Source organism: Paenimyroides tangerinum, from assembly GCF_003865405.1.
In the GTDB taxonomy this organism is placed as follows: Bacteria; Bacteroidota; Bacteroidia; order Flavobacteriales; family Flavobacteriaceae; genus Flavobacterium; species Flavobacterium tangerinum.
This window is the reverse complement of record NZ_RQVQ01000009.1, coordinates 35,978-93,648: the sequence shown is the minus strand read 5'-3', so window position 1 is coordinate 93,648 and position 57,671 is coordinate 35,978. Positions and strand designations below refer to the sequence as shown.

Genomic DNA, 57,671 nt, shown 5'->3' with positions numbered 1-57,671 from the left:
TATACAATAAAGTAACTAATATTGATAAACACATTCTTTATGGTGATTGGTTACTTCCTAATACAAACCAAGTTGTCTTAGGACAAATCATCTCAAATAATTTATCAGTTGGTACATATACTGACGAGCATTTTTTAGAAGTCTTGGCAATGAAACCTGGTGAAGGTGCATTTGATTCTCCAGAAGATGCATATAATAAATTCACACTTTATCCATCAGGAATTTATTCGCTTCAAAATTCAGATATAGACGGAAAATATATTTATGCTGATATTCATTTAGCTCAAGAATTATTAGAATGGAATAAGAATCAATTCTCAAAAATTGAGTTTAAAGTTGCAAACGAATTTTCTGAAAACCAAGCTAAAAAGGCATTGGTTGGGATTTTTGGAGACAAATATCAAATTAAAAACCGTTCAGAACTAAATGATAGTTTACACAAAATGCTTCAAACAGAAAGCATTGCTATTTATTTAATATTTACTTTGGTTATCATTGTAACACTATTTTCGTTAGCTGGAGCTTTAATCATGATGATTTTAGAAAAAAAGGAAAATCTAAAAACTTTAAATGACATTGGAATTAGCATCAGAAATTTAAAAAGAATTTTCTTATTCCAAGGTATGATTCTTTCTACATTTGGAGCTATTCTAGGTTTATTATTAGGTTTAGGAATTGTTTTTTTACAATATAAATTTCAATTTATTACTATCTCTGAACAAGTACCCTATCCTGTTGAGATAAATTTCTCAAATGCAATAATTGTATTTCTTACCATTTTTATTTTAGCCTTTTTTGCGTCGCTTTTAGCATCAACTCGAATTAATAAAAAATATTTATACACTTAAATCAATATTTTTTCGGTTTTAACAAGGTTTTTTTTTGATATTAAGATTTATTTAATAAATTCGTTTTTATTTAATTAATAACTTTTTATGAAAAAAATATTTACACTATTAGCTATTTTATTAGTACTAGTACTTCCGATAGTTTCTTGTTCAGCAGACGACGAATCTGCTAAACTAGCACAAACAGATAAAGAATCATTAGAGATTCCTGACGACGAAAACTCATCAAATATTCAAAAAAATCAGCTTGCTTTGTACGCTAGCGGTAAAAATGTTAGTGTTGGAACCCCAGTTTTACTAACGACTTTTCTAAATGGTACTGAAGTTACTGACCAAGTTACTTATTATGTAAACAACCGTCAAATTGATGGCACTTCAATCACTTCTACATTGAGTGGTACATTTAAAGTTCAAGCTAAATTAGAAGGTTATATCGATAGTCCAATTGTTGATGTAATCTATACAGCTGCAGGAGCAAAAAATACAGCCCAAAACTAATACCAAACTTTAAATAGTAAATAAATAATAGTTACTATTTACGATAACTATATACAAATCATTAAATATAGAACCAATAGAATGGGATTACTATATATTGATGAAATTAGATATATTTCGTTTTGAAAAAACACAAAAACTAAACTCCAGTTAGAATTCTAACTGGAGTTTTTTTTTATTTCTAAAAAGAAATAACAATGCACATGTCTTGATGTATTGAATCAATAAAATCAGCATACCCCTTATGCTTGATTATACTAACTACGATTGATTAAAATGATTGCAAAATGAATTGTTACAAAACAAATTCTACTTCCTTAATTAATCAAAAACAAACAGCTACATCGAGAAACAAACTTTAATAGTGACGTCAAATGCTTACTAAACATTAGAATCATTATCTACATGAACCAATAAAAAAAAGCCTTTCAGATTGCTCTGAAAGGCTTTAAATATAAATATAAACTTAGATTATTTCATATCATCGAATTCATCAACATAGTTCTCATTAGGAACATAATCTGCTGACATTAATTCAGTATAATCCTCTTTATCTTTTTTACCAAATCTTCTACCAATACTATCAAAAATTGAGTAAACAACTGGAACGATAATTAAGGTTAAGAATAACGACGATAATAAACCTCCGATAATTACAATTGCTAAACCACGGTTTGTATCAGCTCCATCACCAGTTGCCATTGCAATTGGTAACATACCGATAACCATCGCAATTGTTGTCATCAAAATTGGACGGAAACGCGCGTGATTCGCAGCAATTAATGAATCGTAAACACTTGCTCCAAGTTCAATCTTATGATTCGCAAAATCGACTAACATAATCGCATTCTTGGCCACAAGTCCAATCAACATAATGATACCTAAAATCGTGAAAATATTTAAAGTTTCGTTTGTTAATGCAAGGAACAATAAAGCTCCGATGAACGAAAGCGGAATTGAGAATAAGATAATAAATGGTTTAGAGAAACTATCATATAAAATTACCATTACAGCGTAAACTAATAAAATAGCAGCTAATAAAGCAATCCCTAAAGTACCAAAACCTTCATCTTGGTTTTCTTTATTTCCACCCCATTTGAATGTAACTCCTGGTTTTAATTCTAATTTCTCAAATTCTTTTTGCCATTCATCAGCTAAAGTACCTGCAGGTTTACCAACAACTTGCGACTGAATAGAAACTGATGGAGATTTATCTCTACGTTCTAACAACGAAGGTCCAGAACCATATTCAACATCTGCGAATTGCTCTAAAGAAATACTTTCTCCGCTATTATTAATAAACTTAGTAGATTTTACATCTTCAATTGATGAACGTCCTAAATCATCATAACGAATATTAATATCATATTCTGTATCACCAGCTCTAAATTTTGTATCTGTATTTCCAGAAAAAGCGGTTTGCATTGCTCCACCAACTGTTGCAACATTTAAACCTAAAGAGTTCATTTTATCGCGATCTAATTTCACAACAACTTCTGGCGAACCATCTTCTGATGTAATTTTAATCTGAGACGAACCTGGAATCTTAGCTAATAAATCAGCTGCTTTTTCTGCATATTCTAAAGCTTCAGCTTGTGTCGGAGCAATAACCGTTAAGTTTAACGGCGCTTGTTCTGCTCCCATAATACTAACGTTAACTGTTTTTACTTTAGCACCAATCGCAACCTTCTCCATCTCACGCATTAACTTAGCTGCGTAAACTTTTGTTGGTTCTTTTTTCTTGTGATTGTCTTCTAAGAAAATTTGAATCTCACCTTTATATTTCGTACCAGAACTTGTCATCATACCATCAGAAGCTTGACCAACAGTGGTAATCATTTTTGCAATCTCAGGCTTTTTAGCTAAATAAGCTTCTGCCTTTTGCATCAATAAATTCGTTTGTTCGATTGACGCATCTTTATCTAACTCAAATTGTAAATAAAACTCTTCTTTATCACTTCCTGGGAAGAAATCTCCTCCGATATATCCTCCAGCAACTAATCCAATCGAAGCGAAGAACATAACAATTGTTATCAATAAAGTAATAATTTTATTCCATCTGTTTTTTAACGCCCAAACTAAAATTCCAGAAATACCACCTGTTAATTTAGACAATCCAGCTTCGAATCCATTTAATATTTTTCCAAAGAAAGAATGCTTGCTAATGTGTTGTAATTTTCCAAAACGAGAATATAACCAAGGCACAACCGTAAACGAAACTAAGAATGAGAACATCGTTGCAATCATTACTGTAACACAGAACTGACGTAAAATATCAGATACTAAACCAGATGAAAGTGCAATTGGCATGAACACAACCACAATTACCATTGTAATCGCTGTTACTGTAAATCCAATTTCTTTAGCTCCATCATAAGATGCACGAACTTTATTTTTACCCATCTCCATATGACGGTGAATATTCTCAATAACCACAATGGCATCATCCACAAGAATACCTACAACCAACGAAAGTCCTAATAAAGTCATTAAGTTTAAGGTATAACCAAAAAGCTTTAATGCTACGAACGTTGCAATTAACGATAATGGAATTGCAATTGTAGCAATCGCAGCATCACGCAAACTGTGTAAGAAAAACAACATAATGAATGCTACCAATACAATAGCTAAACCTAAATCGAATACCACACTATTTGCAGCAGTAATTGTGTAATCTGTAGAATCGGATGCGATAGAAATTTTCACATCTTGAGCTGCATAATCCGATTGAACTGTAGCAATAGTTTGTTTCACTAAATTAGAAACTTCAACCGCATTAGCATCAGACTGTTTGAACACCTGTAACAAAATGGTGTTTTGCATATCAATACGTGCAATCTTTTCAATATCTTTAATTCCATCAGAAACCTCAGCAATATCACTCAAACGAATCGAAGCTCCAGAAGGAGTTTTAATTGGTAGATTACGCATTTGTTCTAACGAACTGAATTTACCAGATAAACGAATGGTAGTTTGATTTGATTTCGTTTTAATATTACCAGTTGGGAAATCTAAGTTCGAAGCAGCTATGATTTGTTGAACTTGATTGATTGTTAAGCCATAACCAACTAATTTTTCAGGATAAACCTTAACTTGAATTTCACGCTCTTCACCACCAACCATATCAACTTTTGCAACACCATTGATACGAGCAAAAACCGGTTGAATTTTTTGATCTAATAAATCATATAATTCTTTCTCGGTTAATTTTGAAGTAACCGATAGGTTCATAATCGCAACATCATCAAGAGAGAATTTACTCAAAGATGGCGTTTTAGCATCGTCTGGCAAATCGTTAACGACGGCATTAATCTTACGTTGGGCATCGGTTAGTAAGAAGTTTACATCGGCACCGGTATTTAATGTAATCATAACTACAGAAACACTTTCCATAGATTTTGATTCGATCTTCTTAACGTTTTCTAGCGACGAAACGGCATCTTCAATTACTTTTGTCACCGAAGTTTCAACTTCTTCTGGAGCAGCTCCAGGATAAACTGTTTGAACTGTAATTACGTTTACATCGAATTTAGGAATCAATTCGTATCCTAAAGACAAATACGAAGCGATACCACCCAGTAATAGTAACGAGAACAGTACTATAATGACACTGGGTCTTTTAATTGATATTTCAGATATTTTCATTTACTTTTCTTTATTTGATAATTTCAACAACCGTTTCGTTTACTAAGTTGATTTGTCCTGAAACAATAACTTGTTCACCTGCTTTTAATCCTGAAGTAACTTCTACTAAATCACCAAAAGTTCTTCCGATCGTAACTTTAGTTAAAAATGCTTTCCCATCTCTGTAAACATAAACTTCGTTTGAAGAAACTGAACCAACGAATGCATTTCTAGAAACAACTAATACGTTTGCCATTTGACTATCTCCGAAATATGCATTTCCGTACATACCAGCTCTTAACTCGTTATCTGGATTATTTTGAATTTCTAAATCAACTGGGAAGTTTAAACTTGTATCTGCTTTTGGAGCGATGAATGTAATTTTTCCTGTAAATGATTTACCAGCCAAAACTGGAGATTCCACTTTAACAGCTTGTCCAATTTTTAAACTTCCGACATTTTTCTCATCTACATTTACTCTCAATTTAAGAGTTGAAACGTTAACTATTTCAAACACCTCTTGACCTGGATTTACGTAAGAACCTGGCTCGATATTTTTCTTGTTTACAATCCCTGAGAAAGACGCTGTAATATTTACATCAGAAGCAGTGATTTTAGCATTCTCTAAATTATTCTTAGCGTTAACCAATTGTAATTTAATATTGTCTAATTGTTGTTTAGTAACACCGCCCGTTGCATAAGCACTTTCAAAACGAGCTACTTCTGCTTTAGCGTTATTAAAAACAGCTTGCGCATTTGAAACTCCAACATTTTGCTTATCACTTTTAACAACTGCTAAAATTTGACCTGCCTTAACAAAAGAACCTTCAGAAACATAAACTTTAGAAACAACACCAGGCGTTTCTGTAGAAATCTTCACATCTTGCTTTGGCATAAAAACACCATTTGCAATGTATTGTCCGTTTACTTCTTTGAATTCAACAGGTTCTACACGCACCATAACCGATGCATTTTTCTCAGCAACAATTTGGGTTTGCATTTCGGCTGTTGCTTTGTTCTTATTCAATACATACATAATTCCGGCTAATGCTGCAATTACAACGATTCCAGTAATGATTACTTTTTTCATATTTTATGTTTCCTATTTATTTTGTTAATGTATCTAATTCTCCTTTTGCTTTGATTAACTGAACTTCTGCAAGTTTATAATCTAATAAAGCATTTGTTTGATTGTTTTGGGCATCTGAATAAGAAGTTTCTGCTTCTAATAAATCTGTCAATGTTGCTAAACCGTTTTTATAATTATTTTCTACGTTTTCTAAAACTTGTTTAGCTAATTGAACGTTCTCTTTTTGTGTATTTAATGTAATTAAAGAGTTTGTAATTTGCGCTTTAGCATTTTCGAATTCTAAATTCAAACCTAATTTCGCATCGTTTACATCAGCGTTAAATCTTTCAATATCAACTTTCGCTTGTTTAATTCTTGCTCTATTAACACCTCCATTAAAAATTGGAATACTTAAATTTAATCCAATAGAAGCATAATCAGACCAATAAGCACTTGGATAATGTCTAAACCAAGGCATTTTTTCACCAATACCTAAATAACCATAATTAGCATTTAATCCTAAAGTTGGATAACCTTGTGCTTTTGTTGCTTTAAGATTCAATTCAAGTAATTCACCTTGTTTTTCTAACAATGCAATTTCTGTTCTGTTTAAACCTGTATTTGCATTTTCAGCAAAAGCAACAGAAGTAATTTCGAACGTATTTTCAGGAAGTTCAATTTCATTTTTGATATCCATCCCGATTAAATATTTTAATGAGTTTTCTTGTAATTCAAGAACATTAACTAATTGTTGTTTTCCACTAATCACGTTGTTTAAAGAAACATTCATACGATCTAAATCAATTTTCTTTGCTAAACCGCTATTGTATAAACTTTGAATCACATCACGTACACGAGTTGTATTTTCGATTGTTATATCTAATGTTTCAATTTGTGATTTTGTTTTATACAATTCGTAATAAGTCGAAGCCACTTTCTCAATAACTTGCTCATCGGTCAACTTTGCATTGATTTGATAGAACTCTCTTGTAGATTTTGCAGCTTTCAATCCTGTAAAAACAGCTTGATTAAAAATCTGTTGATTTAATGAAAGAGAAGCTGTTGACTGCCAAGGACGACCCATCTTAATAATTTGAGTTTGACCTCCAAAATCTAAAGCGGTTTCTTGTAAAATTGCATTATAAGTCAAACCTCCATTAGCACTAATTTGAGGCAAAGCACTTGCACGAACTTCATCAATCATAAATTCGCTATTCTTCACATCTAACTTAGCTTTGATAGCTTCAGCTTTATTTTCTAAAGCGAAATTCACCGCATCTTTAAGCGTCAAAATTTGTTGTGCTTGTGCTAAATTTCCAACTAGCAAAGCAATTAAAGCGACTGTGAGCTTTTTCATATATTTAATTTAATTTTTTTAAAATTTGTTCTAAAACTTCCAATCCTTTTGGAGTTACAATTCCTCTTAAATGGTATTCTAAAAATTTTGTGTTTAATTCTTCTATTGTTTTTGATTTCAATAACTCTTCAAAAATATCATTACTCAAAAACGAAGAAGAACTCAAAAAGAAAACGCGTCCAATAAACTCGATATCGATATCTTCTCTATAATATCCTAATCGAACACCATCTTGTAAATTTTTGATAATTGTAGATTCAAAATTATCATGTCGTTTCTTTTCAATTTTTTTTGCTAACTCAGGATAATATTTATTAAACTGATAAATTGCACTCGGCTGAATATTATGTCCGAACAAATCTCCTACACAATTTTTCATATCGAAATGTTCATGAATTGGAGTTTCAGTAGTATCTGCAATCTCTTTCATACGACAAGTTGCAGAATCAAAAACATAATCAACTGTTGCTGCTACCAAATCGTTTTTCGACTCAAAATGCTGATAAATGGTTTTTTTTGAAATTCCCATTTCCTTGGCAATATCATCCATCGTAATAGATTTAAAACCATGATTTACAAACATTTTAAGTGATTTATTTAAAATTGCTTCTTTCATAAATCTATTTTAAAAATTTTCTCGACAAAGTTAATGGAAACTTTTTATACACAAAAAGTTTTCTCGGTTTTATTTTATTAATATTTAGTTAAATAAAATAACCCTTATATTTGTATAAAATTGATAACAACATTATACAAGCAATATGAACTCTATTACAAATTATAAAGAGATCACCTCAAAATACATTAGCCTTCTAAAAATTGAAAAAACGCCAAACGAATTATACGACCCAATTAGATATATTTTATCACTTGGAGGAAAACAATTAAGACCCGTTTTAACTTTATTTTCTGCAGAAATTTTCGGAACTGATTACAAAAAAGCACTTTACGCAGCAACTGCAATTGAATTATTTCACAACTTTTCATTGATTCACGACGACATCATGGACGATGCACCATTGAGAAGAGGAAACAAAACAGTTCATGAAAAATGGAACATAAACACAGCTATTCTCTCTGGAGATGCTATGCTGATTTTAGCTTATCAATATTTTGAAAATTACGAACCTAAAATCTTCAAAGAACTTGCACAACTATTCAGTAAAACTGCTTTAGAAGTTTGCGAAGGTCAACAAATGGATATCAATTTTGAAACAAGAAATGACGTTTCCGTTTCAGAATACATCAAAATGATTGAGTACAAAACAGCAGTTTTAGTTGGAGCAGCATTAAAAATGGGTGCGATTGTAGCAGAAAGCACTGAAGATAATAAAAACGCAATTTATAATTTCGGATTAAACTTAGGAATTGCTTTTCAACTTCAAGACGATTATTTAGATGCATTTGGAGATTCGGCATCATTTGGAAAACAAATTGGAGGTGATATTTTAGAAAATAAAAAAACATACCTTTATTTATTAGCTTTAGAAAAAGCAAACAAGGAAGATAAAGAAGAATTATACAACTGGTTTTCTAAAACAGAAAACAATGGTCAAGAAAAAATAGACCGAGTGAAATCAATTTTTGAAAAAACAGAAGCAACATCAGCAACTCAAAATCAGATTGAAATCTATACAAATAACGCTCTAGAAATTCTTGACAATTTAGACATCAACACAAAACACAAAAACGAATTACGTACATTTGCTTTAGATTTAATGAATCGATCTGTATAATTAAATGGAGAAATCAATTTCATTATTAAATACCGAATTAACAAACAAAGCATTACTCGATCAATTAATACAACAGCTAAATAAAGATTTTTATAGAGCTACTCAAGTAGAAGTTGTACCGAGTGATGCTTCTATTTTTGAAATTGTAGCAAACCTTGAGATTCAATTAAAGTTGATAGTTGACCAACATCCAACAAAGCTTTCAACTCTTTTATATTTAATTGATATTCCTGAACAGGAAGTCCACTCCAATCTAAAAGAAAACCCCGACCAGATGATCGAGGTTCTTACTTATTTGATTTTGAAGCGAGAATGCTTGAAAGTATATTTTAGAAATAAACTCTAACAAACGGCATCCAAGCTTGAGAATAAACAAAATTATCTCGTTTATACAAAACATTATAACGAATACCGACAGTAACATTACTTGTGCGATATCCAGCACCTAAAAACAGCCCCGTATTCCAGAAGTTATCCTTGAATTTTCCGTAATAATATCCACCTGAATACAAATCAATTGAATTATTTACTCGAAGTTGTTCTAATTCCGCAGATAACTGAAATTGAGGAATCGGTGTATATAATCCAATTAAATTAATACCATAAGAACTACTTCTATAATAATCTTTCGACTCAACATAATTATATTGTAACCCAACACCAACAGCTACTTTATCTGTTAAATGATAAATTCCACTAGGAGCAATCGCAATATCCGTAAAATTATTTCCGAAAGACAAACCTAAACCTCCACCAAATTGAACTCTTTCAAAAAAATCACTCTTTATTTTTCTTGGTTCGTTATTTTGAGGATGAACTATTTGTGCATTTATTTCATTCTGACCTAATAATCCAGAAAAGAGCAAAATCCATATAATTTTTTTCATAATCTTATTTTTTTTACATCACAAAGTTAACAATTTTATTTTGCAAACACATGAACAAAATAATACCCTTTTAAAAAAAGTAATGTCATATTTAATAAATTATAAAATTATAATTCTCTGAAATTAAACCAATTCAAAAACTAAGAAAAGAAAAAACAGGTTTTAATAAATTCGTATTTTAAACCCAAAAAAATAAAAAAGACAAAAGTTATTACCTAAAAAAAAGGCATTAAAAAACAATATTCATAGATTTGGAGTTAAATTAATGATTTATATCATTTTGAATATAGAATATACAGAAAAATAATATCATAAAACTCTGTAAAATTTTGTATTATTATTATAAAGTATCGTATTTTTGCACAAATATTTTTTAAACAAAAGGTCTTTAGACAATATTATGGATAGGTTTTCCTTTTTAAACGCGGCACATACGGCATTTTTTGCAGATTTATATGATCAGTACTTAGTAAGTCCTGACAGTGTAGAACCAAGCTGGAGAAGTTTTTTTCAAGGTTTTGATTTTGCAAACGAATACAACGGTAGCCCTGTTGAACAATTATCAAATGCTTACGTAGGTTCAGGAGAATCGACTCAAGCTGTTGAAAGTCTTCAAAAAGAGTTCGCTGTTCTTAAGTTAATTGAAGCTTATAGAACACAAGGACATTTACTAACGAAAACGAATCCTCTTCGCGAAAGACAAGTAGCAACTCCAGATTTATCAATTGAAAAATTTGGATTAAAACAAGCTGATTTAAATACACGTTTTGATGCAGCTAAATCTATAAAACTTCCTGCAAGTACACTTCAAGAAATCTTAAATCATTTAGAAAACGTTTACTGCACTACAACTGGTGTTGAGTTTATGTATATTCCGAATGAAGAAAAAGTAAACTGGATTGCTAATTATTTCGAATCTAAATCTTCTGAATTAAACTCAGACAAAAAGAAACACGTTCTAGAAAAATTAGTTCAAGCAGCTGCTTTTGAAAACTTTTTCCATACAAAATATGTTGGTCAAAAGCGTTTCTCTTTAGAAGGTTTAGAAGCAACTATTCCTGCATTAGATGCATTAATTGATGCAGCAGCTGATATGGGCGTTGAGGAGTTTGTAATGGGAATGGCTCACCGTGGTCGTTTAAACATTTTAGCAAACATCTTCCAGAAACCAGCTCAAAACATCTTTACTGAATTTGACGGAAAAGATTACGCAGATGTAACAGATTCATTCGACGGTGACGTTAAATATCACTTAGGTTACACTTTCGAAAAGACAAATACAAACGGCAAAAAAATCAATTTAAACTTAGCTCCTAACCCTTCGCATTTAGAAACGGTTGGTGCAGTGATTGAAGGAGTTGCTCGTGCAAAACAAGACAAATATTACGCTAACGATTTCTCTAAAGTTTTACCAATCTGTTTACACGGAGATGCTGCAATTGCAGGTCAAGGTATTGTTTATGAAATTGTTCAGATGTCTAAATTACGTGCATACCAAACAGGCGGAACAATTCACGTGGTTTTAAATAACCAAGTTGGATTTACAACAAACTTTAAAGATGCACGTTCTGGAGTTTATTCAACAGATATTGCCAAAGTAGTTGCTGCTCCAGTAGTTCACGTTAACGCAGATGATACAGAAGCAGCTGTTAAAGCTTTGATTTTCGCATTAGAATATCGTATGCAGTTTAACGAAGATGTTTTTGTTGATTTAGTAGGATACAGAAAATATGGTCACAACGAAGGTGATGAACCTCGTTTTACACAACCACTTTTATATAAATTAATTTCTAAGCATCAAAATGCTCGTAACATTTACAACGCTCGCTTATTAGAAGACAAAGTTGTAACTGAAGAATACGTAGTTGCTCTAGAAGATAAATACAAAGCTATATTAGAAGATAATTTAACTATTGCTAAAGCTAACGAAAAAGCAACAGTTATTCCTTTCATGCAACAAGAATGGGTTGGTTATAATATCGCAGATCGTTCTCGTATGATGGAAACTTTTGATACTAAAGTTTCTCGCGAATCTTTAGACAAAGTAGCTGAAGTGATTACAAAACTTCCAGAAGACAAAAAATTCATCAACAAAACAGCTAAATTAATCGGTGACCGTGCTAAAATGTACGAAAACGATCGTTTAGATTGGGCAATGGGTGAATTATTAGCTTACGGAACATTAATGCAAGAAGGTTTTGATGTACGTTTCACAGGACAAGATGTTCAACGTGGTACGTTCTCTCACCGTCACGCTGTAGTTAAAACTGAAGATACAGAAGAAGAAGTAACTATGCTAAACCAATTACAATCTCGTAATGGTGAAATGCGTATCTTCAACTCTCACTTATCAGAATATGCAGTTGTAGGTTATGAATACGGATATGCAATGACAAATCCGAAAGCATTAACTATTTGGGAAGCACAATTTGGAGATTTCTCTAACGGAGCTCAAATTATGATTGACCAGTACATTTCTGCAGGTGAAGATAAATGGAACAACCAAAATGGTTTAGTGATGTTATTACCTCACGGGTACGAACACCAAGGAGCAGAACACTCTTCGGCACGTTTAGAGCGTTACTTACAATTATGTGCAAATCATAATATGTACATTGCTAACTGTACAACTCCAGCAAACCATTTCCATTTATTACGTCGCCAGATGGTAACTGACTTTAGAAAACCTTTAGTTGTTTTCTCTCCAAAAAGTTTATTACGCCATCCAGCAGCAGTTTCTCCAATTGTAGATTTTACAAACGGAAGTTTCCAACCTGTAATTGATGATGTAAATGCTACTGATAAAGCAGCAATCAAAACTTTAGTTTTCGTATCAGGTAAATTCTACTATGATTTAGTTGCTAAAGCTGAAGAATTAGGAAGAAAAGATGTTGCTTTTGTAAGATTAGAGCAATTATTCCCATTACCGATAGAAGAATTAAAAGCAATCATAAATTCTTATCCAAATGTAAATGATTATGTTTGGGCTCAAGAAGAACCACGTAATATGGGAGCTTACGGATTTATGTTAATGAATTTTGACTTAGTTAAATTCCGTTTAGCATCTCCAGCAGACGCTTCTGCTCCAGCAGCAGGTTCTTCTGTACGTTCAAAAGCACGTTATGCTCACGCAATAAACATGGTTTTTGATAAAGATTTAAAATAATATAGTAGTTACAATAACAATATAAATTAATATACTCATGAGTATCTTAGAAATGAAAGTTCCTTCGCCAGGGGAGTCAATCACTGAAGTGGAAATTGCTACTTGGTTAGTAAAAGACGGAGATTATGTAGAAAAAGACCAAGCTATTGCTGAAGTTGATTCAGATAAAGCAACTTTGGAATTACCTGCAGAAGCTAGTGGTATCATCACTTTAAAAGCTGAAGAAGGTGACGCTGTGGCAGTTGGTCAAGTAGTTTGTTTAATTGATACAAGTGCAGCAAAACCATCAGGTAGTGCACCTGCAGCTGAAGCTCCTAAAGCTGAAGTTAAAGAAGAAGCTCCAAAAGCAGCTCCGGCTCCTGCGGCAGCAACTTATGCAACTGGATCAGCTTCTCCTGCAGCAAAAAAGATTTTAGACGAGAAAAACATCGACGCAGCAACTATTCAAGGAACTGGTAAAGATGGTCGTGTGACTAAAGAAGATGCTATCAACGCTGTACCATCTATGGGAACTCCAACAGGAGGACCACGTGGAACTGAGCGTAAAAAAATGTCTATGTTACGTCGTAAAGTAGCAGAGCGTTTAGTTGAGGCTAAAAACACTACAGCTATGTTAACAACTTTCAACGAAGTTAACTTAACTGCTGTAAACAAATTAAGAAACGAGTACAAAGATGCTTTCAAAGCAAAACACGGAGTTGGTTTAGGATATATGTCTTTCTTCACTAAAGCGGTTACTCGTGCTTTACAATTATACCCAGATGTAAACTCAATGATCGATGGTCAAGAGCAAATTAAATTTGACTTCGCTGACATCTCTGTTGCAGTTTCTGGACCAAAAGGATTAATGGTTCCTGTTGTTCGCAACGCAGAATTATTATCTTTCCGTGGAGTTGAAGCAGACATCAAACGTTTAGCTACAAGAGCTCGTGACGGACAAATTACAGTTGATGAAATGACTGGTGGAACTTTTACAATCACTAACGGTGGTGTATTTGGTTCTATGTTATCTACTCCCATCATCAACCCTCCTCAATCTGGAATTTTAGGAATGCACAACATCATCGAGCGTCCAGTTGCTGTAAACGGACAAGTGGTTATCGCACCAATGATGTACATTGCTTTATCTTACGATCACAGAATTATTGATGGACGTGAGTCTGTTGGATTCTTAGTTGCTGTTAAAGAAGCTTTAGAAAATCCAGCTGAATTATTATTAAACAACGATCCAAAAAGAGCTTTCGAGCTTTAGTAGATTGTTTACATATCAAAAAGTCCTTCGTAATGAAGGACTTTTTTTATACGTAAAAGATTTATTTTGTAGCTTTGATAAAAAATAGAACTATGTCTTCATCAAAAAAATCAGCTGCAGTTGGTTTTATATTAATTACCATATTACTTGACGTAATTGGTATCGGAATTATCATTCCGGTTATTCCAAAATTACTTGAAGAACTTCTTCAATCAGACATAACAGAAGCAGCAAAAATTGGTGGATGGCTAGCATTCGCCTACGCGTTTACACAATTCATGTTTGCGCCATTTATCGGAAATCTAAGTGATAAATACGGAAGACGTCCAGTTTTATTAATCTCCCTTTTAGCTTTTGGATTGGATTACTTATTATTAGCTGTCGCACCTACAATAGGATTGGTATTTCTTGGAAGAATAATTGCAGGAATTACCGGTGCAAGTATTTCTACTGCAACGGCCTATATTGCGGACGTCAGCACTCCTGAAAACCGAGCAAAAAACTTTGGTATGATTGGTGCAACTTTTGGTGTTGGATTTATCATTGGTCCTGTTATCGGTGGATTATTAGGTCAATATGGATCACGAATTCCTTTCTACGCAGCGGCACTTTTGTGTTTTTTAAATTTTTTATACGGAATATTTGTACTTCCTGAATCCTTACCTAAAGAAAAAAGAAGAAATTTTGAATGGAAAACTGCAAATCCAGTTGGAGCACTTTTACGTCTTAAGAAATTCCCAGAAGTACTTGGGCTAGCAGCAGCTATTTTCTGTATGTATTTAGCTTCACACGCAATTCACGGAAACTGGAGTTTTTATACGATGTATCGATTTAAATGGGATGAACAAATGGTTGGAATTTCATTAGGAGTCATCGGATTTTTAGTTGCTGTCGTTCAGGGTGGATTGATTCGTTGGGTAAATCCGAAGTTAGGAAATTCAAAAAGTATTTTGATAGGTTTATCATTAAACTGCTTAGGTCTATTACTATTTGCTTTCGCACAAGAAAGCTGGATGATGTTTGTATTTTTAATCCCATATTGCTTGGGAGGAATTGCTGGACCAGCCATGCAAACCGAAATCACAACACACATTCCGCCAACAGAACAAGGACAAATACAAGGAACTTTAGCAAGTTTAAATAGTGCAACAGCCATTTTTGGCCCTTTGTTAATGACTAATGTATTTTATTATTTCACACATGATCAAGCACCATTTTTATTTCCTGGAGCTCCGTTTATCATTGCTGTAGTTTTTATGCTTTTGGCAATTTTTATATCAAACAAAAGTTTACGTAAATACTCAAATTCCTATATCAAAAAATAAATGAGTTCTTTTTATTATATCGACCGAAGCGACGTTAATTTAGACGATGTCGTTTTCAACGAAAATGTAGCAAAACAAATTGAAGATTTTTTGTTGGAACAACAATTCAAAGAAAAATTACTAAGTTATCAATTACCAATTGCCAATAAAATTTTGATGTATGGTGCAACCGGTTGTGGCAAAACCATGACTGCAAAAGCAGTAGCCAAACATTTAAACAAAAAATTAGTTATTGTAAATCTTGCAACCATTATTTCATCAAAACTGGGTGAAACAGCTAAGAATATCGACGCTTTATTTAAAGAAGCGCAATATGAAGGTTTGGTTTTATTTTTTGATGAATTCGATTCGTTAGGTCAAATTAGAGATTACGACAACAAAGACAATTCTGAAATGAAACGCGTGGTAAATGCGATTTTACAATTGATAGATAATTTCCCACAGAAATCTATTTTAATGGCAGCAACCAATCAGGTTCAAATGATTGATGAAGCTTTAAAACGCAGGTTTGAAATGCATTTAGAATTTACAAATCCAACAAACGAAACTTTGGATTTGTATTATGATAAATTGCTAGCCAATTTCCCAAAAGAATATTGCGAAATCAATCGAACGTATAACACTTCGTTTGCAGAAGCAAAGAATTTAGCCTTATATCAAGTAAAGAAAAACATCATACAATCTGAAATAAAAAATCAAAAAGTAGCTAATTAGATAACTTTTCGTTTTTAATAAACTCAGATAAATACTACCTTTGATAACCTTATTACAAATTTATGATGCATTGGAACCAGTTGCTTTCGTTGAAAAAACACGGCGACGAACATATAAGAAATAGAAAAGACGAAAAAGATTCAAGAGTTGGTTTTGAAGTTGATTATGACCGAATTATTTTCTCAAATCCCTTTAGAAGTTTACAAGACAAAACGCAAGTCATTCCACTTTCTAAAACTGATTTTGTTCATACCAGATTAACACATAGTTTAGAAGTTTCTGTTGTTGGTCGTTCTCTTGGAAGATTGGTTGGCGAGCAAGTTTTGGACAAACATGAAGGTTTAAGAGAATTAGGTTATACCATTAACGATTTCGGCGCTATTGTCGCAGCAGCTTGTTTGGCACATGATATTGGAAATCCACCATTTGGACATTCTGGAGAAAAAGCAATTGGCGATTTCTTTAAAAACGGTTTAGGTGAAAAATATCGTTTGGATTTAGAACCAAAACAATGGCAAGATTTAATTGATTTTGAAGGAAACGCAAACGGTTTTAATGTCTTAACAACAAGCAGACCGGGAGCCGAAGGTGGTTTACGAATTTCGTATGCTACTTTGGGAACATTTATGAAATACCCTAAAGAAAGTTTACCTAAAAAACCAACCTTAGATGTTTCTGATAAAAAATACGGATTCTTTCAAAGTGATAAAGAAGCTTTTTTAGATGTTGCTAACGAATTGGGTTTAATTTCTAAAAACAAAGAAGAAATTCGTTACCACCGTCATCCGTTGGCTTATGTAATGGAAGCTGCAGATGATATTTGTTACACAATCATCGATTTTGAAGATGGAATTAATTTAGGTTGGATTCCAGAAGAACACGCTTTGGAGTTCTTAATCAAAATTGTAAAAGACAACATCAATTCATCGAAATATGCACAATTACAGACCAAAGGAGAACGCGTAAGTTATTTACGAGCTTTGGCTATTGGAAGTTTAATTAACGATGCCGTTCGCGTTTTTATGGATAATGAAGAAGCCATAATGATGGGAGAATTTCCATTTGCTTTGACCGAAAAATGCACTTATGTAGCGCAGATGAAAGACATCATTACCATTAGTATTTCTAATGTTTACGAAAGTAAAGAAGTGATTCAGAAAGAAGTGATTGGTTACCAAGTAATCAATACCTTATTAGAGAAATTCACAACCGCAGTAAACAACCAATATAACGGAGAAATGTCGCATTTTGACGATTTAATCTTAAAAATGCTTCCGGAACAATATCACATAGAAACCGATTCGCTTTACGAACGTTTAATGAATGTTTGTAAATTCGTTTCGATGTTAACCGACGGAAAAGCTTTAGAGCTTTATCAATCGATTAAAGTAGCGTAAAAAAAAACGGCTTTTCAATTTAGAAAAGCCGTTTTTTTTATTCTTGAAAATATGGTTTTACATTATTTCCTTTTATATAATCTTCAACAATACCATATTCATCGATATCAACAAATTCTAAAAAGTCGGAATCCCTAATATGTTCCCATAGTAAGTGATTTTTATCGATATTTTTTTGTGGCTCTCTACCAAGGATATAATATTTACCTTTATTATTTCCTTCTAATTCAATTGCTTTTGTTAATGAAACAAATCTAGTTATATCATTCTCTAGATAATAATGTTTCTTTTCAAAATCAATAGTTTGACCAGCTAATGGGACACAATTCATTCCTAGAAAATCAACTTCAATCGGAGCGAATAAATTCTCAAAATTTTCAGAATTTAATAAAATTTCAATATTTACATTTGTTTCAATTCTCGGGAATAAATTTTCTTTAACTCGTGTATGAATATTAACTTCTGGTATTGCCTCCTCAATTATTTCAAATTTGTGAATATACTTTTCAAATAACTTAATAAAGTTATCTCTCTGAAAATCAATATCAATTGATTTAGGTTGTGAAAATTGAACTATATTATTAGAATATTTAGACAAATAAGAGATATAGCTTTCAGATACCCAATTATTTTTTAAATCTCTATTTGAAAAAAGGCTATTATTGATTTTATTATCAATATTCAACTCTTTCTGAATAGAGAGTAAGTACTTTTTAATTAAATTAAATCTTTCAGAATCCATCAAACTTTTAAAAACTGAAAGTTTTTCATTAGAAAAATTATAAAAATGCTCTTGACCATTAAACATAACCATTCCAATGCTAATCTTTTCATTTAAAGCAGCATTAAGAGTTACATATAATATTGAATAAATAGTTTTCATTAGTTTAATATAAAAGATTGAACAAATTCTCTAAAATTAGTTTCACATTGTCTTTTCCATTCATCAGTGAATAAGTTTTCAATGATTCTTTGTCTAATTTGTTCTATGTTAATGTTCCAAGTTTCTGGAACTAAACTTAATATCTCATCTAATTTGTTTTCGCATTCTATTGTGTAAAGGTAGAAATTTTCAACCAAGTTATCCACAATTTCATTTATTTTCTTGTTTTTACCAAACAAAATTTTTGCCAAATCTGTTTTTATAATTGAATCATCTTCTGTCAGTTCTGCAATTCCATAATCTAAAAAACTTGAATTAAATATATTTACGTGATCAATTGCATAAAAAAAATTTAATTTTTCTGGTGAAACGTATAAAAGTAAATTAAAATTATTATGATTTCTATCTTCATTTGCCATCCAAATATCAAATAACGCTATTTTCAAAAAATCATTTTTATCGGTAATCTTATCTCTAAATGACTTTTCTTCAAACATAGACATTGTAGTGTAATCAATCTCTTTGGAATTATCCAAATACAAAGATCCAAAACATACCTTGTCAAACCAACCTAAATTTAGTTGAGGAAACTTTGTTAAATTTATATGTTCTGACTTAACTTTTATTAACGCAGTTTCTGGTATTTTAATTTCAAATACTTTCGCAAACTCTGCTGCAATTAATTCATTGAATAAATATTTAGGGAATTTATCATATTTACATACCCAATCATTTAAATCATTACAGGTAACCAATAATGGCGTACTACCTTGTGTATCGAATATACGATGAACCCCTTCAATTGTTTGAAGTATCTTCATTGTTTGAATTTAGTTAACAATCTAAAAACAAATATATTAAATAATAAACATCCTGCAACATCTGTAACTGTTGCACTACTCCAATTTTATAATATAACACATAATTTATAACCTCGTTTAATGAATCTTAAGCGAGGTTAATTTCATTAGTATACTAAAATTAAAATATCTTGATAATACTTTAAATCTTCAATTTTGAAATAAAATTTTGTAAACGAGTACCGTTAACTTAAAAATAAAAAAAGCTCTCCGAAATCCGAAGAGCTTTACTATTTTCTTTCACTTAATTACGTTTTCCTTGCACAGAAAAGAGGCTTTATTAAGCATTACGCTACAAAGATATCTATTATATTTGTTAATACAATACTTTTAGATTTATTTTTTATGGAATATAATAAACTCGAGTACTACTTATCGCAACCAAGACTAAATAGATTCTTTGTTGCTTCGGGGAATTCAAAAACAAAAGCTCAAAAATTGTATCGAGCAAATCTAAGAGTTGCTCAATCATTCTATCCTATCTTGAACTTGTTTGAAATCTTCTTAAGAAACATCTGTAATTATCATGTTTCTTCTCATTTTGCAAATCCTAATTGGATCATTACAGAAAAGAATGGTTTTATGAATCATAATTCATTAACAGCATCAAAATTTTTCCTTAAAAACTCAATAATTAACTCAGAAAAAAGCATTAAACGAAAAGGTGGATTAATTACAGCTGGTAAAGTAGTTGCTGAACAATCTTTTGGTTTTTGGACTAGTTTATTCGACACTCATCACTATCGTTTAATTGGTGGTGTGGTTATTCATTGTTTTAAACACAAACCTGCTAGTATAAATAGAAGTATTTTAAATCAAAAATTAAATAGAGTAAGAGAATTTAGAAATAGGATTTATCATAATGAACCAATCTGTTTTCAGGGTAATTTAATAGATTTCACATATGCTGAAAATATAAAAAATGAAATATATGAACTCTTAAGTTGGATCGATCCAGAATTGTCAAATTACGTTGAGTATTTCGATGCAATAGAAAGTAAAATAAATATTGGAAAGAAAATATAAAATACTACGCCAAATAACTAAACTTTAGCTTCCCTCTGCTCCGGCATCTAGCCTAAAACTAACCATAATAACATAAAAATAACCAGCAGTAATTTTAGGATTACTGCTTTTTTATGGACTAAACCATTGTAAATTTCTTGTATTTGAGGTTTCGTTGTTTTATATAATCCGATAGTTTTAAATGAAAATTTCTATAAAAAATATCTACTGCAAATAAATAGTAATCAGTATTTAGTGAACCGTAATTTTTATTTAGTAAATGAAATTTATTTAAATTAAAAAACAGCTTTTCCGTTTTTAGAAGCCGATTTGTGTTTTTATTAACAACGAACAAGGATTAATTTTCTTAATTTTAATCATTCAAGATAACATTCTAAAAACAATCAAAATGAAAAAGACTTTAATTCTGATGACGATTCTTTTTGGAATTTCAATAGTAACGATGAGCTTTTCGCGTTGTCAATCAAATCCAACTTATACAACAAATTTTAAAAACGAAACTGATATGAACACAAATAATAGAAAAGAAATTTATTTTGCGGGCGGTTGTTTTTGGGGAACTGAATATTTTTTCCAACAAATAAGAGGCGTTCTTGAAACCCAAGTTGGTTATGCAAACGGTCATACAGAAAATCCAACCTATGAACAAGTGGTAAGCCATACCACAGGATTTGCAGAAACTGTGAAAGTTGTTTACGACCCAGATCAAGTGGATATTAATTTATTAATTGATTTATATTTTGATACCATTGACCCAACAAGCATCAACAAACAAGGAAATGATGTGGGTGATCAATATCGAACTGGAATTTATACGACTGATGATGAAACAGCGGTAATTGTAAAAAACAGAGTTAATCAATTAGCAAAAGAATATGATAAACCATTAGCTGTTGAAACGATTCCGTTAGAAAAATTTTACAAAGCAGAAGAATATCATCAAGATTATTTAGAAAAAAATCCAACAGGATATTGCCACATTCCAACCAAACTTTTTGAAATGGCGAAAAAAGCTAATCCAAAAACAGAGGCTAAAACAGCTTATCAAAAACAGGATAAAGAAGCTTTAAAAGCAACCTTAACTCCTATTCAATATCAGGTTACGCAAGAAAACGGAACGGAAAGAGCTTTTCAGAACGAATATTTTGATGAGTTTAGAGACGGGATTTACGTTGATATTACCACAGGCGAACCGTTGTTTGTTTCTACAGATAAGTTTGAATCGGGTTGTGGATGGCCAAGTTTTTCTAAACCGATTGACAATAGTTTAATTGACGAGAAAACAGATAAAACTTATGGTATGATTCGTACGGAAGTTCGTAGTAAAACGGGTGATGCGCATTTAGGACACGTTTTTGAAGATGGTCCAAAAAACAAAGGTGGCTTGCGTTACTGTATTAATAGTGCTTCGTTAAAATTTATTCCAAAAGAAGAAATGAAAGCCAAAGGTTACGAAGCGTATTTAAAATTACTAGATAAATAAATTGACTAAAGCATCTCAGCATTGGGGTGCTTTTTTTTGCCCTAAAACACAATAAAAAAAACATATATAACACGCGTTTTAACAAATTAATATTCTACTAAACCAATAATAAACCATATAAAGAACTTTACAACATATAAAAACAAAACAAAAAAACTAAAAAACCTACAAAAAACATTTTCTTTTTCAAACTAACTATTTGACTTGCAACTTATTATTATTATTGTGATAGAAGTTTTAGAAAAGTTCTAAAACATTTATTAACAATTAATCATTTATATTATGAAAAAATTAATGTTCAGTGCATTAGTTTGCGTAGCTTTTGCTTTTAGTGGTTTTGCTTCGAATGAAGAAGTTAAGGGAGAAAAAACAAAAATAAATGAGCAGGAAAACATCCAAGTTTCTGAAGAAAAAAACTTCGCAGAAGCTTGTTATATAACAATTACAACAACAAGAAAAGATGGAACAACTAGAACACAAGAATATTATGTCAGTTCTTCTCCCTTCAAAACATGTGAAGAAGCAGTAGCTGATTTAAATAAAAAATTTAAAGAAGCACAGGAAAAACAATCAAATACAATCAGTAAAAGTTAAAATGATTTAATATAATGATCTGGTTGTTCGTTTAAAAGTTTATATTTTTTTACTAATTTCTAAATGTCATAAATTTAAAAAAGTCTAGACTTTGATAAGCGAACAATCAGAATCAGTAACTATCCAATACGTTAACTTAAAAATCAATGAAATACCTATCTGTAATACTATTTTTATTGTCTTCATTTTCAATATTCTCACAAAACAATTTATATGAAATAGAATATGTTTATGTAGCGAATAACGACGAAACAGTTCAAAGTTTTGACAAATTATATTATGACAGTTTAAAGAAAAAAGCTTTCTATAAGCAAGGAAATACAAAAGTAATTGCTAATTTCTATCAACCAAAAAATGAATATGAAATAGTAATACCAAGTGATGGAAAAAATACTGATTTTATTTATGTAGATTTTAATAAAAATATTTTATACAATCAAATATCTCCATTACATAATACTTATATCACAACCGAACCTATCCCAATTATAAATTGGAAAATTACTGAAGAAACAAAATCAATCAATGAAATTGAACTAACAAAAGCGACTACCACTTTTAGAGGAAGAAATTATGAAGTTTGGTTTTCATATGAACATCCAATATCAATTGGCCCTTGGAAATTCAATGGTTTACCAGGTTTAATATTCGAAGTTATCGAATTGGCAGAAACAAATAATTATAGTTGGAAACTGAAATCTTTAAAAACAAAAAAAGGAATTCTACCTTTTAATAATCCATTAGACAGAAACTTAATCGATATAAAAAATTTTATAAATAAATATCAAGAAGATTTCATTGACGATGAAAACATTCTTCTTTCAAAAATGGAATTAAATTTTCCTAATAGAAAAAAAGAGGAGATTATAAAAGATTTTGAAAAATTTCGTCTTAAAGACATTGAAAAAAAATACGAATGGGAAGAATAAAACATCTTCATAATACGTTTATAAGTTAAAAAAAAACACTTTCTTTTTCATTTTAAGGAATTTTAAGTAAAGTAGCATTCTAATAAAACATTAAAAATTAGAACAAAACATAATTTAAAACAGATAAATCACCAAAAAAAAAACTAAAAAATAAGCAAAAAACATTTTCTTTTTCAAACTAACAATTTGATTTGCAGTGTATTATTATTATTATTATTATTATTATTGTGATAGAAGTTTTAGAAAAGTTCTAAAACATTTATTAACAATTAATCATTTATAGTATGAAAAAATTAATGTTTAGTGCATTAGCTTGCGTAGCTTTTGCTTTTAGTGGGTTTGCTTCGAATGAAGTGGTGAATGAAAACCTAGAAATTAAAAATGGAGAAAACACAACTACAATTGAGAAATATGTATTTTCTGAAGAGGATGGATGTACTATTTGTAATTTAATAACACTAAAATTTGATGACTATGGAGATCTAAAAAGTTCTTCAACACAGAGAGTTAGAGTTTGTAATAACACTTGTGATGAAATAAACAAAAAACTAAAAGATATGCAAGACGAAAGAGATAGTAAAGATGCTACTCCTGAAAATAATGATTACATGATTGCATATTAATTTTTTTAAGGAAGTTTAAATTTAAACTTCCTTAAAAATTACTAACATAAATTCAAAAAAAATGTTTAAGATTATTTACATCGTTTTATTATGCTCCTTTGTAAGTCACGCACAAAAGAAAGAAGCTATTAAATTGACATACAAAGCAACTAATTATTTAGATATTACAGCAATTAGTTATGATGATTTGTATTTATTTACTGATAAATCAAAAAGCTTTTATATAAAAGGCAAATTTTCATATAATAGACGAAAAAATTCACCTGATGCAATTTATTCATTACCAAACTCAAAAGAAGCAAACTACATATACATCACTGAAAATCAAAATTTTAAAATAAAATCAAAAATAAAAAGACTGGATAACTTTTATTATTTTGAGGAAACAATACCAATACAAAATTGGAAATTGTCAGATGAATTCAAAACAATAAAAGAGGTAAAACTACAAAAAGCAACTACAACTTTTAGAGGTAGAAATTATACGGCTTGGTGTGATTTAAATACTCCTATATCACAGGGTCCTTGGAAATTTAACAATTTACCAGGTTTAGCTTATGAAATAAATGATGATGCTCAAGATTTCCATTTCGAATGGCAATTAATCAAAATCGCAGAACCAAAAGAATATAATTTTACCACTTACGATTTTAGTAAAGAAAAAACAATTAATCAACAAGATTATATAAAAAAATTAGATGAATATTATAAAGATACTGTAGATATATCATCAACGAGATTATTAGAAGAACTTGATGTTGAAATATTAGACACAACTTATCAAAAAATTGATTATAGAAAAAGAGAGTTAGAAAAAAAATACGAATGGGAAGAATAAAACACCTCATAAAAATAGTTATTGTAGCAGCAGTTTTACTTTTGGGTAAAGCTGCTGTTGCACAATCTATACAAGGTGTGGTAAAAAACCAAGAAGCTACGGCATTAGATAATGTAAGTGTTATTGTAAAAAATAGTGATAACAAAACCATTACGTATGCTTTCACCAAAAACAATGGTTCTTTTACATTCGAAAACTTAGAAAAGCAAATTTACACGCTACAAATAAATACTTTGGGTTACGAAAAGCAAATCCTTACCGTTGATTTAACTCAAGAATCCAACAAAAAAATTGAAGTTGTTTTAACTGTAAAAGAGGAACTGCTAGAAGAAATCATCATTGAGCATGTAGCGCCAATCCGAGAAAAAAACGATACCATCGTTTTCAATGTAAAAGCCTTTGCTGATGGTACCGAAAATGTGGTTGAAGATTTACTAAAGAAAATTCCGGGTGTTCAAGTATCCGAAAACGGAACAGTAAAAGTCGGCAATCAAGAAATTGAAAAAATCATGATTGAAGGTGATGACTTTTTTGAAAAAGGCTACAAACTACTTTCTAAAAACATGCCCGTCCGCCCTTTAAAAACGGTAGAACTTTTAAAAAATTATTCCAATAACAAACATTTAAAAGGTATTGAAAATAGTGATAAAGTGGCGCTTAATTTAACTTTAGAAGACGATGCTAAAAGAGAATGGTTCGGAAATGTCGATGCAGGTTACGGTGTAGTTTCTGAAAATCGATATACGGTTCGTGGTAACTTAATGAACTTTAGTAAAAAAAGTAAATACTATTTTTTAACCAATCTAAACAATTTGGGCGAAGATGCTACTGGCGATATCGGTCATCTTATCCGTTCGTCCAATGATTACGTAGTTGGCGATAATCAATCAAGTAATAAATATTTGAGTTTGGCTCCTTCAACGGCTTCGTTACGTGACAACAGAACCAATTTTAACAATGCCGAATTACTTTCGTTAAACAGTATTTTTACACTTAATCCAAATACAAAACTAAAAGCCATTGCATTTTTAAACGCCAACGAGCAAAATTATTTCAGAGATAGTTTCGATTCATTTTCTGACGGAAATACGCAATTTGAAAATACCGAAAATTACAAAATGCGTCAGAAACAATTTAGTGTTTTTGGAAAGTTAGATTTAACACACGATTTCAGTAAAAAAGCAACTTTAGAAGTTTCCACACGTTACAATTACAACACCAATAAAGATGCAAGTAACATTGACTTTAATGCCGAAAATTTAGAAGAACGTCTAAAAACAAATACCAATTATTTCGATACCAAAGCCGTTTATACAGTAAAACCAACTGATAAAAAAGTGTGGATTTTAGCAGGAAGATTTATCTCTGAAGAAACGCCACAAAATTATGGAGTAAATCAATTTGTGTATCAAGATTTGTTCAACACAAATGCGCAAGCAGTGAAACAAACATCGAACGATAAAATGAATTTTGTTGGTTTTGAAGCTAAATTTTTGGACCGAAGACCAAACGGACATTTGCTTGAATTTAATCTAGGTTCTGAATTTCGACACGATAATTTAAATACTCATTTTGCGTTAATTGAAAACAATTCTGAAGTTTTTCCTGAAGATTTTCAAAATCAAATGAAATTCCAAAACAATAATTTGTATGCGAATTTGAGTTATGCGTATCAATTTTCTGAAGCTTTTCGATTGGTTCCAAACATAAAACTGAATTATTTTAATCAGGAATTAACTTCGTATAACGATACAAAAAAATACAATCCAATTTTAATAAATCCAGGTTTGGGATTTAATTGGGACATCAATCGTAAAAACAAATTACAAGGAAGTTATAGTTTCAATTGGCAAACCAACGATTTTATGAATATGAATCCGAATTATATTCACACTGGTTTTAGAAGTTTTTCTTTAGGTTATGCGGATTTTACCAAGTTTGCGAATCATAATGCGAATTTAGGTTACACTTACGGCAATTGGTCTGACCGATTTTTAGCTTCTGCTTTTGTAGGATATAGTTTTGCTGACAGTTATTTTTCAAGCAAATCTGATTTAACTCAAAATTATTCGCTTTCAGAACCGATTGTTTTAAATGATAGAGATATGATTTTTTACAACGCAACTATCGATTATTATTTCAAGTTCATGAAAACAAATCTGAAACTTAATTTTGGCGGAAATACGTCACATTTTCAAAATTATGTAAACGATTCAGACATCAGAAATATCACCTCAAACGGAATCGATTATGGTTTTGAATTGCGTTCAGGTTTCAATGGATTGTTTAATTATCACGTAGGTTCAAAATGGAATTATTCCGAATTTAAAACCAATTACAAAGTTGACTATACCAATAACAGAAGTTTTGTGAATCTAACTTTCCGTTTTAGTAAAAAACTATTTGCAACCTTACGTAACGAACGTTATTATTTTGGAGGATTATCAGAAGGTAAAAAAGATTTCTACTTTTCAGATTTCAACATCAATTATAATATGAATGATAAGATTCAGTTTGAGTTTATGGTAAATAATATTTTCAATAACGATACATTCACTAGTTACAGTATTACCGACATTAGTGTTTCACAAACCAATTACAAATTGATTTCTCGATATGCTTTATTAAAAATCAGTTATCGTTTTAAATAAAAAAACCGCTCTAATAATAGAACGGTTTTTATTTTTTCTTACTTAATTAAGTAAATACTAATTCTTAAGCTTCGAATGGTACAATAGAAACGAAAGATTTGTTATCTCTCTTTTTCACGAATTGTACAACTCCGTCAACTTTAGCATGTAAAGTGTGATCTTTACCCATGTAAACGTTTTCACCTGGGTTATGCTTAGAACCTCTTTGTCTTACAATGATGTTTCCAGCAATAGCAGCTTGACCACCAAAAATCTTAACGCCTAAACGTTTCGATTCTGATTCTCTACCATTCTTAGAACTACCGACACCTTTTTTGTGAGCCATGATGTTTTGGTTTTAAATTGTTTATACTTTTTTAGTTACAGTTATCTAATTTCTTAGATATTGATTCCCTCAATTACGATTTGAGTTAATGCTTGTCTGTGACCATTTTTCTTTTTGTATCCTTTTCTTCTTTTCTTTTTGAAAACGATAACTTTATCACCTTGAAGGTGTCTCAAAACTTTCGCTTCTACTGAAGCTCCTGTTATAGCTGGGGCGCCTAAAGTAATTGCTCCTGCGTTATCAACGAAAAGAACTTTATCAAACGTTACATTTGATCCTTCTTCTGTTGCTAAACGGTGAACATAAACTTTTTGGTCTTTGCTAACTTTGAATTGTTGCCCTGCTATCTCTACGATTGCGTACATAACAATAAAAATTAATTAAGTTTATTATAAGTCTGCAAATATAAATCTTTTTATTGATTTTAAAAATAGATTCTCTCTTTTTTTATTCAACTAAGTTACTGACAATTATTAATCTAAAAAAAATATAAAAAAGTGTAACAATTTTCGGAAATTGCGACTTATTTGGAACAAAGTCAAAATTAATTTAAATTAAAATTATGAAAAAATCTTTAACAGCTTTGACTGCAGCTCTGTTTTTAAGTGGTGCTGTATTTGCTCAAAAAGTTGAATTTGAAGAGTATACATTGGACAACGGTCTGCATGTAGTTTTACATCAAGACAAATCGGCTCCAGTTGTTGTTACTTCTGTAATGTACCACGTGGGTGCTAAAGACGAGAATCCAGAGCGTACAGGATTCGCGCATTTCTTTGAACATTTATTATTTGAAGGAACAGAAAATATTGAAAGAGGAGAATGGTTCAAATTAGTTACTGCTAACGGAGGACATAATAATGCAAATACTTCTGACGATAGAACTTATTACTACGAAGTTTTCCCATCGAACAATTTAGAGTTAGCTATCTGGATGGAATCTGACCGTTTGCTACAACCAGTTATCAACCAAATCGGAGTTGACACTCAAAATGAAGTTGTTAAAGAAGAAAAACGTTTACGTGTTGACAACCAACCTTACGGAAATTTAATTACTGAGGTTAAACGTAATATGTTTAAAAAACACCCTTATCGTTGGGCACCAATCGGTTCTATGGAACATTTAGATGCTGCAACTTTAGAAGAATTCCAAGCTTTTAATAAAAAATTCTATATTCCTAACAATGCTGTTTTAGTAATTGCTGGAGATATCGATTTCAAACAAACAAAAGAATTAGTTCAACAATACTTCGGACCTATTAAAAAAGGAACTCCAGTTGAGCGAATCAAAATTACAGAAGATCCAATTACTACACCAATCATTGCTGAGTACCAAGATCCGAATATTCAATTACCAATGTATATCACTGCTTACAGAACTCCATCTAACAAAACAAGAGATGCTCGCGTTTTAGATATGGTTTCTTCTATTTTAACTGGTGGTAAATCTTCTCGTTTATACAAAAAATTAGTTGATCAAGACAAAATGGCAATGCAAGTAAGTGCATTTAACTTCTCTCAAGAAGACTACGGAATGTATTTAATTTTAGATATTCCAATGCCAGGATTCACGCGTGAACAACTTCAAAAAGTAATCGATGCAGAAATTGTTGATTTACAAACAAACTTAATTTCTGAAAGAGATTACCAAAAATTACAAAACGAGTTTGAAAATAACTACGTAAACAGTAACTCAAACTTAGAAAGTTTAGCTGAAAATTTAGCAACTAACTATTTATTGATGGGAGACATTAATTTAATTAATGAAGAAATTAATATTTACCGTTCTATTACAAGAGAAGAAATTAGAGAAGTAGCTAAAAAGTATTTACAACCAAACGCGCGTTTACTTTTAGATTACGTTCCTGTTAAAGAAGAAGCTGCAAACTAAGATTATTTAAGAAATGAAAAAAATATTTATTATAGCGACAGCTTTAATGCTTTCTTTAAGCTCTGAAGCTCAAATCCAAAGACCACAACCAAAACCAGGACCAGCTCCTGCGGTTAACATCTCTAAACCAAAAGAATTTACTCTTAAAAATGGTTTAAAAGTTTTAGTCGTTGAAGATCATAAATTACCTCGCGTAAGTTATAGTTTAACTATCGATACAGCTCCTTACCACGAAGGTAATATTGCTGGTGTTTCTTCATTAACTAGTTCAGTAGTTGGTAACGGAACAAAAAAAATATCTAAAGAAGCTTTTACAGAAGAAATTGATTTCTTAGGAGCTAGCATCAACTTTTGGAACACAGGTGCATCAGGAAGTGGTTTATCTAAATACAGCGAACGTATTTTAGAAATTATGGCTGATGGAGCTTTAAATCCAATTTTCTCTCAAGAAGAATTTGACAAGAGTAAAGCTCAAGCAATTGAAGGTTTAAAATCTTCTGAAAAATCAGTTACAGCAGTAGCAGGTCGTGTTGAAAATGCTTTATTATTCGGAACACATCACCCTTACGGAGAATTCGAAACAGAAGAAACGATTAGTGCTGTTACTCTACAAGATGTAAAAGATAATTATGCTTCTTATTTCGTTCCTGAAAATGCTTACTTAGTAATCATCGGTGACGTTGATTATAAAAAAGTAAAAAAACAAGTTGAGAAATTATTCGGAGGATGGAAAAAAGCATCTGCTCCAAAACAAGAATTCCCAGCAACTAAAAACGTTGGTAAAACTCAAATCGACTTTGTTGATATGCCAAATGCAGTTCAATCAGAAATCGCGATTGTAAATGCAGTTGAATTAAAAATGACTGACAAAGATTACTTTGCTACAACAATGGCTAACCAAATTCTTGGTGGTGGTGGAGAAGGACGTTTGTTCTTAAACCTACGTGAAGCAAATGGATGGACTTACGGAGCATATTCTTCTATTGGTTCAGGAAAATATACTTCTAAATTCAAAGCTACTGCTTCGGTAAGAAATTCTGTAACTGATAGTGCAGTTGTTGAATTTATGAAAGAAATTCACAAAATCAGAACTGAAAAAGTTACTGAAGATGAATTGAAATTAGCTAAAGCTAAATTTATCGGAAACTTTGTAATGGGAACTCAAAAAGCAGGAACAATCGCTTCTTTTGCTTTGAGAACTAAAACACAAGATTTACCTGTTGATTTCTACGAAAACTACATTAAAAATTTAAATGCAGTAACTGTAGAAGACGTTCAAAAAGCTGCTAACAGATATTTCCAAGCAGAAAATTTAAGAATTATCATTGTTGGAAAAGCAGCTGATGTTTTACCAGGATTAGAAAAATTACCTTATAAACTTCATTTCTACGATAAGTTTGGTAAACCAACTTCTAAACCAGAATTAAAAAAAGAAATCCCAGCAGGTGTAACTGTTAAATCTGTAATTGATAATTACACAAATGCTATTGGTGGTGAATCTAAATTAAAAACAGTTAAATCAATTTCTACAACTGCTAATGCAACTGTTCAAGGAATGGAATTAACTACTGTTACGAAACAAACTAACAAAGGTCAATTAAATTCAACTACAACAATGATGGGTCAAACAATGTCTAAACAAATTGTTACTCCATCAATGGGATATGTTGAACAACAAGGACAAAAACAAACATTAACTGGTGACGATTTGAAACAAGCTCAAGCTTCAGCAAAATTGTTTAGTGAAATGGAATTAGCTTCTAAACCTGGTGTTGTTTTAGTTGGTATTGAAAACATTGAAGGTGTAGATTGTTATGGAATCAAAGATGGTGATACAACTCATTATTTTGATACAAAAACAGGTTTAAAAACTGCAACAGCAACAGCATTTGACATGCAAGGTCAACAAGGTGTTCAAACTGTATATTTCGCAGACTACAAAGATGTAAAAGGGATTAAAGTTCCTTTCAAAACAACAGTGAATATGGGTATCGACATCGAAATGATTACTAAAGATGTTAAAATCAACGAAGGAGTTTCTGACGCTGATTTCAAATAATATAAAAAAACTTAATTTTTAAGCCTCCATTTTTTGGTGGCTTTTTTTTTATAAATTTGTTCAATAATAAAAATATTATTACGCATTAATTCAAACAATAATAAAAATGAAAAAATCAATCGCATTATTGGCTTTATCAACTATTTTCATGGTAAGCTGTAAAGATAAAGTTGTAGATACAGTTGAAACTGATGGCACAGATTCTCCACAAATTGAAAACGTAACTCAACAAGATACTACTTCTACAGAACTTACTCCTACAGAAGCAGAAGGTTACGAAACCGCTACTGGTGATGAACTAAAATAATTTAAAAAAACATAATTTTTAAGCCTCCATTTTTTGGTGGCTTTTTTTTTATACATTTGTATATATAAAATTGTTATTAATAATTCAAAAACATAAGAAAATGAAAAAAACATTCGCTTTATTAGCCTTATCTACTATTTTCTTGGTAGGATGTAAAGACAAAGTTGTAGAAACAATCGACTCTAACGGAAAAGATTCTTTAGCAATAGAAAACACTTCTAATGAAGTTACTGGAGTTATGGAGAAAGCTTCTTTTGAAATTGAAGGAATGTCTTGTGCTGTTGGATGCGCTAAAGTTATCGAAGGTAAATTAGCAAAATTAAACGGTGTAAAATCTGCTGTAGTTGACTACGATACAAAGAAAGCTACTGTTGAATTTGACAATGCGCAACAATCTATTGAAAGTATCGAACAAACGGTTGAAAAAATCGGTGACGGATTATATCAAGTTGAAAACATGCATTCTTCATTAGAAACTGCTATGAACTTCCAAGAACCTAAGAAAGAGAAAAAAGGTTGTTGTTCAAAATCTGGAAAATCTTGTGATAAAGACAAGAAAAAAGAAACAAAATCTGAAAAGAAAGAGGAGAAATCTGAAAAGAAATCTAATCTTTTATAAGAATTCAAACCAAACAAAAAGCTCCCAATTTTCATTGAGAGCTTTTTCATTTTTTATCCTAAGAACGGATATCTATAATCTTTTGCTGGTACAAATGTTTCTTTAATAGTACGTGGAGAAACCCAACGCAATAAATTCAACACTGAACCTGCTTTATCATTAGTTCCAGAACCTCTAGCTCCACCAAATGGTTGTTGTCCTACAACTGCTCCTGTTGGTTTATCGTTGATATAGAAGTTACCAGCAGCATTTTCTAAAGCTTTTGTAGCAATCTCAATTACATAACGATCTTGAGAGAAAATAGCCCCTGTTAAAGCGTAATTAGAAGTTTCATCAACTAATTTTAATGATTCTTCCCATTTCGCATCTTCATAAACATAAACTGTTAATACCGGACCGAATAATTCGCGTTCCATTGTATCGTATTTAGGGTTTGAAGTCAAAATAACCGTTGGCTCAATAAACCATCCTTTTGATTTATCATATCCACCTCCAACAACAATTTCTGCTTCGCTTGAAGCTTTTGCTGCATCGATAGCTTTTGCCAATTTATCAAAAGAACCTTCTGTAATTACTGAAGAAATATAATTAGACATATCTTCTGGTGAACCCATTTTGAATGATTTCACATCTTCTATTACAAAATTTTTCACTTCTTCCCATAACGAAGCTGGAATATAAGCACGAGAAGCTGCCGAACATTTTTGACCTTGATATTCGAACGCTCCACGAGATAAAGCTGTTGCTACCTCTTTTGCATCTGAAGATGGATGTGCCCAAACGAAATCTTTTCCACCTGTTTCTCCAACGATTCTTGGATATGTTTTGTATTTAGAAATGTTTTTCCCGATAGTTCCCCAGAAATCATTGAAAACACCTGTTGAACCTGTAAAGTGAATTCCCGCAAAATTTTCGTTATCTAAAATAGTATCTGTAATCATTCCTGAATCTCCATAAACGACATTGATAACTCCGTCTGGTAAACCAGCTTTTTTGAAAACTTCTACAATTACTTGAGCAGAATAAATTTGAGTTGCAGCAGGTTTCCAAACCACAACATTACCCATCATCGCTACACAAGAAGGTAAGTTTCCAGAAATAGCAGTAAAGTTAAATGGTGTAATCGCATAAACAAATCCTTCTAATGGACGGTGCTCTACTCTATTCCAAATTCCTTCTGATGAAGCTGGTTGTTGTGCATAAACTTGCGTCATATACTCAACATTATATCTTAAGAAATCAATGAACTCACAAGCTGCATCAATTTCTGCTTGATGAACGGTTTTTGCTTGTGCAATCATAGTCGCAGCATTGATTTTAGCACGGTAAGGCCCAGCTAATAATTCAGCAGCTTTTAAGAAAATTGAAGCCCTGTGCTCCCAAGCCATTGCTGACCATTTTTTACGAGCTTCAAGTGCTGTTACAATAGCTTTTTCAACTAAAGCTTTATCAGCGGTATGATAAACACCTAAATGATGTTGATGATCAAACGGTGGAAATAAGTTTTTTGTATTTCCTGTTCTGATTTCTTCACCTCCAATATAAAGAGGAATATCAACTGTTGAATTATATAATTCAGCAAATGCTTTTTTCACTTCTTCTCTTTCAGGAGTTCCTGGCGCGTATGATTTTACAACTTCGTTGTACGCTTTTGGAACATTAAAAATTCCTTTAGGCATAATTAAATTTTTTTGATTTAGTTTAGTTTGATTAATTTATTGCGAATGGCGCACTCAACTTAAATGTTGGAATGACCACCTTAAATCTTTTTGTTGTAGAGAAATTAATCATGTTATAATATCCTTTCATACTTCCGAAAGGTGATGTCAACAAACATCCAGAACTATAACTGTGTTTTTCTCCAGGTTTAATAATTGGTTTTCTTCCTAAAACACCTTCTCCATCAACCAATTCTAATCCGTTTAATGCATCTTTTATTTCCCAATGACGCGAATCTAATTGAACATAATCTTTACCTTGATTCTCTATGGTAATTTCATAACTAAAAGCAAACTGAATTTTATGGTTCTTAAAATAAGTACCTTCAAAACTCGTTTTTACAGTTATCTTAATGCCTTTGGTAATTTGAGAAATCATAATTAAAATCAATTGATATTCAAAGTTAAGAAATATAAGTGGTAATAAATTGTTAATTTGTTATATTTAGACTCTTTGCTGCTCCAAATCCGATTACACGATCAGAACGGTCAATGATTCCTCTATAATAGACAATTACTTGATAATCATTTTCTGTTTGATAAAAGTTTCCATCAATCGAATCCTGAAAATCTATTTTTTTAGTTTTTGAATCTACTAAACTAAACAAATAACTCGTAAATCCTTGTTTTAATAAAATAGCTTTTTTATAAGCTTTTTCGGAAGCATCATATTCTAATTTATTTCTATCTGTCAATAAATAGTTATCAACCATTCCAACAACATAAACATCTTTTCCAACATATTCTTCAGTTGGTAAATTGAAATAAACCCAAGCATAATCAGCTTCTGTCGCTGCATCATTTCTAAATTTATTTCGAGGCAAGAAAGTTCCGTTTAAATCTTCGTAATAAGAATATTGTCTTAAACCTCGAGGCGGAAGCGGATATAAATAAGAATTATAAATGTCCGTAGAAGTTATTTTTGCAATATTATTATTAACTTGAGTTATATTACTATTATCGAAATATAAAAATTCATTTCCTCCAAAAAACTGTGTTTCTGTATCATAATTATAAATAAACTGACTTCCGATTGTATATTGTGGTGGTACATTTGTTATCGAAGTATCAAAACGCCCATTTTGCATAATAGCAATTTTGAAATTTTCTTTCGGATTATTGTAAGCCTCAGCGTTATAATCAATCGTAATGGCAACATTTTGTTTCGAATCTATAGTCGCATTATTTCTTGTACGATTAATCGTAACTCCAACACCAACTTCTTCTTGATAAACAATCACTTTACGAGAAAACATAATATCTCCATCATCATCTAAAACTTCAATAATATAATTTCCACTAATTAAAAAACGGGTATTACTATTAGGTAATGTCAATTTATAATGTGTAAAACTTTGAAGTGTGTTAAATGAATTCTGAAAATTTAAAATTTGCATATCATTAAAACCTCCCAAGTATTCTGTTATCTGTAAATTTGAAGGTGTCCAATCTGCATTACAATGCTTTATTTTATAAAAATAATTGGAACTCTGAGCCATCAAATCATCAAATTCAATATTGAAATAATCTCCCAAACGAAACATTGGATACACAGATTCTGCTCCAGTATTGATAGAAACGGATTTTATATAATATGGTGGTGCAACTTCATTTACTTTTTGAGCAAACATTTGAAAACTCAAAATCATAAAAAGTAGTACTATTTTTTTTCGAAACATGGGATTTAATTTAGATTTCTAAAGATATGAATATTCATTTAAATTTAAAAACAAATAAAAAAAATCCTGAAAAACAGGATTTTACTTATAACAAACAGGAATAATTTCACCTGGTGCTAAACAATATTTTTCAATTAAATTGGCTGACAATTTTTTGGTATAATCAACCTCATCTACTTTAAAACCAATAGCTCTTAATTTATCGAAATAATCTCGCCCATAAACTCGAACGTGATCATACTGTCCGAAAATCCTTGCTCTTTCGGCTTTATCAACAATAGAATTATCCTCGAAAGTGAATTCTCGATTTAAATCTTGAGGTATTTGAAAAATCCCAATTCCTCCAGGTTTTAAAATACGATATAACTCTTGCATCGCTTTTTTATCATCTGGAATATGTTCTAAAACGTGATTACATAAAATAAAATCGAATGAATTATCCTCGAAAGGCAAATTACAAATATCTGCTTTTACATCGGCCAAAGGCGACTCTAAATCAGTAGTTGTATACTGTAAATTCTTTTGTTTCTTAAATCGTTTATAAAAAGCTTGTTCAGGTGCAAAATGCAAAACTTTCAATTCTTTAGTAAAAAAATCAGTTTCGTTTTGAAGATATAACCACAATAAACGATGTCTTTCTAATGAAAGTGTACTTGGCGAAAGCACATTATTACGTTGATGACCGTATCCATAAGGAAGAAAAGTCCGAAACGATTTACCATCAATCGGATCGGTAAAACGATTTCCTTTTAAAAACAAAGCTAAAACAGGACGAACCACATAACTCAACCGAATTAAAATCGGTCGAGGTATGCTGTTCAAAACTATCTTAAATAATTTCTTCATAAAAAATTAAAGAACTAAAGGTACTTGTCTGAAAGCGTCTTCCTCGTTACTTACAATTCCTAATTCTTTATAAATATAATAGAATGTAGATAAAATTTCTGGTTTACCATCAATTAAAGCCACATCGTGTTCAAAGTGTGCAGAAGGTTTTCCATCGCGAGTAGCAATTGTCCAACCGTCTTTTAATTGTTTGATATTTTTTGTTCCCATGTTTACCATAGGTTCAATTGCAACCACCATTCCGTCAACGAATTTTTTTCCTCGTCCTTTTTTACCATAATTAGGCATTTCTGGTGCTTCGTGCATTTTTTTACCAATTCCATGTCCAACTAATTCACGAACTACACCGTAATCATGAGATTCTGCATATTTCTGAATAGCATGACCAACATCCTCTACTCTATTTCCTAATCTAAATTCGTTGATACCAACATATAAAGATTCTTTAGTAACTTGAAGTAATTTTTTGGTTTCAGGTGCAACATTTCCAACCTCGAAAGTATAACAATGATCTCCGTAATATTCATGAACAATTGTACCTAAATCACAAGAAACCACATCACCATCTTCTAACGGTCGATTAGTAGGCAATCCGTGTACAATTTGATCATTTACACTTGTCAATAATGTTGCTGGACATCCGTATAATCCCAAAAAACCAGGAACTCCGCCGTTATCTCTAATATATTGTTCTGCTAATTTATCTAAATGTAAGGTTGTAACTCCAGGTTTAATTTCTTTAGCTAACATTCCTAAGGTTTTGGAAACCAACAAAGCTGCTTCACGCATCAATTCGATTTCTTCGCGTGTTTTAATTATAATCATGATTTTGATTTTTCAGATTACAAAAGTACACATTTTTAAAACGATGAAAAAAAAATAGCTGTAAAACATAAATTAATAAAACAAAAAAACTTTTTATTTCGAATCTATTGTATTAAAATCATAAGAAAGCCGATACTGCGCCCCCAATCATAAAAGCAAAAATTAAGGTGATTACAAAATACACACTAAATAATATTAAACCTAACAACACTAAATAAAAGATTAACAACCCTTTATTAACATCTTGTCTAATAAGACTTGAACTAATTAACAATGATAACGCTATAGACATTCCAATAAACACTCCCCCAATAATACCTCCTATTCCGCCAAATAAAAACATCATAGCACCAAAAATAACAAAAGGTAAAAACGACAAGACTTTTTCAACGCCTGTAAGTTCTCGTTCCAATTGTATTTTCTGATCCTGAATATGAACGGTAATTGGTACAAATCCATTTCCTTTGATTGTTAACATTTCAAATCCGTTAGGATTATTAATTCTAAATGAAATCCCTTTAAAACCCGATCCTGATTTTGGTAACAATATGCCATTGTGATATAATTTAACTCCATTAAAATAAAAAGGGCTGGAAAGAACTGAGAAATCACCTTCAATTCCTTCTAATTTAAAATTTAACGTTCTTGTAAAATTCATGATTCATTTTTTTTAATTTTTCTAAATAGATTTCATTGTAAAAAACGTTATATTATAGATAACACTTTAAATCAAAAAATACTTTATTTTCTTCTATAACTAAAATATTAACATTTTCAAATACAAAATAAGTGTAAATTTATTAATTTATTTTAAATATAAACAATATATTAATATCAAAAGCGTTTATTTTCAAATTAAAACTTAACTTTCAAAAAAAATTAAAAACACTAATGAAGAAAAATAATTTAAAATGAAATAAGTATCATAAAAAACAACTTATTAACAGTACTTTTGTAAAGACAACATAAAACTCAACTAAGCATTACATGAAAATAACTACCGCCGAAGAAGCTGTTAAACATATAAAATCAAACGATCGTATTTACATTCACGCAGCTGCAGCAACACCAACAATATTAACAAACGCACTAACAGAAAGAGCAGATGAACTTAGGAATGTAGAAATTTGTCACATCCATACAGAAGGAGAAGCGAAATATGCTGCAATTCAACATAAAGATAGTTTTCATGTGAATTCATTTTTCATTGGTGCAAATGTTCGTCATACAATTGCTGCTGGTAATGGTTCTTATACTCCTGTTTTTTTAAGTGAAGTTCCGTTATTGTTTTCGAAAGGAATTTTGAAATTAGATGCTGTTTTTATTCAGGTTTCACCACCAGATGCTCATGGTTATTGTTCTTTAGGAGTTTCTGTTGAAGCTACAAAATCTGCTGTTAAAAACGCAAATTTAGTAATTGCCCAAATCAATAAATTTATGCCTAGAACTTTTGGTGATGCAAGCATTCATAGTTCTGAAATTGATTTTGCTGTTGAGCATCATATTCCTTTACATGAATCGATTGCTGATACTATCAATGAAACAGAAAATAAGATTGGGGATTTTGTAGCGGGATTAATCGAAGACAGCAGTTGCTTACAAATGGGAATTGGCTCTATTCCTAATGCGGTATTATCTAAATTGAAAAATCATAAAAACTTAGGCATTCATACAGAAATGTTTTCTGATGGAGTGATTGATTTAGTTGAATCTGGAGTTATCACAGGCAAGCACAAAGGTTTACTTAAGGATCGAATTTTAGCAACTTTTCTTACTGGCTCACAACGTCTTTTTGATTTTGTAAATGACAATCCGTTCTTGGTTATGAAAGAATCTTCTTATGTAAACGATACAGCAAATATTCGAAAAAACGACCGAATGATAGCAATAAATTCTGCAATTGAAGTAGATTTAACTGGTCAAGTTTGCGCTGATTCTTTTGGTTCAAAAATGTATTCGGGAGTTGGTGGACAAATGGATTTTATTAGAGGTGCTTCATTAAGTAAAGAAGGAAAAGCTATTATTGCACTTCCGTCTATCACTGCAAAGGGAGTGAACAAAATTGTTCCAATGTTAAACCAAGGTGCAGGTGTTGTAACAACACGCGCTCATGTTCAATACATTGTTACCGAATATGGAATTGCTAACTTATATGGAAAAACTTTAAAACAACGCGCAAAAGCATTAATCGATATTGCTCATCCAAATTTCAGAGAACAAATAGAAAAAGAATATTATATATTAACTAGATAAAAAATAAGCACTTCAAATTGAAGTGCTTATTTTTTTATTATTTATTGATTAATCAATAATCATTTAAATTTAGTTTTTGATAAATTTAGAAGTCGCGCTTCCTTCATTTGACTCTATTTCAATCAAATAAACACCCGAAGCTAAACCTGAAACATCAATAGCTTCTAATTGTTTACCTGAATTTAAAACTTTACCAGTCATATCAATAATTCTTACTTCTTTTACATCTAATTCATTGATTGAAGTAATATTTAAAACATCAACTACTGGATTTGGATAAATAGCAAAATTCTCTTTGAAGAATTCTGCTGATGATGCAGTTGTATTTTCTATTAAATCAATTACGATTTTAGCTGCAGGATTAACCATTACAAAAGAAGTTGGATTTACAAATCCACATCCTTCAGTTAAAATGTAACCAGGTTGTGTTTGAGTAGCAACAACTCCCATAAAATGTAAACTTCCATTCCCTCCGTTAGCTACATCAGTACTAAGATTACTAACTTCTGCTACAATTATTTCACCAGCAACAACAGAAACAGGATTTGTAAAGTTAACAACAACCAAAGATTCGTTTTGTGCAGCAGTTAATGTCGCTGTTGCTGTAGCCAATTGCGTCAATCCTGTTGGATATGAACCTGGAAAAGCGGTAGCACTTCTATGTAATTTAACTGTTATAGGAAAATTTCCTGTTACAGCTCCAGCACCAACTCTAATAGAATTAATATTCATATTAGAAGTAATCGTATAAGCTCTAAAATAACTACTAGCTGAAATACCTGTATAGTTCGGTGATGTTCCAATCGCACAAGCAACAGCAGAATCAGTAGGTGCTAAATTATTTGTTTGCGTCAAAATATTTTGCGCATATAAATTACTAAGCCCGAAAAGACCTAAAGTAATTAAGAAAGGTAGTTTTTTCATCATACTAAATATTTTTTAAAATTTAAAAATAATTATTTTTATCTAAATTAATAAAAAAAACAATACTTCTTCAATATAACAGAAATAAAATTCAACAATAATAATTAAACCAAAGTTTTTCTTGTCATTACTTCAGGCTTTACAATTCCCATTAAATGTAAAATTGTTGGAGCAATATCTCCTAAAACTCCATCTGGTTTCACTTCTTTTATTTCTTTATCAACAACGATTAGCGGAACTGGATTTGTTGTATGTGCTGTATTTGGTGATCCATCTGGATTAAACATTGTTTCGCAATTTCCGTGATCTGCTAAAATCAAAACAGTATAATCTTTTTCAACAGCTTTTTCTACAAGTTGTTTTACGCAACGATCAACAGTTTCACAGGCAATAATTGCAGCTTCCATACTTCCTGTATGACCAACCATATCTCCATTCGCAAAATTTAAACAAACGAAATCAACCTCAGCTTTATCTAATTCTGGAAGTAACGCATTTGTTAAATCAAAAGCGCTCATTTCTGGTTGTAAATCATAGGTAGCAACTTTAGGCGAAGGGCAAAGAATTCTACTTTCTCCTTTAAATGGCTCTTCTCTACCTCCTGAGAAAAAGAAAGTGACATGAGGATATTTTTCAGTTTCCGCCATTCGAATTTGAGTTTTGCCAGCTTTAGAAATCACTTCTCCTAATGTTTCTGTAATATTATCTTTATCATACATTACATGAACATTTTGATAATTATCATCGTAATTGGTCATGGTAACGTAATATAAATTCAATTTTTCCATTCCGAATTCCATCAAATCTTGTTGAGATAAAACTTCAGTTAATTGTCTTCCTCGGTCTGTTCTAAAATTAAAGAAAATTACCACATCATCATTTTCTATTGTAGCTACAGACTTATTGTTTTCATCAACCATTAAAATCGGCTCAATAAATTCGTCTGTAATATTATTCAGATAAGAATCTGCGATGCTCAAAACTGCATTCTGAGACGGCATTCCAATTCCTTTAACCAACAAATCATAAGATTTTTTTACACGTTCCCAACGCTTGTCACGATCCATCGCATAATAACGTCCAATAACAGAAGCTAATTTTCCAGTTGAATTTTCCATATATTTAACTAAAGCATCAATATGATTAACTCCAGATTTTGGATCAACATCGCGTCCATCTGTAAATGCGTGTACAAAAACATTTTCTAGTTTTGCATTTTTAGCAGCATCTAACAATCCAAACAAATGGTTGATGTGTGAATGAACTCCTCCGTCTGAAACTAATCCTAAAAAATGAACTTTTTTATTATTAGCTTTAGCATAGTTAAAAGCTTTTATTAACTCTGGATTCAATGCTATACTTTTATCTTGAACTGCTAAATTAATTTTAGCTAAATCTTGATAAACAATCCTTCCTGCTCCTAAGTTCATGTGTCCAACTTCAGAATTACCCATTTGACCTTCTGGAAGTCCAACGTTTAAACCATCTGTACGCAATAATGTATTTGGATACTTTGGATACAAAGAATCAATAAAAGGTGTTTGAGCTTGATCAACCGCAGAGATTTTAGGATCTGGAGATTTTCCCCATCCATCTAAAATCATTAAAATTACTTTTTTGTTCATAATGTTGTGTTATTTCGCCCAAATTTACTGATAGTTTAAAACTTTTAAACACTTTTAATTAAAAAAAAAACTTCTTGATTTTTGTTAAAAAACTATAAAAATTCAACCTAACTAAATTTTCTAAAAAAATAATTTACTATATTTACCTTTTGCAAACAACATATACACAATAAATTAGCGTGAGAAAAATGAAATTATTACCTATTTTCTTGTTTGGAGCTCTTATTTTAACTCCATTAAACATGAAATCATCAAATGATTATTTAGACGGAAATGGCGGCGGAAAGAAAAAGGTAGTAACAAACAAAACAACACCTAAAAAGAATACGCCCAAAAAAACGAGTAAAGAAATTGCAGCAGTAACAAAAAAAGAATTCAAAATCGAAGGAGTAAACAAAGCTATTTTATCTAAATATTTTGATTTAGAAGAAAAAAACTTTGAAAAACCTCAATTGCAAAGTTTTGAATCTGCTTTTAAAGGTTATTTCAAATTAAAATCTGAAGGAAAAATAAACAAAGAAATTTTGACCATCATTGATTTTACCCAATCTTCTACAGAAAAAAGAATGTGGGTTATTGACATGAAAAAAAATGAAATTATTTTCCAAACGGTCGTTTCACACGGAAGAAACAGCGGAAAAGAATTTGCTAATGATTTTTCGAACACACCAGAAACCTTTAAAAGCAGCTTAGGATTTTACAAAACCGCTGAAACTTATATGGGAGCAAATGGTTTGTCATTACGTCTTGATGGCTTAGAAACTGGCATCAATGATAATGCTAGAAGTCGTGCTATTGTTATTCATGGTGCTGATTATGCAGATGAAAATCTTGGTCAAAGACAAGGTTATCTTGGTAGAAGTTTAGGATGCCCTGCTTTACCATTAAAAAATCACAAAGAAATTATTGAATTTATTAAAGAAGAAAGTTGTTTATTTATTTATCACGACGGAAGTAATGATTATTTAAATAAATCGAAATTACTTAATTAATCTTTTGTATAAATTATCATCTAGTAAGTAAATGTCATTTCTAAATTGAACACCTTGGTCATCTTTCCAAGCCGTCCAATATAGCTGATGTACATTTACTTTCTTTTTTAATGGAATTATTTTCGTTTTTTCATGTGCGACTAGAGTATCTAATTTTGCACGATCATAATCACTTTCTTCAATTTCTAGAATTCGCATTGCTAAATCGAACGGATCTTTTACCCGAACACAACCTGAACTTAAATCTCTTTTCTTTTGAGTAAATGCAGATCGATTGTTTGTATCATGTAAATAAACGCTATGTGCATTTGGAAAATCAAATTTAATCAAACCTAAAGCATTACTAGTTCCTGGTTTTTGAACATATCTATAACTTTTATATTGTAACGGATTCCAATTACTTGGATCTATAACTTTTCCTTTTTTATCATAAATTGTCATTCTATGACTAGAGAAATATCCACGATTAGCAGAAGCACGTGGAACTAAATCATTTTTCAAAATTGTCGGAGGAACCGTCCAAGTTGGATTGATAACCAAATTGCTAAAAGTAGAAGACAAAACTGGAGTTCGTCTGTCATTTTTTCCAATAATTACATCATGTGTTTCTAAGAGATTTCCATTTTCATACAGAAATAGTTTACATTCCGGAAGATTGACCAAAACATAATTTTCGCCTAAATCTTTATAGAACCATCTAGCGCGCTCTAAATTTACACGCAATTGTTCCATTCTTTTTTCTTTCGAAATATTTAAAGCGGCTAATGTTTCTTCAGTAACATTTCCAGAAGGATAAATACCATGACGCTTTTGAAATTTTTTTAATCCATCTTTAAATTCTTCATTTGAATCATTATCGAAATCAGAAAAATTTGCATCTGAATAGTAATTTAATTTCTTTTTAATCTTTGCGACATCAGAAGAATGTAGATTTAACAAAGTATCTTTAGGTAAGTTTTCGTATGATGAAATAGCTTCTTTAATTCCATTATAATAGGTATTATTTGGAATATGTTCGTTAAAAGTTAGTTCTACTTTTTCTTCACTTAAAGCCGTTAAAAGTAATTGATTAAAATCGAGCTGTCTTTGAGGCGCAACCCAATCAGAATAATATTTATTTGGATTAACTTTCCCATGAACCGTTTGCTTTAGTAAACTAAAAAACGCATCAGTAAAAGCTAAATCTAAATCAACTTTTTCATATTTATTTAAAGAATCAAAATACATATTACCAAAAAATAAATAAGAAATATCTAATTTTTTTATATTGATTCCTTCCTTCTCTAAATTCAAAATTTGATTTAGAAAATCTGTTCGGTTTTTAACGTTCGTCCAAACGGTAAAATATTTATTTTCTTTATAAAATTTTTTAACGAGTAAACTCTTTGTAAATAGTATGTCTTTATTAATTAAAATAGATTCAGGTAATCGATATTGTTTAATTTCATCTTTATTATCTTTGAAAGATTCAATCCAATCACAACTATATAACAACAAAGAAACACTTAAAATTAAATATATCTTTTTCATTTCTTTTTTTCTATAACAAAAATAGTCTTTTTAAAGTAATTTATACATTTGTTTAAAAAACGTTAAATCTGTATTTTCTGAATGTGGTTCTCTTGCCCTAAAACCACTTCTCTCAAAAAAGGCTATCTCGGAAATTTTAACATCGCACCAAATTAAATCAACCTCATTATATCTTAAAAAAGCTTCCGAATGCATTAATAAATCCCATTCAATTTGTTTTATATTTTGCTTCTGAATCACAATCATTTTACGGAGTTGATAAACTGATTTATAGGAACAATTTTCTGTTTTATTTTTACAAAAACTACAAGCGCCTATTAAAGAATTTCCTTTAAAAATACCAAAATGAAACCCATGCTCATTTTCATTTATATGTATGGAAGAAACATAACTATTATTTCGCGAAATTTCACCTTCTAATAAATCTGTTTCTTTACTATTGATTTGCTTTACTTCAAACATCTTTTGTTATAATTTATCACGAATTAAAAAAATAATCAATCTTTAAAAAAAGAATAACAACCAATGCAATATAATAAAAAAAAAGTTAATTTTAACAATTATTAATCAATTTTAAATACAAAATAAAATCAAAAACACAACACAAACACAACTTAAAAGAATTCATAAATAAACAATCTTCTTTTTAATTCTGACTAAAACAACCTAACTTTATAGCTAATAAACAACACTACAAAATGAAGAAAATAGTTTTATTAGGTTCTGGAGAACTTGGAAAAGAATTTGTAATTGCAGCACAACGCTTAGGTCAATATGTGATAGCTGTAGATAGTTACGAAAACGCACCGGCTATGCAAGTTGCTCAGGAGTTTGAAGTAATAAATATGCTAGACGGTAATGCACTTGATAAAATCATTGCAAAACACAATCCAGATTTTATTGTTCCAGAAATCGAAGCCATTAGAACAGAACGTTTTTATGATTACGAAAAACAAGGCATAAAGGTTGTTCCATCTGCAAAGGCAGCTAACTTCACAATGAACAGAAAAGCTATTCGTGATTTGGCCGCTAAAGATTTGGGATTAAAAACAGCTAATTATCGTTACGCTACAACTGCAGAAGAATTGCAAAAAGCGGTTGCTGAAGTTGGAATTCCTTGCGTTGTAAAACCATTAATGTCATCTTCAGGAAAAGGACAATCTACTATTAAAACCGAAGAAGATATTGAAAAAGCTTGGAAATATGCGGTTGAAGGTTCACGTGGTGATGTTATCGAAGTAATTGTAGAAGCTTTTGTAAATTTCAATTCAGAAATCACTTTATTAACGGTAACTCAAAACAGTGCACCAACCTTATTTTGTCCACCAATTGGTCACCGTCAAGAACGTGGTGATTATCAAGAAAGTTGGCAACCTGCTCACATTTCACCTTCTCAATTAAAAGAAGCTCAAGAAATGGCTGCAAAAGTAACTGAAGCTTTAGGAGGAGCTGGATTATTCGGAGTTGAATTTTTCTTAGCAAACGACGGAGTTTATTTTTCTGAATTATCACCTCGTCCTCACGATACAGGAATGGTAACTTTAGCAAACACACAAAACTTTAATGAATTTGAACTACATTTAAGAGCTATTTTAAGTTTACCGATTGAAGAAATTACCCTAGAAAGAAATGGAGCAAGCGCTGTAATTTTAGCATCGGAAAATAGTGAAAAACCAACATTTTCAGGAATTGAATTAGTTGCCGGAAAATCAAAAACTGATTTACGTTTATTCGGAAAACCAACTTCAAGACCTTACCGCAGAATGGGAGTTGTTTTAAGTTATGATTCAACAGAAACTCCAATTGAAGAAATTGTTGAAAAAGCAAAAGCAACAGCTCAACTAATTAAAGTTAACGCTTAATCAAAAATTATGGATAATCTTTTATTACAAAACATTGCAAAACACATTGAACTAACTCAAGAAGAACAACAAATTGTTTTATCTAAGTTTGAAACCGCATCATACAAAACAAAAACAATTTTACTTGAACAAGGAGAAAATGGTAGTTGTACTTATTTTGTTAATAAAGGAATCATTAGAAACTATACGGTTGACGATAACGGAGCAGAACACATCATTTCATTTGCCAGCCCAGGTTGGTGGATTGCGGATATGTATAGTTTTCTGGCAGGTAAACCAAGTCATTCTTTTATTGAAGTTATTGACGATGCTGAAGTGATGATTATAACTAGAGAAAATCAGGATTTACTATACGAATCTGTACCAAAATTAGAACGTTATTTTAGAATCTTAATAGAAAATTCGTTAATTGCAAATCAACAGCGATTAATTGATAAACTTTCATTAACTGCTGAAGAACGTTATGAAAATTTTCAAAAAAAATATCCAGATGTAAAAAATTGTTTACCACAAAAACATATTGCATCTTATATTGGAGTAACGCCCGAATTTTTCAGTAAGATGAAAAGTAAATTATTAAAAAAGAAATAAACTAAATCACCTAGCTTTAAATGAGTTAGGTGATTTTTTTTTGACATTACTTCTTAATTTAGATTAAGTGAATTTGAGCATAACTATCGTAACTTTGATATATCAAAAATCAAGAAAATGAAAAATTATATTTTACATAAAGCAAATACACGTGGTGAAGCAAATCACGGTTGGTTACATTCGTTTCATACTTTTAGTTTTGCAGGTTACAGAAATGATGAGCGCAATAATTTTGGTAATTTACGTGTTTTAAACGACGATACGGTCGCAGCCGGAATGGGTTTTGGTGCGCATCCACACGATAATATGGAAATTATATCAATTCCACTCTCTGGCGATTTAGCTCACAAAGATAGCATTGGTTCGCAAGAAATCATCAAAGAAGGCGACATTCAAGTGATGAGTGCTGGAACCGGAATTACGCATAGCGAATACAATGCAAATAAAGACAAAGAAGTAAAGTTCTTACAAATCTGGGTTTTTCCTAATAAATTCGAGGTAGAACCAAGATATGACCAAATGACTTTTCCTGATGTTAGAAATGAATTGGTTCAAATCATTTCTCCAAATCAAGATGACGCTGGACTTTGGATTCATCAAGATGCTTGGTTTCATTTAGGTAAAGTTGATTCTGGCTTTGAAACGAATTATGAAATGAAAAATCCAGAAAACGGTTTATACATTTTCATCATCGAAGGAGATGTTACTATTGATGAACATGTTTTAAACAAACGTGATGCTATTGGAATTACAAATGCTGAATCTGTTTCAATCAAAGCAAATTCAAATGCAGAAATTCTTTTAATGGAAGTTCCAATGCAAATCAAATATTAAAAAACAATAAACATTTTATATCAACAAAAGCGCAATCTAGAATCGGATGCGCTTTTGTACTTTAAATTTTGTATTTTTACTTTTTAAACTCTTTGATAATGAATAAAAAAACATTTTTAATTTTAACTACCGTGGTTGGAATGGCAGTAACTTCTTGTAAAAAAGAAAATACAGTTGCTACTTCAGGTCACGACAACCCGTTAATTGCGAATTGGGAAACACCATATCAAACACCTCCTTTCGAATTAATTAAAAACGAACATTTTGAACCTGCAATCCTTGAAGGAATCAAAGAACAGCAAAAAGAAATCGATGCTATCGTAAATAGTAAAGAACCGGCTACTTTCGAAAATACAATCGTAGCTTTAGATAATTCAGGTGGTTTATTAAGTAAAGTTGCCTCAGTATTTTACAATTTAAGTAGTACAGACACAAACGACACACTTCAAAAAATTGCTCAAGATTTAGCTCCAAAAATGTCTGAACATTCAGATAATATCAATTTGAATGAAGCTCTTTTTAAACGTGTTAAAAAAGTTTATGACGATTATAGCATTGGAGGAAATGAAAAAACACCGCTTACAACAGAACAAAAAATGTTGTTAGATAATACCTACAAACGTTTTGTTCGTAGTGGAGCTAATTTATCTGCAACTGATAAAGATAAATTAAGAAAACTTAACAGTGAACTTTCGTTGCTTAATTTAAAATATGGCGATAATTTATTGGCAGAAACAAATGCTTATGAATTAGTTATCGATAAAAAAGAAGATTTAGCAGGTTTACCAGCAGAAATCATAGAAGCTGCAGCCGTTGAAGCAAAGGCAAAAGGTAAAGAAGGAAAATGGGTTTTCACTTTAAGTAATTCAAGTGTAATGCCATTTTTACAATATTCAAGTAATCGTGATTTAAGACAAACGCTTTGGAATGCTTATCAAAAACGCGGGAATAACGACAATCAATATGACAACAAAGAAGTTGTAAAGCAGATTGCAAATCTTCGTATGGAAAAAGCACAACTTTTAGGATACAAAAATCACGCAGCTTATGTGTTAGAAGAAAGTATGGCAAAAAATCCAGAAAATGTAAATGCTTTATTAAACAAACTTTGGCTACCTGCTTTAGAAAAAGCAAAAGTTGAATCGTCAGATATCGCAGCAATGATGCGTAAAGAAGGAATTCAAGAAAATGTAACTCCTGCAGATTGGCGTTATTATTCTGAGAAAATTCGCAAAGAACGCTTTGATTTAGACGAGCAAGAAATGAAACCTTATTTCAGTATTGACCAAGTTCGTGATGGAGTTTTCCAAGTTACTGAAAACTTATTCGGTTTGAAATTTAAAGAAGTTACAAATCTTCCAAAATATCACAACGAAGTAACCACTTGGGAAGTCACAGAACAAGATGGTACTTTAATCGGTATTTTATATATGGATATGTTCCCAAGAGTTTCTAAACGTGGAGGTGCTTGGATGACATCATTCCGTGACCAAGAAATGGTTGATGGAAAACGTCGGATTCCAGTAATTTCGATTGTTTGTAATTTCACGAAACCAACAGCAGATGCACCAGCTTTATTAACGTTTGATGAAGTTACAACCTATTTCCACGAATTTGGGCACGCGTTACACGGATTGCTTTCAAACGTAAATTATAAAAGCTTAGCCGGAACAAATGTTTCTAGAGATTTTGTTGAATTGCCATCTCAAATTATGGAAAACTGGGCTGCTGAACCAGAAGTTTTAAAAATGTTCGCAAAGCATTACAAAACTGGCGAAGTAATTCCGGATGAGTTAATTGAAAAAATGACAAAAGCAGGAACTTTTGACCAAGGTTTTGCTACAACAGAGTATTTAGCAGCTTCGTTATTAGATATGCAATATCACACGATTGACAAACCGATTACAACGGATGTAAATACATTTGAATTAAACGGAATGAAAAACATTGGCTTAATCGAAGCGATTATTCCTCGCTACGGAAGTACGTATTTTAGTCATATTTTCTCAGGCGGATATTCAGCAGGATATTACAGCTACATTTGGAGTGAAGTTTTAGATTCAGATGCGTTCGATGCATTTAAATCAACAACTTTATTCAACCCAGAAAAGGCAAAACTTTTTAGAGTAAATATTTTAGAAAAAGGTGGAACTGAAGACCCAGCTGTTTTATACAGAAATTTCAGAGGTGCAGAACCTAAAATAGAACCGCTTTTAAACAAACGTGGTTTAAACTAAAAATATTAATCCCAATCAGAGTTTTTTTGATTGGGATTTTTTCATCTCTTTAATAAATAAATTAACACCTTGTTTATATTACCAATTTTTGGTAACTTTATTTCATTCAAATTTTAAAAGAAATGGGAAGAAATACATCAGTTTCATTAGGTGATTACTTTGAAGACTTTGTTGACAACAAGGTGAATCAAGGAAGATATAAAAATGCTAGCGAAGTTATTAGAGCTGGTTTGCGTTTATTAGAAGATGAAGAAAATAAAATTCAGTTTTTAAAAAATGCTCTTCAAGAGGGAATTGACAGTGGAATTGATCAAGACTTTGATGCAGAAACGCATTTAAAAAACATTAAATCGAAACTAAAAAACAATGGGTAAGTTTTATTTATCTAAAAAAGCTGTTGAAGATTTGACCGAAATTTACGAATATACTTTCGAAAACTGGTCAGAAAAACAAGCCGATAAATATTATACTAAATTAATATCAATTTTTAATTTACTAGCTAAGAATCCTGAAATCGGAAGAATATATCACGAAATAAATTCCTTTATTTTAGGATTCCCATTGAACAATCATATTGTTTTTTATCGAAATTTAAATCCTAATCAAATAGAAATTCTGAGAATTTTAGGAGCAGAAACGGATATAAAAAATAGATTCAAATAAAAAAAAGCACTTCTAAAGAAGTGCTTTTTTACTAAATATTTTTAAGGTTAATAACCTCTTGCTCTGTTAAGAATCGGTATTGTCCACGAGTAACTCCCCATTTGGTTAATCCTGCAAACATTACACGATCTTGTTTCAAAACGTTGTATCCTAAACTTTCAAAAACTGCACGAACAATTTTCACGTTCGATGATTTCAGTTTAATACCAACTTCACTTTTTGGTTCGTTTTCAACGTAGTTTACATCTTCAACCCAAACTTTATGTTCTTTGATATAAACTCCTTTCTGAATTTTTTCTAAATCTTCAAATTTCAAGTTTTTATCTAAACTCACTTGGTATAATTTAGACGAACGTTGCGCATCGTTAGTAAACTTCTGAATCATTTCGTTATCATTTGTATATAATAACAAACCGATTGTGTTTTTATCCATACGCCCAATTGGCTTCAATAAATATTTCGATGCATTACGAACTAAATCATAAGCACTAGAAACATTATCATCTTCAGATGTAGAAAATCCTTTTGGTTTGTTTAATAAAACATAAACTTTCTTTTCTGGATTTAATGTAATTCCATCAAAAACCACTTTATCAGTTGGTTTCACCTGATGTCCCATTTCTGTAACTACTTGTCCGTTTACCGTTACATTTCCTGATTGGATGTATAAATCGGCATCACGACGAGAGCAAACACCCGAATTAGCAATGTATTTATTTAAACGAATATCATCTGAAACTTTTTTAAGCACAGCCTTTTTAGGTTGTTCTGGTGTTTCTTGATTTCCTTTTACGAAAGGTTTACGGTCTGATTTATATGGAGAACTTCCGCTAAAAACATTTTTTGAAGCAAAAGGTTTCTTTTCTGAAGTTTTTTTCTTTGAAGCTGTTTTTCTTGGCGGACCAGATGGTTTTTTCTTATCGTTTCCACCTCTGGTACTTTTACCTCTTCCTGTATTCATTATAAATTATTTTTGCAAAGATAGTTATTTAAATTTCAATATACTAAAACAAAAAATCAGATTAAAAAAGAATCTCTCAATTATTTTGATTAATTTCATCATCAAATTAAACGAAACATAGAAAAATAACTTTTTTAGTCATTGTCTGAATGAAAATAAATTAAAATGAAAAAAATATTAAATCTAATTTTAGTTCAAGGAATTATCAGTTTAATTTCTGGAATCTTACTTTCTAAAATGTCTTTAGTCGGTAAAATTGGAATTAGCGTGGTTTACACAGAATATACGATTCTGAAAACGTGGTGGAAAGCTGCTCTTCTTGTCTTTTTTATCCAATTGATTTTAATTGCAGTTTTATATGTTACAAAACGCTTTATGATTTACAAAACCTTTGTGATTGTGAATTTGGTGATTGTGATTTTAGGACTTCTTGGTTTGTTTTTTACCTATATCGATTTTACAACTACTTCACATAAATATATGAACAGTAAATTTCATACTGGAGGTTATTTAGTTTGGTTTGGATGGTTTATAAACTGTATTTATTTTTTTATTTTTAGTGTAAAACCAAAACCTATCGAAAGTACAAATACTACTTTAAATCAAGGGTTGAATTAATTGTTTTCCGTGAAGAATTACTTTCGGGTCAATTAAAACAATAGATAAAATCCCTAAAATCAATAATAATTTCAAGCTTACGTGCAATGCATTGTAAGCTTTTTTTGTCTTTGATTGCCACAATTGAAATATAAAAATCATCAACATAACTAAACTAAAATAGAAATAATAAGCCATATATCCGATTTCAAAATAATGAATCAAAATCACAGCAGGAACAATGGTTAATATCGTAAGAAAAGTGATGATGCGTTTTGCAGTTTTAATTCCAAAACGAACAGGAATGGTTTGATAATTATTTGCAAAATCTCCTGAAAGATTTTCTAAATCTTTAACCATTTCACGAATCAGAATAATCAAATAAAGAAAAGCAGCGTGAACAAAAATACCGAAACTTAAGTTTTTAAAATACATTAATATTTCAAAAAAAGGCAAAACCACCAATAACGAAGCTGTTAAGTTTCCGATGATTGGAAACTTCTTTAGTTTATGTGAATAAAACCAAATCAAGAAAATATAAACTGAAATAAAAACAGCAGCGCGCCAAGAAACAATAAACGCCAATCCGGCACTTAAAAAGTTTAGTGCAAAATAGATTCTGAATTGTGTGGCTTTACTTACAAATCGGTCTATGTTGTATTTATTCGGTCGGTTGATTAAATCTTTTTCGGAATCGTAGAAATTATTAATGATATAACCTGAAGCAATTGCAAAAGAAGAACTTAGAATAATCAAAAAAAGATGAAAATTAAGCACAACATCCAAAGCTCGCAAATGCGAACCAAAGATAAAAATCGAAGCTAAATATTGAGCTAAAACTACAACAGCAACGTTATACCCTCGAACAACCGAAAATATACTGAATAATTTCTTTAAAATTATTTTCTGTTTTCGAGAAAGCATAATTTGTGTTTAAATTCCGATAAAAGGAACGTTCTTTAGAATTTGTAAACCAATTCTAATTTATAATCTTTTAAAGCTTCTTTTGCCTTTTCAAAATCTGGAGCGAATCCTAAAATGTAACCACCACCACCAGAACCGCAAAGTTTTAAGTAGTAATCGTTAGATTCGATTCCTTGTTGCCAAACTCCGTGGAATTTCTCAGGAATCATCGGTTTAAAATGACTTAAAGCAATTTTAGAAAGTTCTTTTGTATTACCAAAAAGTGTTTTAAAATCTCCTTTTAAGAAGTTTTCAACAGCTGCATCGGTATATTTAGTAAACTGCGATTTCATCATACTTCTGAAACCTTCATTCTTTAAATTATCCATAAAGATACTTACCATCGGAGCGGTTTCTCCAACCATTTCAGAATCGATTAAGAACACACCTCCTATTCCTTCTTCTTTTTGAGATGGAATTCCGGTTGGTTCTACATTATCTTTTGAATTAATTAAAATTGGTAAGCTTAAATAACTATTTAACGGGTCTAAACCTGAAGACGTTCCGTGGAAGAACGATTCCATTTTTCCGAAAATAGCTTTTAATTGAAGTAATTTTTCACGAGTTAAGTTCTCTAATACTGTAACTTTTTTATTCGCGTATTGGTCGTAAATAGCAGCAACTAAAGCTCCACTACTTCCCACTCCATATCCTTGCGGAATACTTGAATCGAAATACATTCCGTTTTCAATATCGCGTTCTAAAGCTTGCATATCAAAAGATACTAATTCAGGATTTTCTGCTTGCATTTGTTTTAAATGCGTAGCAAAAGCACGTAAACTTTCGTTTGATTTTACAGCTTCTTCTGTTGGTTCTGCTGTAATTTTTAATGCACCATTGTAATAATTATACGGTATCGAAAGCCCTTTTGAGTCTTTGATAATTCCGTATTCTCCAAATAGAAGAATTTTTGAGTAAAATAATGGTCCTTTCATAATTAGTTTTTTTTCAATCCGTGTTGCTACAAATTTAAGGAAAAAATGTATTCGTTCAACAATTGAAATTACACAACTTTAAACCTTGAACTTTAAACTTAAATTTACTTATGAATACCATAAACACAATGTCTGCAACCGTTCTTGCAACATCTTCCTTTTAAGAAATGATACATTTCGGTAAATACAAAAAATCCGTTTTCCATATAAAAATGTAAACCTTCCACCATTTCTGATTGACGTTTCGGGAATTTATTTTCCATCGAAAACTTCATCATCTCATCAAATTTCTTCAAACAATCGTTACATAAACAATCATGCTCTGTTTTTTCGTATAAAAAAGCAACGGTTTCATCTAACAATTCAACTTTTTGGCAATCGCAATTTTGAATATCATCTGGTTTACAATCCAACGTTTTATGACAATGTGTACAATTCTCTTTCATATTATTGAGTTAAATCTTCAACACCATTTCCAACAAAATCATTGATGTATTGGTTGTTTTGACAATATTGAGAAAGTTCGTTAGCAATAAAATCTAGCACTTGAGTTTTTACACTTTCAGGATATAAAACGTGTACATTCGCACCAGCATCTAAAGTAAAACAAACGGGAACTTGCGTTTCGTTTCTGAACTTCCAAATGGCATTAATAATTTCTAACGTATTAGGTTTCATTAAAATAAAATACGGCATTGAAGTCATCATCATTGCGTGTAACGTCAAGGCTTCACTTTCTACGATTTTAATGAATTCCGTTAAATCACCAGAAGCAAAAATAGCTTTCAACTTAGCGATATTTTCATGCGCTTGTGCGAAACGTTGCTCTGCAAACGGATGACCAAACATCAATTCGTGACCAACGGTACTTGAAACTTGCTTTTCACCTTTATCAACCAACAAAATAGAATCTTGGTAGTTTTTAAAATTTGGATGTACTTCGTAATCAAATTCAATTCCGTAAGCATCAGAACTATTTGCAATACTTTCGGTTTTTCCCCAAACTACCATTTCACCTTTAATGCTACGACAAGCACTTCCTGAACCTAAACGAGCTAAGAAAGATGCTTTTTGTAAGAAATAATTTTCATCTTTATCTGAAACTAATTCTTTTTCTAAAGCGATGATATTTGCAGAAATAGCCGCCATTCCAGAAGCAGAAGATGCAATACCAGAACTATGCGGAAATGTATTTTGAGTATCTATGGTAAAATGATAATCTTCAATGTATGGACAATAAGGTAAAATACGCTCGAAATATTTTTGAATTTTCGGACGGAATGATTCTTTTGGTTGTCCTTCAAACAATAAATCAAAACTGATTCCTTTGGTTTCTTTCGCTGTAAAAGTTAACGAAGTAATGGTTTTACAATTGCTTAAGGTAAAACTCAACGAAGGATTTGCCGGAATTTGATTGTCTTTTTTTCCCCAGTATTTTACCAAAGCAATATTACTTGGCGCTGAGAAAGTAAATGTTTTTTTATGAGTTAATTTTCGATAATTCGAAGTGATAAAAAAATTAAAATCAACCATTTTTGGATTTGTATTGAAGTTTAAAAAGTATTAAGCAAATATAGATGTATTTTTTTAAAACAAGTTTCAATAAATAAACAGAAAACAGACATTAATAAAAATATTAATTCAATAGAATTTTCTAAATTAGAATACTAAAAAAACTATATTTGAAAACTAAAAAGAAAAATTAATGATAAAAAAAATATTTTTAGGCTTTAGCCTTTTGTTTTTAAGCGTGGCCTGCAACAAAGACGACGATACCAACATAAAACCAGAAGAGGAAGTTTTACCACCAGCAACACAAACAGGTATTGTAATGCTAGCTTGTAAAGTAAACGGTGTACCCTATATATGCAAAGGTTATGATCAAGTAGTTTCGTATTACCAATGGGTAAATGGAGGGTATGGGTTTGTGATTGCAGGTCTAAAAGAAACCAATTTAACTTGGAGTGTAGAATTAGGAAATAGAGGACATGCACCTATGCAAACAGGTACTCATTCACTCAACGGTACTAATCCTGGATATTTTGGAGGGGGATATATAATTGGTGGCCCTGATAATTATTTAGAAGGCTCAGTAACCAACTCTACTTACACCGGAGAAATGACTATTACGAAATTTGATTTAACGAACGAAATTGTTTCGGGTACGTTTTGGTTTGATATTCAAAACCCTTGGACGGGCGAAAAAATAGAAGTTCGCGAAGGGCGTTTTGACACCCATTTTTCACAGTAAATTAATTTTTAAACAACCATATTATGAAAAAAAAAATATTTTTAAGCTTGAGCCTTTTGTTTTTAGTTATTGCTTGTAACAAAGACGACGATACAAACATAAAACCAGAAGATATTGTTTTACCAGAGGCTACCCAAACAGGTGCTGTAATGCTAGCCTGTAAAGTAAACGGTGTACCTTACATCTGTAAAGGATATAACCAAGTAACCTCTTATTACCAATGGGTAGATGGTGGTTATGGGTTTGTAATTAGAGGATTAAAGAAAACTGATTTTGTTTGGAGTATAGATTTAGGAAACCTTGGAAATGCTCCAATTTCTGAAAGAACCTATACGTTAAACGGAAGTGATCCAGGTTACTGGGGAGGAGGATTTTTTAAAATACCTGATTATATTACAGAAGGCGTAACAACTACCTCAACTTACAC

54 protein-coding genes and 1 pseudogene (1 of these 55 cut by a window edge) are annotated in these 57,671 nt (G+C 31.1%); 31 read left to right on the top strand and 24 right to left on the bottom strand.

Going from position 1 to position 57,671, the window contains the following annotated elements; translation table 11 throughout:
* Both EG240_RS05525 and EG240_RS05520 read left to right on the top strand, forming a co-directional pair.
* A protein-coding gene (locus EG240_RS05525) for an FtsX-like permease family protein (protein WP_125018298.1) crosses the window boundary here: on the top strand, positions 1-848 show its 3' portion. Its footprint begins 358 nt before the window's first position; 848 of the gene's 1,206 nt are visible here — the last part of the coding sequence; the start codon falls outside the window, past its left edge; it ends in the stop codon at positions 846-848.
* Between the two features lie 87 nt (positions 849-935).
* A complete protein-coding gene (locus EG240_RS05520) occupies positions 936-1,346 on the top strand; it encodes a hypothetical protein (RefSeq protein ID WP_125018295.1) in 411 nt (136 codons plus the stop codon).
* A gap of 471 nt (positions 1,347-1,817) precedes the next feature.
* On the opposite strand, the gene EG240_RS05515 is transcribed toward EG240_RS05520, so the two are convergent.
* Genes EG240_RS05515 through EG240_RS05500 form a run of 4 tightly spaced genes read right to left on the bottom strand, consistent with a single transcriptional unit; the run spans position 1,818 to position 8,012 of the window.
* Positions 1,818-4,991, bottom strand: a complete 3,174-nt coding sequence (locus EG240_RS05515) for an efflux RND transporter permease subunit (protein ID WP_125018292.1) — start codon at positions 4,989-4,991, stop codon at positions 1,818-1,820.
* A gap of 10 nt (positions 4,992-5,001) precedes the next feature.
* Complete coding sequence (locus EG240_RS05510; protein ID WP_125018289.1) at positions 5,002-6,060, bottom strand: efflux RND transporter periplasmic adaptor subunit; 1,059 nt, start codon at positions 6,058-6,060, stop codon at positions 5,002-5,004.
* A 16-nt stretch (positions 6,061-6,076) separates the two neighbouring features.
* Positions 6,077-7,396: a TolC family protein gene (locus EG240_RS05505; protein WP_125018286.1), complete on the bottom strand. Its 1,320-nt coding sequence runs from the start codon at positions 7,394-7,396 to the stop codon at positions 6,077-6,079.
* A gap of 4 nt (positions 7,397-7,400) precedes the next feature.
* A complete protein-coding gene (locus EG240_RS05500) occupies positions 7,401-8,012 on the bottom strand; it encodes a TetR/AcrR family transcriptional regulator (RefSeq protein ID WP_125018283.1) in 612 nt (203 codons plus the stop codon).
* Positions 8,013-8,157: 145 nt separating this feature from the next.
* Between EG240_RS05500 and EG240_RS05495 the strand changes: the two genes are divergently transcribed.
* Positions 8,158-9,132, top strand: coding sequence for a polyprenyl synthetase family protein (locus EG240_RS05495; RefSeq protein WP_125018279.1), 975 nt, complete (start codon positions 8,158-8,160; stop codon positions 9,130-9,132).
* Between the two features lie 4 nt (positions 9,133-9,136).
* A complete protein-coding gene (locus EG240_RS05490) occupies positions 9,137-9,478 on the top strand; it encodes a hypothetical protein (protein ID WP_125018276.1) in 342 nt (113 codons plus the stop codon).
* Here the strand turns inward: EG240_RS05490 and EG240_RS05485 are convergent.
* Positions 9,462-10,019, bottom strand: a complete 558-nt coding sequence (locus tag EG240_RS05485; RefSeq protein ID WP_125018273.1) for a hypothetical protein — start codon at positions 10,017-10,019, stop codon at positions 9,462-9,464. The genes EG240_RS05490 and EG240_RS05485 overlap by 17 nt on opposite strands.
* Positions 10,020-10,419: 400 nt before the next feature.
* Between EG240_RS05485 and EG240_RS05480 the strand changes: the two genes are divergently transcribed.
* From EG240_RS05480 to dgt, 5 genes are all read left to right on the top strand, one after another.
* The gene (locus tag EG240_RS05480) at positions 10,420-13,185 is read left to right on the top strand and encodes a 2-oxoglutarate dehydrogenase E1 component (protein ID WP_125018270.1); all 2,766 of its coding nucleotides are present in this window, start codon (positions 10,420-10,422) and stop codon (positions 13,183-13,185) included.
* Between the two features lie 37 nt (positions 13,186-13,222).
* Positions 13,223-14,437, top strand: a complete 1,215-nt coding sequence (gene odhB, locus EG240_RS05475) for a 2-oxoglutarate dehydrogenase complex dihydrolipoyllysine-residue succinyltransferase (protein WP_125018267.1) — start codon at positions 13,223-13,225, stop codon at positions 14,435-14,437.
* A 92-nt stretch (positions 14,438-14,529) separates the two neighbouring features.
* On the top strand, positions 14,530-15,762 hold the full coding sequence (locus tag EG240_RS05470) for a TCR/Tet family MFS transporter (protein WP_125018264.1): 1,233 nt from the start codon (positions 14,530-14,532) through the stop codon (positions 15,760-15,762).
* Complete coding sequence (locus EG240_RS05465; RefSeq protein WP_125018262.1) at positions 15,763-16,476, top strand: AAA family ATPase; 714 nt, start codon at positions 15,763-15,765, stop codon at positions 16,474-16,476. It begins immediately after the preceding gene.
* Between the two features lie 65 nt (positions 16,477-16,541).
* Positions 16,542-17,873 (top strand): dGTP triphosphohydrolase, encoded by a 1,332-nt coding sequence (gene dgt, locus EG240_RS05460; protein WP_203229286.1) that lies wholly within the window; start codon positions 16,542-16,544, stop codon positions 17,871-17,873.
* A 37-nt stretch (positions 17,874-17,910) separates the two neighbouring features.
* On the opposite strand, the gene EG240_RS05455 is transcribed toward dgt, so the two are convergent.
* Both EG240_RS05455 and EG240_RS05450 read right to left on the bottom strand, forming a co-directional pair.
* Positions 17,911-18,756, bottom strand: a complete 846-nt coding sequence (locus tag EG240_RS05455) for a hypothetical protein (protein ID WP_125018256.1) — start codon at positions 18,754-18,756, stop codon at positions 17,911-17,913.
* Entirely contained in the window at positions 18,756-19,577 is an 822-nt protein-coding gene (locus tag EG240_RS05450) for a HipA family kinase (protein WP_125018254.1), read from the bottom strand. The genes EG240_RS05455 and EG240_RS05450 overlap by 1 nt, the downstream gene beginning before the upstream one ends.
* 384 nt (positions 19,578-19,961) lie before the next feature.
* Here EG240_RS05450 and EG240_RS05445 point away from each other — a divergent pair, with 384 nt between their 5' ends.
* From EG240_RS05445 to EG240_RS05415, 7 genes are all read left to right on the top strand, one after another.
* The gene (locus EG240_RS05445; protein WP_125018252.1) at positions 19,962-20,642 is read left to right on the top strand and encodes an Abi family protein; all 681 of its coding nucleotides are present in this window, start codon (positions 19,962-19,964) and stop codon (positions 20,640-20,642) included.
* A 388-nt stretch (positions 20,643-21,030) separates the two neighbouring features.
* The gene (gene msrB / locus EG240_RS05440) at positions 21,031-22,125 is read left to right on the top strand and encodes a peptide-methionine (R)-S-oxide reductase MsrB (protein ID WP_125018249.1); all 1,095 of its coding nucleotides are present in this window, start codon (positions 21,031-21,033) and stop codon (positions 22,123-22,125) included.
* A gap of 282 nt (positions 22,126-22,407) precedes the next feature.
* Positions 22,408-22,719 (top strand): hypothetical protein, encoded by a 312-nt coding sequence (locus EG240_RS05435; protein ID WP_125018247.1) that lies wholly within the window; start codon positions 22,408-22,410, stop codon positions 22,717-22,719.
* A gap of 146 nt (positions 22,720-22,865) precedes the next feature.
* Positions 22,866-23,648, top strand: a complete 783-nt coding sequence (locus EG240_RS05430) for a GLPGLI family protein (protein WP_125018245.1) — start codon at positions 22,866-22,868, stop codon at positions 23,646-23,648.
* 284 nt (positions 23,649-23,932) lie between these two features.
* A complete protein-coding gene (locus EG240_RS05425) occupies positions 23,933-24,271 on the top strand; it encodes a hypothetical protein (RefSeq protein ID WP_125018243.1) in 339 nt (112 codons plus the stop codon).
* 61 nt (positions 24,272-24,332) lie between these two features.
* Positions 24,333-25,109, top strand: a complete 777-nt coding sequence (locus tag EG240_RS05420) for a GLPGLI family protein (RefSeq protein ID WP_125018240.1) — start codon at positions 24,333-24,335, stop codon at positions 25,107-25,109.
* Entirely contained in the window at positions 25,097-27,760 is a 2,664-nt protein-coding gene (locus tag EG240_RS05415; protein ID WP_125018238.1) for a beta-sandwich domain-containing protein, read from the top strand. Before EG240_RS05420 ends, EG240_RS05415 begins: the two co-directional genes overlap by 13 nt.
* 64 nt (positions 27,761-27,824) lie before the next feature.
* Here EG240_RS05415 and rpmA read toward each other — a convergent pair whose 3' ends face one another.
* Both rpmA and rplU read right to left on the bottom strand, forming a co-directional pair.
* Entirely contained in the window at positions 27,825-28,085 is a 261-nt protein-coding gene (gene rpmA / locus EG240_RS05410) for a 50S ribosomal protein L27 (RefSeq protein WP_125018236.1), read from the bottom strand.
* Between the two features lie 53 nt (positions 28,086-28,138).
* The gene (gene rplU, locus EG240_RS05405; RefSeq protein ID WP_125018234.1) at positions 28,139-28,450 is read right to left on the bottom strand and encodes a 50S ribosomal protein L21; all 312 of its coding nucleotides are present in this window, start codon (positions 28,448-28,450) and stop codon (positions 28,139-28,141) included.
* 197 nt (positions 28,451-28,647) lie between these two features.
* Here rplU and EG240_RS05400 point away from each other — a divergent pair, with 197 nt between their 5' ends.
* From EG240_RS05400 to EG240_RS05385, 4 genes are all read left to right on the top strand, one after another.
* The gene (locus EG240_RS05400) at positions 28,648-29,973 is read left to right on the top strand and encodes a M16 family metallopeptidase (protein WP_125018232.1); all 1,326 of its coding nucleotides are present in this window, start codon (positions 28,648-28,650) and stop codon (positions 29,971-29,973) included.
* A gap of 13 nt (positions 29,974-29,986) precedes the next feature.
* A complete protein-coding gene (locus tag EG240_RS05395; RefSeq protein ID WP_125018229.1) occupies positions 29,987-32,032 on the top strand; it encodes an insulinase family protein in 2,046 nt (681 codons plus the stop codon).
* A gap of 106 nt (positions 32,033-32,138) precedes the next feature.
* Positions 32,139-32,339, top strand: coding sequence for a hypothetical protein (locus EG240_RS05390; protein ID WP_125018227.1), 201 nt, complete (start codon positions 32,139-32,141; stop codon positions 32,337-32,339).
* Between the two features lie 100 nt (positions 32,340-32,439).
* Entirely contained in the window at positions 32,440-32,958 is a 519-nt protein-coding gene (locus EG240_RS05385) for a heavy-metal-associated domain-containing protein (RefSeq protein ID WP_125018225.1), read from the top strand.
* Positions 32,959-33,011: 53 nt separating this feature from the next.
* On the opposite strand, the gene pruA is transcribed toward EG240_RS05385, so the two are convergent.
* The 6 genes from pruA to EG240_RS05355 all read right to left on the bottom strand — a co-directional run bounded on the left by pruA (position 33,012) and on the right by EG240_RS05355 (position 38,684).
* Positions 33,012-34,637, bottom strand: coding sequence for an L-glutamate gamma-semialdehyde dehydrogenase (gene pruA / locus EG240_RS05380; protein ID WP_125018223.1), 1,626 nt, complete (start codon positions 34,635-34,637; stop codon positions 33,012-33,014).
* A 31-nt stretch (positions 34,638-34,668) separates the two neighbouring features.
* Positions 34,669-35,055 (bottom strand): Co2+/Mg2+ efflux protein ApaG, encoded by a 387-nt coding sequence (gene apaG, locus EG240_RS05375; RefSeq protein WP_125018221.1) that lies wholly within the window; start codon positions 35,053-35,055, stop codon positions 34,669-34,671.
* A gap of 52 nt (positions 35,056-35,107) precedes the next feature.
* The gene (locus EG240_RS05370) at positions 35,108-36,355 is read right to left on the bottom strand and encodes a type IX secretion system plug protein (RefSeq protein WP_125018219.1); all 1,248 of its coding nucleotides are present in this window, start codon (positions 36,353-36,355) and stop codon (positions 35,108-35,110) included.
* A gap of 81 nt (positions 36,356-36,436) precedes the next feature.
* Positions 36,437-37,201 (bottom strand): class I SAM-dependent methyltransferase, encoded by a 765-nt coding sequence (locus EG240_RS05365; protein ID WP_125018217.1) that lies wholly within the window; start codon positions 37,199-37,201, stop codon positions 36,437-36,439.
* 6 nt (positions 37,202-37,207) lie between these two features.
* Entirely contained in the window at positions 37,208-38,026 is an 819-nt protein-coding gene (gene map / locus EG240_RS05360; RefSeq protein WP_125018215.1) for a type I methionyl aminopeptidase, read from the bottom strand.
* A gap of 118 nt (positions 38,027-38,144) precedes the next feature.
* Positions 38,145-38,684: a hypothetical protein gene (locus tag EG240_RS05355; RefSeq protein WP_125018213.1), complete on the bottom strand. Its 540-nt coding sequence runs from the start codon at positions 38,682-38,684 to the stop codon at positions 38,145-38,147.
* Between the two features lie 329 nt (positions 38,685-39,013).
* Between EG240_RS05355 and EG240_RS05350 the strand changes: the two genes are divergently transcribed.
* Complete coding sequence (locus EG240_RS05350; protein ID WP_125018211.1) at positions 39,014-40,279, top strand: acetyl-CoA hydrolase/transferase family protein; 1,266 nt, start codon at positions 39,014-39,016, stop codon at positions 40,277-40,279.
* A 69-nt stretch (positions 40,280-40,348) separates the two neighbouring features.
* Here EG240_RS05350 and EG240_RS05345 read toward each other — a convergent pair whose 3' ends face one another.
* Together EG240_RS05345 and gpmI are read right to left on the bottom strand one after the other, a co-directional pair.
* Positions 40,349-41,206: a T9SS type A sorting domain-containing protein gene (locus EG240_RS05345; RefSeq protein WP_125018209.1), complete on the bottom strand. Its 858-nt coding sequence runs from the start codon at positions 41,204-41,206 to the stop codon at positions 40,349-40,351.
* A 101-nt stretch (positions 41,207-41,307) separates the two neighbouring features.
* Entirely contained in the window at positions 41,308-42,828 is a 1,521-nt protein-coding gene (gpmI, locus tag EG240_RS05340; RefSeq protein WP_125018207.1) for a 2,3-bisphosphoglycerate-independent phosphoglycerate mutase, read from the bottom strand.
* A gap of 188 nt (positions 42,829-43,016) precedes the next feature.
* On the opposite strand from gpmI, the gene EG240_RS05335 reads away from it, so the two are divergent.
* Positions 43,017-43,820: a murein L,D-transpeptidase catalytic domain family protein gene (locus tag EG240_RS05335; RefSeq protein WP_235830334.1), complete on the top strand. Its 804-nt coding sequence runs from the start codon at positions 43,017-43,019 to the stop codon at positions 43,818-43,820.
* Here EG240_RS05335 and EG240_RS05330 read toward each other — a convergent pair.
* Together EG240_RS05330 and EG240_RS05325 are read right to left on the bottom strand one after the other, a co-directional pair.
* Positions 43,809-45,350, bottom strand: a complete 1,542-nt coding sequence (locus EG240_RS05330; RefSeq protein ID WP_125018205.1) for a L,D-transpeptidase family protein — start codon at positions 45,348-45,350, stop codon at positions 43,809-43,811. The genes EG240_RS05335 and EG240_RS05330 overlap by 12 nt on opposite strands.
* A gap of 30 nt (positions 45,351-45,380) precedes the next feature.
* A complete protein-coding gene (locus EG240_RS05325; RefSeq protein ID WP_125018203.1) occupies positions 45,381-45,812 on the bottom strand; it encodes a GNAT family N-acetyltransferase in 432 nt (143 codons plus the stop codon).
* A 212-nt stretch (positions 45,813-46,024) separates the two neighbouring features.
* Between EG240_RS05325 and purT the strand changes: the two genes are divergently transcribed.
* The 6 genes from purT (at position 46,025) to EG240_RS05295 (ending at position 51,537) form a co-directional block, all read left to right on the top strand.
* On the top strand, positions 46,025-47,212 hold the full coding sequence (purT, locus tag EG240_RS05320; protein ID WP_262674588.1) for a formate-dependent phosphoribosylglycinamide formyltransferase: 1,188 nt from the start codon (positions 46,025-46,027) through the stop codon (positions 47,210-47,212).
* A 9-nt stretch (positions 47,213-47,221) separates the two neighbouring features.
* Positions 47,222-47,803, top strand: coding sequence for a Crp/Fnr family transcriptional regulator (locus EG240_RS05315; protein WP_125018199.1), 582 nt, complete (start codon positions 47,222-47,224; stop codon positions 47,801-47,803).
* A gap of 117 nt (positions 47,804-47,920) precedes the next feature.
* On the top strand, positions 47,921-48,637 hold the full coding sequence (locus EG240_RS05310) for a pirin family protein (protein ID WP_125018197.1): 717 nt from the start codon (positions 47,921-47,923) through the stop codon (positions 48,635-48,637).
* 98 nt (positions 48,638-48,735) lie between these two features.
* A complete protein-coding gene (locus EG240_RS05305) occupies positions 48,736-50,874 on the top strand; it encodes a M3 family metallopeptidase (RefSeq protein ID WP_125018196.1) in 2,139 nt (712 codons plus the stop codon).
* Between the two features lie 122 nt (positions 50,875-50,996).
* On the top strand, positions 50,997-51,248 hold the full coding sequence (locus EG240_RS05300) for a type II toxin-antitoxin system ParD family antitoxin (RefSeq protein WP_125018194.1): 252 nt from the start codon (positions 50,997-50,999) through the stop codon (positions 51,246-51,248).
* On the top strand, positions 51,241-51,537 hold the full coding sequence (locus EG240_RS05295; protein ID WP_125018192.1) for a type II toxin-antitoxin system RelE/ParE family toxin: 297 nt from the start codon (positions 51,241-51,243) through the stop codon (positions 51,535-51,537). Before EG240_RS05300 ends, EG240_RS05295 begins: the two co-directional genes overlap by 8 nt.
* A gap of 31 nt (positions 51,538-51,568) precedes the next feature.
* On the opposite strand, the gene EG240_RS05290 is transcribed toward EG240_RS05295, so the two are convergent.
* Positions 51,569-52,498 (bottom strand): pseudouridine synthase, encoded by a 930-nt coding sequence (locus EG240_RS05290; protein WP_125018190.1) that lies wholly within the window; start codon positions 52,496-52,498, stop codon positions 51,569-51,571.
* Between the two features lie 165 nt (positions 52,499-52,663).
* On the opposite strand from EG240_RS05290, the gene EG240_RS05285 reads away from it, so the two are divergent.
* The gene (locus EG240_RS05285) at positions 52,664-53,116 is read left to right on the top strand and encodes a hypothetical protein (protein ID WP_125018188.1); all 453 of its coding nucleotides are present in this window, start codon (positions 52,664-52,666) and stop codon (positions 53,114-53,116) included.
* Here EG240_RS05285 and EG240_RS05280 read toward each other — a convergent pair.
* From EG240_RS05280 to EG240_RS05265, 4 genes are all read right to left on the bottom strand, one after another.
* Entirely contained in the window at positions 53,096-54,019 is a 924-nt protein-coding gene (locus EG240_RS05280) for a geranylgeranylglycerol-phosphate geranylgeranyltransferase (RefSeq protein ID WP_125018186.1), read from the bottom strand. The two genes, EG240_RS05285 and EG240_RS05280, sit on opposite strands and share 21 nt — an antisense overlap.
* 35 nt (positions 54,020-54,054) lie before the next feature.
* Complete coding sequence (locus EG240_RS05275) at positions 54,055-54,993, bottom strand: mevalonate kinase family protein (RefSeq protein WP_125018184.1); 939 nt, start codon at positions 54,991-54,993, stop codon at positions 54,055-54,057.
* Positions 54,994-55,097: 104 nt separating this feature from the next.
* On the bottom strand, positions 55,098-55,439 hold the full coding sequence (locus tag EG240_RS05270) for a cysteine-rich CWC family protein (RefSeq protein WP_125018182.1): 342 nt from the start codon (positions 55,437-55,439) through the stop codon (positions 55,098-55,100).
* Position 55,440: 1 nt separating this feature from the next.
* Positions 55,441-56,526 carry a diphosphomevalonate/mevalonate 3,5-bisphosphate decarboxylase family protein gene (locus EG240_RS05265; protein WP_125018180.1) on the bottom strand — a complete coding sequence of 362 codons (1,086 nt, stop codon included), beginning with the start codon at positions 56,524-56,526 and terminating at the stop codon, positions 55,441-55,443.
* A 217-nt stretch (positions 56,527-56,743) separates the two neighbouring features.
* Between EG240_RS05265 and EG240_RS05260 the strand changes: the two genes are divergently transcribed.
* On the top strand, positions 56,744-57,244 hold the full coding sequence (locus EG240_RS05260) for a hypothetical protein (protein ID WP_125018178.1): 501 nt from the start codon (positions 56,744-56,746) through the stop codon (positions 57,242-57,244).
* A 23-nt stretch (positions 57,245-57,267) separates the two neighbouring features.
* Positions 57,268-57,671: pseudogene (locus EG240_RS05255) on the top strand (hypothetical protein); the annotation flags it as partial.

Excerpts from the sequence above, each read along its gene's own strand:
- EG240_RS05520 (WP_125018295.1), top strand. The coding sequence starts at position 936 with ATGAAAAAAATATTTACACTATTAGCTATTTTATTAGTACTAGTACTT.
- EG240_RS05515 (WP_125018292.1), bottom strand. The coding sequence starts at position 4,991 with ATGAAAATATCTGAAATATCAATTAAAAGACCCAGTGTCATTATAGTA.
- EG240_RS05510 (WP_125018289.1), bottom strand. The coding sequence starts at position 6,060 with ATGAAAAAAGTAATCATTACTGGAATCGTTGTAATTGCAGCATTAGCC.
- EG240_RS05505 (WP_125018286.1), bottom strand. The coding sequence starts at position 7,396 with ATGAAAAAGCTCACAGTCGCTTTAATTGCTTTGCTAGTTGGAAATTTA.
- EG240_RS05500 (WP_125018283.1), bottom strand. The coding sequence starts at position 8,012 with ATGAAAGAAGCAATTTTAAATAAATCACTTAAAATGTTTGTAAATCAT.
- EG240_RS05495 (WP_125018279.1), top strand. The coding sequence starts at position 8,158 with ATGAACTCTATTACAAATTATAAAGAGATCACCTCAAAATACATTAGC.
- EG240_RS05490 (WP_125018276.1), top strand. The coding sequence starts at position 9,137 with ATGGAGAAATCAATTTCATTATTAAATACCGAATTAACAAACAAAGCA.
- EG240_RS05485 (WP_125018273.1), bottom strand. The coding sequence starts at position 10,019 with ATGAAAAAAATTATATGGATTTTGCTCTTTTCTGGATTATTAGGTCAG.
- EG240_RS05480 (WP_125018270.1), top strand. The coding sequence starts at position 10,420 with ATGGATAGGTTTTCCTTTTTAAACGCGGCACATACGGCATTTTTTGCA.
- odhB (WP_125018267.1), top strand. The coding sequence starts at position 13,223 with ATGAGTATCTTAGAAATGAAAGTTCCTTCGCCAGGGGAGTCAATCACT.
- EG240_RS05470 (WP_125018264.1), top strand. The coding sequence starts at position 14,530 with ATGTCTTCATCAAAAAAATCAGCTGCAGTTGGTTTTATATTAATTACC.
- EG240_RS05465 (WP_125018262.1), top strand. The coding sequence starts at position 15,763 with ATGAGTTCTTTTTATTATATCGACCGAAGCGACGTTAATTTAGACGAT.
- dgt (WP_203229286.1), top strand. The coding sequence starts at position 16,542 with ATGCATTGGAACCAGTTGCTTTCGTTGAAAAAACACGGCGACGAACAT.
- EG240_RS05455 (WP_125018256.1), bottom strand. The coding sequence starts at position 18,756 with ATGAAAACTATTTATTCAATATTATATGTAACTCTTAATGCTGCTTTA.
- EG240_RS05450 (WP_125018254.1), bottom strand. The coding sequence starts at position 19,577 with ATGAAGATACTTCAAACAATTGAAGGGGTTCATCGTATATTCGATACA.
- EG240_RS05445 (WP_125018252.1), top strand. The coding sequence starts at position 19,962 with ATGGAATATAATAAACTCGAGTACTACTTATCGCAACCAAGACTAAAT.
- msrB (WP_125018249.1), top strand. The coding sequence starts at position 21,031 with ATGAAAAAGACTTTAATTCTGATGACGATTCTTTTTGGAATTTCAATA.
- EG240_RS05435 (WP_125018247.1), top strand. The coding sequence starts at position 22,408 with ATGAAAAAATTAATGTTCAGTGCATTAGTTTGCGTAGCTTTTGCTTTT.
- EG240_RS05430 (WP_125018245.1), top strand. The coding sequence starts at position 22,866 with ATGAAATACCTATCTGTAATACTATTTTTATTGTCTTCATTTTCAATA.
- EG240_RS05425 (WP_125018243.1), top strand. The coding sequence starts at position 23,933 with ATGAAAAAATTAATGTTTAGTGCATTAGCTTGCGTAGCTTTTGCTTTT.
- EG240_RS05420 (WP_125018240.1), top strand. The coding sequence starts at position 24,333 with ATGTTTAAGATTATTTACATCGTTTTATTATGCTCCTTTGTAAGTCAC.
- EG240_RS05415 (WP_125018238.1), top strand. The coding sequence starts at position 25,097 with ATGGGAAGAATAAAACACCTCATAAAAATAGTTATTGTAGCAGCAGTT.
- rpmA (WP_125018236.1), bottom strand. The coding sequence starts at position 28,085 with ATGGCTCACAAAAAAGGTGTCGGTAGTTCTAAGAATGGTAGAGAATCA.
- rplU (WP_125018234.1), bottom strand. The coding sequence starts at position 28,450 with ATGTACGCAATCGTAGAGATAGCAGGGCAACAATTCAAAGTTAGCAAA.
- EG240_RS05400 (WP_125018232.1), top strand. The coding sequence starts at position 28,648 with ATGAAAAAATCTTTAACAGCTTTGACTGCAGCTCTGTTTTTAAGTGGT.
- EG240_RS05395 (WP_125018229.1), top strand. The coding sequence starts at position 29,987 with ATGAAAAAAATATTTATTATAGCGACAGCTTTAATGCTTTCTTTAAGC.
- EG240_RS05390 (WP_125018227.1), top strand. The coding sequence starts at position 32,139 with ATGAAAAAATCAATCGCATTATTGGCTTTATCAACTATTTTCATGGTA.
- EG240_RS05385 (WP_125018225.1), top strand. The coding sequence starts at position 32,440 with ATGAAAAAAACATTCGCTTTATTAGCCTTATCTACTATTTTCTTGGTA.
- pruA (WP_125018223.1), bottom strand. The coding sequence starts at position 34,637 with ATGCCTAAAGGAATTTTTAATGTTCCAAAAGCGTACAACGAAGTTGTA.
- apaG (WP_125018221.1), bottom strand. The coding sequence starts at position 35,055 with ATGATTTCTCAAATTACCAAAGGCATTAAGATAACTGTAAAAACGAGT.
- EG240_RS05370 (WP_125018219.1), bottom strand. The coding sequence starts at position 36,355 with ATGTTTCGAAAAAAAATAGTACTACTTTTTATGATTTTGAGTTTTCAA.
- EG240_RS05365 (WP_125018217.1), bottom strand. The coding sequence starts at position 37,201 with ATGAAGAAATTATTTAAGATAGTTTTGAACAGCATACCTCGACCGATT.
- map (WP_125018215.1), bottom strand. The coding sequence starts at position 38,026 with ATGATTATAATTAAAACACGCGAAGAAATCGAATTGATGCGTGAAGCA.
- EG240_RS05355 (WP_125018213.1), bottom strand. The coding sequence starts at position 38,684 with ATGAATTTTACAAGAACGTTAAATTTTAAATTAGAAGGAATTGAAGGT.
- EG240_RS05350 (WP_125018211.1), top strand. The coding sequence starts at position 39,014 with ATGAAAATAACTACCGCCGAAGAAGCTGTTAAACATATAAAATCAAAC.
- EG240_RS05345 (WP_125018209.1), bottom strand. The coding sequence starts at position 41,206 with ATGATGAAAAAACTACCTTTCTTAATTACTTTAGGTCTTTTCGGGCTT.
- gpmI (WP_125018207.1), bottom strand. The coding sequence starts at position 42,828 with ATGAACAAAAAAGTAATTTTAATGATTTTAGATGGATGGGGAAAATCT.
- EG240_RS05335 (WP_235830334.1), top strand. The coding sequence starts at position 43,017 with ATGAAATTATTACCTATTTTCTTGTTTGGAGCTCTTATTTTAACTCCA.
- EG240_RS05330 (WP_125018205.1), bottom strand. The coding sequence starts at position 45,350 with ATGAAAAAGATATATTTAATTTTAAGTGTTTCTTTGTTGTTATATAGT.
- EG240_RS05325 (WP_125018203.1), bottom strand. The coding sequence starts at position 45,812 with ATGTTTGAAGTAAAGCAAATCAATAGTAAAGAAACAGATTTATTAGAA.
- EG240_RS05315 (WP_125018199.1), top strand. The coding sequence starts at position 47,222 with ATGGATAATCTTTTATTACAAAACATTGCAAAACACATTGAACTAACT.
- EG240_RS05310 (WP_125018197.1), top strand. The coding sequence starts at position 47,921 with ATGAAAAATTATATTTTACATAAAGCAAATACACGTGGTGAAGCAAAT.
- EG240_RS05305 (WP_125018196.1), top strand. The coding sequence starts at position 48,736 with ATGAATAAAAAAACATTTTTAATTTTAACTACCGTGGTTGGAATGGCA.
- EG240_RS05300 (WP_125018194.1), top strand. The coding sequence starts at position 50,997 with ATGGGAAGAAATACATCAGTTTCATTAGGTGATTACTTTGAAGACTTT.
- EG240_RS05295 (WP_125018192.1), top strand. The coding sequence starts at position 51,241 with ATGGGTAAGTTTTATTTATCTAAAAAAGCTGTTGAAGATTTGACCGAA.
- EG240_RS05290 (WP_125018190.1), bottom strand. The coding sequence starts at position 52,498 with ATGAATACAGGAAGAGGTAAAAGTACCAGAGGTGGAAACGATAAGAAA.
- EG240_RS05285 (WP_125018188.1), top strand. The coding sequence starts at position 52,664 with ATGAAAAAAATATTAAATCTAATTTTAGTTCAAGGAATTATCAGTTTA.
- EG240_RS05280 (WP_125018186.1), bottom strand. The coding sequence starts at position 54,019 with ATGCTTTCTCGAAAACAGAAAATAATTTTAAAGAAATTATTCAGTATA.
- EG240_RS05275 (WP_125018184.1), bottom strand. The coding sequence starts at position 54,993 with ATGAAAGGACCATTATTTTACTCAAAAATTCTTCTATTTGGAGAATAC.
- EG240_RS05270 (WP_125018182.1), bottom strand. The coding sequence starts at position 55,439 with ATGAAAGAGAATTGTACACATTGTCATAAAACGTTGGATTGTAAACCA.
- EG240_RS05265 (WP_125018180.1), bottom strand. The coding sequence starts at position 56,526 with ATGGTTGATTTTAATTTTTTTATCACTTCGAATTATCGAAAATTAACT.